The sequence below is a fragment of the Streptomyces sp. NPDC006134 genome, assembly GCF_040628835.1.
GTDB lineage: Bacteria > Actinomycetota > Actinomycetes > Streptomycetales > Streptomycetaceae > Streptomyces.
On record NZ_JBEXTV010000024.1, the window covers coordinates 1 to 56,804 of the forward strand.

The 56,804-nt window shown below is 71.7% G+C and carries 50 protein-coding genes and 5 pseudogenes (1 of these 55 running past the window's edge); 26 read left to right on the top strand and 29 right to left on the bottom strand.

Features of this window, described 5'->3' with window-relative positions:
• From ABZ340_RS17570 to ABZ340_RS17590, 5 genes are all read left to right on the top strand, one after another.
• The coding region (locus ABZ340_RS17570) for an ALF repeat-containing protein (protein WP_358782653.1) at positions 1–2,331 on the top strand (2,331 nt) is incomplete at its 5' end.
• A 13-nt stretch (positions 2,332–2,344) separates the two neighbouring features.
• Positions 2,345–2,620, top strand: coding sequence for a hypothetical protein (locus ABZ340_RS17575; RefSeq protein ID WP_358782654.1), 276 nt, complete (start codon positions 2,345–2,347; stop codon positions 2,618–2,620).
• A gap of 250 nt (positions 2,621–2,870) precedes the next feature.
• Positions 2,871–3,380: a hypothetical protein gene (locus ABZ340_RS17580; protein ID WP_358782655.1), complete on the top strand. Its 510-nt coding sequence runs from the start codon at positions 2,871–2,873 to the stop codon at positions 3,378–3,380.
• Positions 3,381–3,547: 167 nt separating this feature from the next.
• Positions 3,548–5,689 (top strand): FG-GAP-like repeat-containing protein, encoded by a 2,142-nt coding sequence (locus ABZ340_RS17585; RefSeq protein WP_358782656.1) that lies wholly within the window; start codon positions 3,548–3,550, stop codon positions 5,687–5,689.
• Positions 5,690–5,858: 169 nt separating this feature from the next.
• On the top strand, positions 5,859–6,476 hold the full coding sequence (locus ABZ340_RS17590) for a thioesterase domain-containing protein (protein WP_358782657.1): 618 nt from the start codon (positions 5,859–5,861) through the stop codon (positions 6,474–6,476).
• 1,261 nt (positions 6,477–7,737) lie between these two features.
• Here ABZ340_RS17590 and ABZ340_RS17595 read toward each other — a convergent pair.
• Positions 7,738–9,129 carry an MFS transporter gene (locus ABZ340_RS17595; RefSeq protein WP_358782658.1) on the bottom strand — a complete coding sequence of 464 codons (1,392 nt, stop codon included), beginning with the start codon at positions 9,127–9,129 and terminating at the stop codon, positions 7,738–7,740.
• Positions 9,130–9,518: 389 nt separating this feature from the next.
• Here ABZ340_RS17595 and ABZ340_RS17600 point away from each other — a divergent pair.
• From ABZ340_RS17600 to ABZ340_RS17610, 3 genes and pseudogenes are all read left to right on the top strand, one after another.
• A pseudogene (locus tag ABZ340_RS17600) lies at positions 9,519–9,775 on the top strand (CoA-transferase); the annotation flags it as partial.
• A gap of 271 nt (positions 9,776–10,046) precedes the next feature.
• Positions 10,047–10,144 (top strand): annotated as a pseudogene (locus ABZ340_RS17605) (PPOX class F420-dependent oxidoreductase); the annotation flags it as partial.
• Between the two features lie 133 nt (positions 10,145–10,277).
• Positions 10,278–10,817 carry a hypothetical protein gene (locus tag ABZ340_RS17610; protein ID WP_358782659.1) on the top strand — a complete coding sequence of 180 codons (540 nt, stop codon included), beginning with the start codon at positions 10,278–10,280 and terminating at the stop codon, positions 10,815–10,817.
• Between the two features lie 164 nt (positions 10,818–10,981).
• Here ABZ340_RS17610 and ABZ340_RS17615 read toward each other — a convergent pair whose 3' ends face one another.
• From ABZ340_RS17615 to ABZ340_RS17625, 3 genes are all read right to left on the bottom strand, one after another.
• Complete coding sequence (locus tag ABZ340_RS17615) at positions 10,982–11,893, bottom strand: class III extradiol ring-cleavage dioxygenase (protein ID WP_358782660.1); 912 nt, start codon at positions 11,891–11,893, stop codon at positions 10,982–10,984.
• Positions 11,894–11,928: 35 nt separating this feature from the next.
• Complete coding sequence (locus tag ABZ340_RS17620) at positions 11,929–12,369, bottom strand: DoxX family protein (protein ID WP_358782661.1); 441 nt, start codon at positions 12,367–12,369, stop codon at positions 11,929–11,931.
• A 140-nt stretch (positions 12,370–12,509) separates the two neighbouring features.
• A complete protein-coding gene (locus ABZ340_RS17625) occupies positions 12,510–13,085 on the bottom strand; it encodes an NADPH-dependent F420 reductase (protein WP_358782662.1) in 576 nt (191 codons plus the stop codon).
• A gap of 96 nt (positions 13,086–13,181) precedes the next feature.
• On the opposite strand from ABZ340_RS17625, the gene ABZ340_RS17630 reads away from it, so the two are divergent.
• The 3 genes from ABZ340_RS17630 (at position 13,182) to ABZ340_RS17640 (ending at position 15,330) form a co-directional block, all read left to right on the top strand.
• Positions 13,182–13,697, top strand: a complete 516-nt coding sequence (locus ABZ340_RS17630; protein ID WP_358782663.1) for a MarR family transcriptional regulator — start codon at positions 13,182–13,184, stop codon at positions 13,695–13,697.
• An 86-nt stretch (positions 13,698–13,783) separates the two neighbouring features.
• Positions 13,784–14,449, top strand: coding sequence for a helix-turn-helix domain-containing protein (locus ABZ340_RS17635; RefSeq protein WP_358782664.1), 666 nt, complete (start codon positions 13,784–13,786; stop codon positions 14,447–14,449).
• A 113-nt stretch (positions 14,450–14,562) separates the two neighbouring features.
• Complete coding sequence (locus tag ABZ340_RS17640; RefSeq protein ID WP_358782665.1) at positions 14,563–15,330, top strand: enoyl-CoA hydratase-related protein; 768 nt, start codon at positions 14,563–14,565, stop codon at positions 15,328–15,330.
• A 236-nt stretch (positions 15,331–15,566) separates the two neighbouring features.
• Here ABZ340_RS17640 and ABZ340_RS17645 read toward each other — a convergent pair whose 3' ends face one another.
• The 6 genes from ABZ340_RS17645 to ABZ340_RS17670 form a co-directional block, all read right to left on the bottom strand.
• The gene (locus tag ABZ340_RS17645; protein WP_358782666.1) at positions 15,567–16,718 is read right to left on the bottom strand and encodes an FAD-dependent monooxygenase; all 1,152 of its coding nucleotides are present in this window, start codon (positions 16,716–16,718) and stop codon (positions 15,567–15,569) included.
• Positions 16,715–17,668 (bottom strand): fumarylacetoacetate hydrolase family protein, encoded by a 954-nt coding sequence (locus ABZ340_RS17650; RefSeq protein WP_358782667.1) that lies wholly within the window; start codon positions 17,666–17,668, stop codon positions 16,715–16,717. Before ABZ340_RS17650 ends, ABZ340_RS17645 begins: the two co-directional genes overlap by 4 nt.
• A gap of 69 nt (positions 17,669–17,737) precedes the next feature.
• Positions 17,738–18,730, bottom strand: a complete 993-nt coding sequence (locus ABZ340_RS17655; protein WP_358782668.1) for a cyclase family protein — start codon at positions 18,728–18,730, stop codon at positions 17,738–17,740.
• Between the two features lie 8 nt (positions 18,731–18,738).
• Entirely contained in the window at positions 18,739–19,677 is a 939-nt protein-coding gene (locus ABZ340_RS17660) for a VOC family protein (RefSeq protein WP_358782669.1), read from the bottom strand.
• Positions 19,674–20,726: an amidohydrolase family protein gene (locus tag ABZ340_RS17665; protein ID WP_358782670.1), complete on the bottom strand. Its 1,053-nt coding sequence runs from the start codon at positions 20,724–20,726 to the stop codon at positions 19,674–19,676. Before ABZ340_RS17665 ends, ABZ340_RS17660 begins: the two co-directional genes overlap by 4 nt.
• Positions 20,723–21,703 (bottom strand): fumarylacetoacetate hydrolase family protein, encoded by a 981-nt coding sequence (locus tag ABZ340_RS17670; protein WP_358782671.1) that lies wholly within the window; start codon positions 21,701–21,703, stop codon positions 20,723–20,725. Before ABZ340_RS17670 ends, ABZ340_RS17665 begins: the two co-directional genes overlap by 4 nt.
• A gap of 156 nt (positions 21,704–21,859) precedes the next feature.
• Between ABZ340_RS17670 and ABZ340_RS17675 the strand changes: the two genes are divergently transcribed.
• Positions 21,860–22,771 (top strand): LysR family transcriptional regulator, encoded by a 912-nt coding sequence (locus tag ABZ340_RS17675; RefSeq protein WP_358782672.1) that lies wholly within the window; start codon positions 21,860–21,862, stop codon positions 22,769–22,771.
• Between the two features lie 312 nt (positions 22,772–23,083).
• A complete protein-coding gene (locus ABZ340_RS17680) occupies positions 23,084–24,343 on the top strand; it encodes an FAD-dependent monooxygenase (RefSeq protein ID WP_358782673.1) in 1,260 nt (419 codons plus the stop codon).
• Between the two features lie 71 nt (positions 24,344–24,414).
• Here ABZ340_RS17680 and ABZ340_RS17685 read toward each other — a convergent pair whose 3' ends face one another.
• Genes ABZ340_RS17685 through ABZ340_RS17700 form a run of 4 tightly spaced genes read right to left on the bottom strand, consistent with a single transcriptional unit; the run spans position 24,415 to position 27,137 of the window.
• Entirely contained in the window at positions 24,415–25,026 is a 612-nt protein-coding gene (locus ABZ340_RS17685) for a TetR/AcrR family transcriptional regulator (RefSeq protein ID WP_358782674.1), read from the bottom strand.
• Between the two features lie 31 nt (positions 25,027–25,057).
• The gene (locus tag ABZ340_RS17690) at positions 25,058–25,633 is read right to left on the bottom strand and encodes a carboxymuconolactone decarboxylase family protein (protein ID WP_358782675.1); all 576 of its coding nucleotides are present in this window, start codon (positions 25,631–25,633) and stop codon (positions 25,058–25,060) included.
• Positions 25,630–26,304, bottom strand: a complete 675-nt coding sequence (locus ABZ340_RS17695; protein ID WP_358782676.1) for a CoA transferase subunit B — start codon at positions 26,302–26,304, stop codon at positions 25,630–25,632. Before ABZ340_RS17695 ends, ABZ340_RS17690 begins: the two co-directional genes overlap by 4 nt.
• Entirely contained in the window at positions 26,301–27,137 is an 837-nt protein-coding gene (locus ABZ340_RS17700; protein ID WP_358782677.1) for a CoA transferase subunit A, read from the bottom strand. The genes ABZ340_RS17695 and ABZ340_RS17700 overlap by 4 nt, the downstream gene beginning before the upstream one ends.
• A gap of 180 nt (positions 27,138–27,317) precedes the next feature.
• Between ABZ340_RS17700 and ABZ340_RS17705 the strand changes: the two genes are divergently transcribed.
• From ABZ340_RS17705 to ABZ340_RS17730, 6 genes are all read left to right on the top strand, one after another.
• The gene (locus ABZ340_RS17705; RefSeq protein WP_358782678.1) at positions 27,318–28,460 is read left to right on the top strand and encodes a 3-hydroxyacyl-CoA dehydrogenase NAD-binding domain-containing protein; all 1,143 of its coding nucleotides are present in this window, start codon (positions 27,318–27,320) and stop codon (positions 28,458–28,460) included.
• Positions 28,457–29,917 (top strand): aldehyde dehydrogenase family protein, encoded by a 1,461-nt coding sequence (locus ABZ340_RS17710; protein WP_358782679.1) that lies wholly within the window; start codon positions 28,457–28,459, stop codon positions 29,915–29,917. Before ABZ340_RS17705 ends, ABZ340_RS17710 begins: the two co-directional genes overlap by 4 nt.
• On the top strand, positions 29,914–30,414 hold the full coding sequence (locus tag ABZ340_RS17715) for a nuclear transport factor 2 family protein (RefSeq protein ID WP_358782680.1): 501 nt from the start codon (positions 29,914–29,916) through the stop codon (positions 30,412–30,414). The genes ABZ340_RS17710 and ABZ340_RS17715 overlap by 4 nt, the downstream gene beginning before the upstream one ends.
• Positions 30,411–31,184: an enoyl-CoA hydratase-related protein gene (locus ABZ340_RS17720; RefSeq protein WP_358782681.1), complete on the top strand. Its 774-nt coding sequence runs from the start codon at positions 30,411–30,413 to the stop codon at positions 31,182–31,184. The genes ABZ340_RS17715 and ABZ340_RS17720 overlap by 4 nt, the downstream gene beginning before the upstream one ends.
• A 54-nt stretch (positions 31,185–31,238) precedes the next feature.
• Positions 31,239–31,547, top strand: coding sequence for an antibiotic biosynthesis monooxygenase family protein (locus ABZ340_RS17725; protein ID WP_358782682.1), 309 nt, complete (start codon positions 31,239–31,241; stop codon positions 31,545–31,547).
• Between the two features lie 91 nt (positions 31,548–31,638).
• A complete protein-coding gene (locus ABZ340_RS17730) occupies positions 31,639–32,541 on the top strand; it encodes an alpha/beta hydrolase (RefSeq protein ID WP_358782683.1) in 903 nt (300 codons plus the stop codon).
• Between the two features lie 80 nt (positions 32,542–32,621).
• Here ABZ340_RS17730 and ABZ340_RS17735 read toward each other — a convergent pair.
• The 4 genes and pseudogenes from ABZ340_RS17735 to ABZ340_RS17750 form a co-directional block, all read right to left on the bottom strand.
• Positions 32,622–33,672, bottom strand: a pseudogene (locus ABZ340_RS17735) (MFS transporter).
• A gap of 113 nt (positions 33,673–33,785) precedes the next feature.
• Positions 33,786–33,905: pseudogene (locus tag ABZ340_RS17740) on the bottom strand (MarR family transcriptional regulator); the annotation flags it as partial.
• A gap of 175 nt (positions 33,906–34,080) precedes the next feature.
• Positions 34,081–34,859, bottom strand: a pseudogene (locus ABZ340_RS17745) (PaaX family transcriptional regulator C-terminal domain-containing protein); the annotation flags it as partial.
• 258 nt (positions 34,860–35,117) lie between these two features.
• Positions 35,118–35,822, bottom strand: coding sequence for a TetR/AcrR family transcriptional regulator (locus tag ABZ340_RS17750; RefSeq protein ID WP_358782684.1), 705 nt, complete (start codon positions 35,820–35,822; stop codon positions 35,118–35,120).
• A 109-nt stretch (positions 35,823–35,931) separates the two neighbouring features.
• Here ABZ340_RS17750 and ABZ340_RS17755 point away from each other — a divergent pair, with 109 nt between their 5' ends.
• The 4 genes from ABZ340_RS17755 to ABZ340_RS17770 all read left to right on the top strand — a co-directional run bounded on the left by ABZ340_RS17755 (position 35,932) and on the right by ABZ340_RS17770 (position 40,962).
• The gene (locus tag ABZ340_RS17755) at positions 35,932–37,431 is read left to right on the top strand and encodes an MFS transporter (RefSeq protein ID WP_358782685.1); all 1,500 of its coding nucleotides are present in this window, start codon (positions 35,932–35,934) and stop codon (positions 37,429–37,431) included.
• A gap of 255 nt (positions 37,432–37,686) precedes the next feature.
• On the top strand, positions 37,687–38,421 hold the full coding sequence (locus ABZ340_RS17760; protein ID WP_358782686.1) for a response regulator transcription factor: 735 nt from the start codon (positions 37,687–37,689) through the stop codon (positions 38,419–38,421).
• Positions 38,422–38,492: 71 nt separating this feature from the next.
• Complete coding sequence (locus tag ABZ340_RS17765) at positions 38,493–39,914, top strand: ATP-binding protein (protein WP_358782687.1); 1,422 nt, start codon at positions 38,493–38,495, stop codon at positions 39,912–39,914.
• Between the two features lie 163 nt (positions 39,915–40,077).
• Positions 40,078–40,962: an intradiol ring-cleavage dioxygenase gene (locus ABZ340_RS17770; protein WP_358782688.1), complete on the top strand. Its 885-nt coding sequence runs from the start codon at positions 40,078–40,080 to the stop codon at positions 40,960–40,962.
• Between the two features lie 438 nt (positions 40,963–41,400).
• Here the strand turns inward: ABZ340_RS17770 and uidA are convergent, their stop codons facing one another.
• Positions 41,401–43,191 (bottom strand): beta-glucuronidase, encoded by a 1,791-nt coding sequence (uidA, locus tag ABZ340_RS17775; RefSeq protein ID WP_358782689.1) that lies wholly within the window; start codon positions 43,189–43,191, stop codon positions 41,401–41,403.
• Positions 43,192–43,464: 273 nt separating this feature from the next.
• On the opposite strand from uidA, the gene ABZ340_RS17780 reads away from it, so the two are divergent.
• On the top strand, positions 43,465–43,611 hold the full coding sequence (locus ABZ340_RS17780; protein WP_358782690.1) for a hypothetical protein: 147 nt from the start codon (positions 43,465–43,467) through the stop codon (positions 43,609–43,611).
• A gap of 27 nt (positions 43,612–43,638) precedes the next feature.
• Here the strand turns inward: ABZ340_RS17780 and ABZ340_RS17785 are convergent, their stop codons facing one another.
• Entirely contained in the window at positions 43,639–45,636 is a 1,998-nt protein-coding gene (locus tag ABZ340_RS17785; protein ID WP_358782691.1) for a Tat pathway signal sequence domain protein, read from the bottom strand.
• Between the two features lie 33 nt (positions 45,637–45,669).
• Positions 45,670–46,614, bottom strand: a complete 945-nt coding sequence (locus tag ABZ340_RS17790; RefSeq protein ID WP_358782692.1) for an enoyl-CoA hydratase/isomerase family protein — start codon at positions 46,612–46,614, stop codon at positions 45,670–45,672.
• Between the two features lie 51 nt (positions 46,615–46,665).
• On the opposite strand from ABZ340_RS17790, the gene ABZ340_RS17795 reads away from it, so the two are divergent.
• Both ABZ340_RS17795 and ABZ340_RS17800 read left to right on the top strand, forming a co-directional pair.
• Positions 46,666–47,688: a CoA transferase gene (locus ABZ340_RS17795; protein ID WP_358782693.1), complete on the top strand. Its 1,023-nt coding sequence runs from the start codon at positions 46,666–46,668 to the stop codon at positions 47,686–47,688.
• A complete protein-coding gene (locus tag ABZ340_RS17800) occupies positions 47,646–48,929 on the top strand; it encodes an amidohydrolase family protein (RefSeq protein WP_358782694.1) in 1,284 nt (427 codons plus the stop codon). Before ABZ340_RS17795 ends, ABZ340_RS17800 begins: the two co-directional genes overlap by 43 nt.
• An 8-nt stretch (positions 48,930–48,937) precedes the next feature.
• On the opposite strand, the gene ABZ340_RS17805 is transcribed toward ABZ340_RS17800, so the two are convergent.
• The 8 genes in view from ABZ340_RS17805 to ABZ340_RS17840 are tightly spaced (at most 14 nt apart) and all read right to left on the bottom strand, a layout consistent with a single transcriptional unit that may run on beyond the window.
• The gene (locus tag ABZ340_RS17805; RefSeq protein WP_358782695.1) at positions 48,938–49,708 is read right to left on the bottom strand and encodes an SDR family oxidoreductase; all 771 of its coding nucleotides are present in this window, start codon (positions 49,706–49,708) and stop codon (positions 48,938–48,940) included.
• A gap of 3 nt (positions 49,709–49,711) precedes the next feature.
• Entirely contained in the window at positions 49,712–50,860 is a 1,149-nt protein-coding gene (locus ABZ340_RS17810) for an acyl-CoA dehydrogenase family protein (protein ID WP_358782696.1), read from the bottom strand.
• A gap of 14 nt (positions 50,861–50,874) precedes the next feature.
• Complete coding sequence (locus tag ABZ340_RS17815) at positions 50,875–52,011, bottom strand: thiolase family protein (RefSeq protein WP_358782697.1); 1,137 nt, start codon at positions 52,009–52,011, stop codon at positions 50,875–50,877.
• Entirely contained in the window at positions 52,008–52,820 is an 813-nt protein-coding gene (locus ABZ340_RS17820) for an enoyl-CoA hydratase-related protein (protein ID WP_358782698.1), read from the bottom strand. Before ABZ340_RS17820 ends, ABZ340_RS17815 begins: the two co-directional genes overlap by 4 nt.
• Positions 52,817–54,004: a CaiB/BaiF CoA-transferase family protein gene (locus tag ABZ340_RS17825; RefSeq protein ID WP_358782699.1), complete on the bottom strand. Its 1,188-nt coding sequence runs from the start codon at positions 54,002–54,004 to the stop codon at positions 52,817–52,819. The genes ABZ340_RS17820 and ABZ340_RS17825 overlap by 4 nt, the downstream gene beginning before the upstream one ends.
• Entirely contained in the window at positions 54,001–55,587 is a 1,587-nt protein-coding gene (locus ABZ340_RS17830; RefSeq protein ID WP_358782700.1) for a FadD3 family acyl-CoA ligase, read from the bottom strand. Before ABZ340_RS17830 ends, ABZ340_RS17825 begins: the two co-directional genes overlap by 4 nt.
• A 13-nt stretch (positions 55,588–55,600) precedes the next feature.
• Positions 55,601–56,749 (bottom strand): acyl-CoA dehydrogenase family protein, encoded by a 1,149-nt coding sequence (locus ABZ340_RS17835; RefSeq protein WP_358782701.1) that lies wholly within the window; start codon positions 56,747–56,749, stop codon positions 55,601–55,603.
• A protein-coding gene (locus ABZ340_RS17840) for an acyl-CoA dehydrogenase family protein (RefSeq protein ID WP_358782702.1) crosses the window boundary here: on the bottom strand, positions 56,746–56,804 show its 3' end. 979 nt of this gene lie beyond the right edge of the window; only the last 59 of its 1,038 coding nucleotides appear in the window; the start codon falls outside the window, past its right edge; the stop codon is at positions 56,746–56,748. Before ABZ340_RS17840 ends, ABZ340_RS17835 begins: the two co-directional genes overlap by 4 nt.

Sequence of the window (56,804 nt, forward strand, 5' to 3'; positions counted from 1 at the left end):
TCCCCGCGGGTGCCGCCCCCCCCCACGGCGCCCCCCGGGGCGCACCAGCCCCGACACGACGCCCGGGGGCCCCCCCCGCCCGCAACCGCGCCCGGGGCGCCCGCCGACGAGGCCGCGGATCACGCGGGCGACGCCGCGACGGCCGCTGACCGGGCCACCGCGCACGCCAATGCCGCCACCGAGGCGGCCAACACCGCTTCCCAGGCTGTCACCAGGGCCCAGGAGGTCTTCCAGCTCGCCCGTGAGGTGGAGGCCGAGGACCTCAAGGGGCGTACCAACGCGGGTGTCGAACAGGCCCGTGACGCCAAGGAGGCGTATGACCTCCAGCAGGCGGCTCGCGCCTCGGCTGTGCGGGACGCCGAGGCCCGGGATGCCGAGGCCCAGCGCCTGGCGGCCGCCGCCACCCAGCCGGGAGCGGACCTCGCCGAGGTGGTGTCCGATGGCCGCAGACTGGCCCTGCTCGCCATGAAGTACGGCGACGCCTGGAGCCGGGCCGCCGCCGAGGTGGCCCTCGCCAGTTCCGACGAGTACGTGGTCGACTACATTCGGAACGGCTGGCAGGAGGCCCGGGCGCAGGACGAGCGCTTCCAGGTCGAGCGACTGGCCGAGGACAGCATCGTCAAGGAGGTGCGGGACGCGGCAGAGGTTGCCCTGAAGGGCGATGCCGCCACGGTGCACGCGTTCCTGACGCAGGGCCAGTACGACGTCGGTGCCGAGGATTTCCGGGTCGAGATCGCCCGGATCGCCGACACCGGGGGCCCTGTCCTGACGGACAAGGCGCGTGCGGCCCTGGCGGCCGGCACGCCCGCCGCGTACCGGGAGTTCCTGGCCACCACGCAGTACACCGCGCGCACCGAGGACGAGCGGGTCAGGGCTACTCAGCTGGTCTCCGAAGGCGGCCCCGAGGTTCAGGCCGCGGCGCGGATCGCACTCGAGGGCTCGCCCACGGCACTGCACGCCTTCATCGTGCGGGGCCAGTACATGGCCCAGCGCAAGGACATGCTCGCGGCCACCCACATCGAGCAGGTCCAGCAGCTGATCGCGGAGGCGGCCGCGGTCGCGGCCAAGGCCCAACAGGACGCCGCCGAGGCCCAGGAGTCCGCAGCGATCGCGCGCGACGCGGCGGCCGAGGCGGCCGAGTACGCCCGGCAGGCCGACGCGTCGGCGGCCAAGGCCCGGCAGCACGCCCAGGAGGCCGAGCAGCACGCGCGGGAGGCGGAGGCGTCCGCCGCGCGGGCCGCGGATTCCGCGAAGACCGCCCGCTCCGCGGCGAACAGCGCCAACGTCGCCGCCCGTGATGCCGCGCTGTCCGCCGCCGATGCGACCGTCTCCTCGGAGATGGCGCAGACGTCCGCGTCGATCGCCTGGTCGGCGGCGAACGAGGCCCGTGCCATGGCCCGGGCGGCCAAGCAGGATGCCCAGGCAGCCCTCGCCGCGGCCAAGGACGCCTATGCGGTGGCGGTGCACAAACTGAGGGCGGAGGAGGAGGCACGCCGCAAGGCCGCTGTCGCCGCCAAGGAGAAGGCGGAGAACGACGCGGGCGCGCGTGCGGCCGAGATGTACCGCTGCGGCTTCGTCGGTTGTGACGAGATGCGGGAGAACCATCCGCGCTGGTGCCAGCAGAACGAAGTGCTGTGCGGCGTCTTCGCCGACGCGAGCGTGTTGGGCTCGGCGTTGGAGCGGCTCTACAAGGTGACGACGATGTTCACCGACCTCGGTGTGCTGGAGAGCTGCTCGGACAACCTCGACTTGCAGTCGTGCTGGCCACTGCTGGCGGACGTCGCCGTCAAGTCCAAGATCAGGTGGGTGGAGACGGGGTACGACGCGCTCCGCAAGCTGTTCAAGGTCAACCGGGTCTGCCAGGGCGCCAAGGTCGTGGAGGGCGCGACTTTCAGCGCGCAGGGCATGTCCACGCAGTTGCTGACGGCAGCCGCCGCCGGCCGCAAGTGGGCCTGTGGTTCCTTCAACAAGGCGTACGATGGCGACGGAATGATCATGGCCGCTGCCCGGGACGGCGTGCTGGACATCGCCGTCGAGCGAAACGACAGCACCACCAAGGGCTACCAGATGTTCGACGACGTCATGGCCCACTTCGGCGCCGAGAACCTCAGAAGGATCGAGAGCAAGTGGGTTCCGGCCATGCCGACCAACCTGAACGAGTTCAACAAGCTGATCCGGGGAGGCAAGTCCCTGGAGGAAGCCGCGGCCGCGACCTTCACAGGCCGGAATGCCGCACGGTATGGATTCACCAAGATCCGTATCGTCGAGGCCGAAGGCGAGCCCGGCCACTACACGAACGTCCGGGTCGACTTCGACCGGCCGGACCAGTAGAACGGATTCCCCAGTGGACGAGAACAAGACGGTCGAGAACCTGCGCACCATGGCCGCGGAGGGCGCGGACCTCCTCGCCATGGTCGAGGCCCTCCGGGAGGACGAGGCCTTCCGGCTCACCCCATTGCACCTTCTGAGGATCCTCGACGAAGCGTTCGGCATCCCCTTCCGGGAATCCCGGGCCCTGCTGGAGATCTTCGACCCCGGCCTGCGGCCTCTCGTGCCGGAAGCCGAGGTTGTCCGGAGGTCCGAAGCCGTGCTGGCGCCCTATCTGCCGCGCGCGCGGTAACCGCAGCGCTGACGCACCGACGGCAGGGCCGGTGCGGCCGAGCACCGCCTGGGCCGCACCGGCCCTGCCCCGTGTGACCGTCGCGGCAAGCCGGCACGGGCCGAGCGCAGGGGGCCCGGCAGGCACCACTGTGAAGAGATCTTCACGGCGTTGACGGTCCACCGACATGTGGCTAGTTTCAGTTCACTAATTGATCACAAAGGGGCGGGGCTTACGGATGCGCAGGCGCCGCGCCTGTAGGAGACCAAGCATGAAGATCCGTGCGCGCAAGGCAATCGTCCCGGGCGTGGTCGGCGCCGTTCTCGCGCTGGCTGCCGTACCGTTCGCCTTCGCAGGGGACTCGTCCCCGCAGGACGAGACTCCGCCGCCGTACGCCGTGGAGAACTTCGACTACCCCGGCGCCCAGAACGTGCTGGAGACGAAGGGCATCCTGCTCAAAAGAGGCGACGGCCACATCATCCTGAGCGCCTGCGATTACGACAGGGACCAGATCCGCGTCCTGACCGTCAAGGACACGTCGGTCAACCGCGAGGGGACGTACTGCTTCGAGACCAACCACACCACCGGCTGGCTGACCCTGGAACTGCCGCGTGTGTTCGCGCTGGAGACGGGCACGCACCCCATCAGCGCGGACATCATCGGATCCAGCAGCGGCACGAAGAAGCAGGTGGACGTAGGGAAGGGCGGGTTCGAGTCGGTCGGTGAGGGCACCGTGGGCGGGGAGCGGTCGGTCCTGCTCGAGATCCGCGTCACCGGCTGAGGCCGCCGACACCACGCAACCGGGCCCTCCGGTGCGGACGGCCGCTGCCGCCGGGCCACCACGAGGAGCGGCTTCCCGAGGCGGGAGCTCTCCCCGGTACAGGTTCACCGCGTCGCTTTCGCCGCAGCGCGTCCTCCATCACAAACTTCTCTTAGGACTGTTCAGCAATGTCACGTTTCTCCCTCTCCGGCAGACCGGTCATAGCCACACTGGTGGCGACCGCGGTCGCGGCGCCCCTCGCGCTGAGCACAGCTCCGGCACAGGCGGTCGCCGGTACGGCCACGACCAGTGCCGCCTTCTCCTTCACCGCACGGCTGGACATCGGCGACGGGCAGCGGGCCTGTTCCGCCGTGCTGGTCGCTCCGCAGTGGCTGGCGACCGCGGCGAGCTGCTTCGCCGACGACCTCACCACCGGTCAGCCTCCCGCTGCCGGTGCGCCGAAGTGGAAGACCACCGCGACCATCGGCCGTGCCGACCTGACCACCACATCCGGTCAAGTCCGCGAGGTGGTCGACATCGTTCCCCGACCTGACCGTGATCTCGTGATGGCCCGCCTGGCCTCACCCACCACCGGCATCACCCCCGTGAGGCTCGCGAAAACCGCGCCCGCCGCCGGCGAGGAACTGACCGTGGCCGGCTTCGGCCGCACCAAGGACGAGTGGGCACCGACCAAGCTCCACACTGCCGCCTTCAGTGTCGACTCCGTTGGCAGCACCACGCTCGCCATCCACGGCAAGACCACTGCGGATGCCATCTGCGCCGGTGACACCGGCGGCCCGATCGTGCGGCAGAAGGACGGCAGGACCGAATTGGTCTCCCTGGCCAGCCGCTCCTGGCAGGGCGGCTGCTTCGGCACCGACCCGGCCGAGACCCGGAACGGCGCCGTCGCCACCCGCCTGGACAACATCACCATCGGCAACACCCTCACCCCGGGCACGGTCCTGGCCGCAGGGGACAGCCTGATCTCCAACGCCGCCCGTCTGACCCTTCAGGACGACGGCAACCTGGTCATCGTCTCCAACGCCGGCCGGACCGTCTGGTCCACGAAGACCGGCGGCCACCCGGGCGCCACCGCCCGCTTCGACGCGAACGGCAACCTCGCCGTCGTCGACGCCGACGGCACCAGCGTGCTGTGGGAGTCCAAGACCGTCGCCCCCGGTGGCAAGGCGGTTCTGCAGGACCGCGGCAACTTCGTCATCTACAACGCCGGCAACGAGTCACAGTGGGCCGCCGGCACCGTCGTCCGCCACGACTACAACGGCGACGGCCGCAGCGACATGGCCGCCTGGTACGACTACAGCGACGGCCACGACGGTCTGCACACGCTCAAAGCCGCCACGGACGGCACCATCCAGCAGCCGTTCGGGTCCTACTCCTCCGCCGTCGGCAGCTGGGCAGCGGAGAACATGCAGTTCTCCACCGGCGATTACAACGGCGACGGCCGCGGTGACATGGCCGCGTTGTACGGCTACAGCGACGGCTCGGTGAAGCTGTTCACCGCGCTCGGCAAGGCCGACGGCGGCTTCGAACCCCCCTCCCCGTCCTGGAGCGCCAACCCCGGTGGCTGGACGGCGAAGAACATGACGCTGCACAGCGGTGACTTCAACGGCGACGGCCGAGACGACCTCGCTGCCTGGTACGACTACGACAACGGCGACGACCGGCTCTTCACCTTCACCGCCACCACGTCCGGAGGCTTCAACGCCCCGTTCCCCTCGTGGGCCAACACCAACAACGACTGGAACCGGGACAACCTGAAGTTCGTCTCCGGAGACTGGGACGCCGACGGCCGCGACGACCTCGGCGGCCTGTACCGCTACGCCGACGGCAGCATCAAGATGTTCAGCTTCCTCACCAAGGCCGACGGCGGATTCCAGGCATCCACCGCCTCCTGGAGCAGCTCCACCTTCGGCGACTGGAGCCGCACCCACGTCAACGCCGGCGACTTCAACGGCGACGGCCGAGACGACGTCGCCGCCTGGTACGACTACAGCGACGGCCGCGACGCGATCCACATCCTGACCAGCCTCAGCACGCCCGAAGGCCACTTCGGCACGCCCGTCAAGGCCTACGAGACCGCCGCCGGCAACTTCACCTATTCCAGCATGCGTCTCGTGCCCGGCGACTACAACGGCGACGGCCTCGACGACCTCGCCGCCATGTACGGCTACAGCGACGGAAAGGTCAAGATGTTCACCTGGACCACCCGCACCGACGGCACGATCAACGGAGCCGCACCCGGCTGGGCCAGCGCCACCACCACCGGCTGGGACATCGACCGCAGCACCTTCCTGCGCAGCGCCAACTGAGCACCATCAGCCGACGGCGCGGGCTGCTCCTGGTCTCGAAAACGGCCCAGCAGCCCGCGCACGCACGCGGGCGACAGGAAGCGCAGGCGCTGCGAGACCAGCTCACCTCCGTGGGGCACTCGGCGGCGACCCCGAAGGGGCCGGGCGCCCTACCAGTGGTGCCAGACTTGTGCGGGGGCGATCTCCCAGGACGTGCCCGCGATCTCTCCGGGAAGAAGAGCGCCCAGGTCACCACGGCGCGGCCGACGGCCTTCTGCCCACCGCCGTCGCGCACGCCGAGGCCAGTCCCGTCGCCTTGCCGGGCCACTGCTTCCTCGGCGCGCCCCTGGCCTGCGAGATCTGTCTCCGGCTCGTCGCCGCCGGGTACGAGGAGCCGGTGCGGCACCTGTTCGTCAGCGGGGCCCGCGCCCCGTTCCTGGGCAACTCCGCGAAGACCGCCGGGATGTCCGACGACGAGTTCCTCTCCGGCGGCTTTCCGAAGGCACCGGCACCGGCAGCCTCCGCGGCCGACTCGTCGCGGCCGCCGAGCGACAGCCCGAACTGGCCGGCCTCCGCGTCCGGGAGGAGCCGGTCGCAGCCGGCGCCGACGACCCCGCCGCTTAGGGGGCTTCTGACGGATCTCCGTGGCGTCGCGACGCCCGGCACGCTCCCTCAGAGGGGGCACCCCCACTCGCCGCACGGGGCGGAGGGCCAGGTGGCTCCGCCGCATGACCCGCCGCCCCGCACGCCGAGAGCACGCACCGAACGCCGCTCCTTCTTCCACGGAGATAGGTCAGAAGCCCCCTAGAGTCCCGCACTCCGCATGCGCGAGATCGGCCGACCGGCGGCCGGCGTCACCCGGATGACCGTGCTGGCCTACGCGGACGGTGTCGCCGACCTGCTGACAGTCGCGCACCGGGCCCGCCTCGGCCGATCGGTCCCCGGGCTCCCGGAGCACGCCGCGCCGGTCGCGGCCGGCAGCTGCCACGCCTGTCTGCCCTCCGCGCTGTTCAGCGTCGGCAACGGATATCGGGAATCCCGGACCCGGTTGCCCGACCGGGCCCGGGACAACGGCATGCACGTTCTCATGGCGAACCACAACGGGCACACCGACGGCTGGAAGCGCGCGGTTCCAACGCGGTACGGGGCCCGGACGGCACGGTGCTCGCCGAAGCCGGACCGGAGGCGGCGGAACTCGTCTATGCCGGCCTCGATCCGGCGGCGTGCGGGGCGACGGCGGCGGACGGTGCGCCGCTGCGGCCGGCTCTGTTCCTGTCATGCCCTGTCATGAGGAGCACGGTGCGAGGGAGGCGGCCGTGAACCGGGCCGGCGTGGTCGGCTGTGGCGGTTTCACCCCCCCGCCCGTGGCGTGCGCCATACGGCCCCGGTTCACTCCGGCCGCCGAGGGCTGTGCCGGGTTCACACCCGGCGATGGAGGCAGTCCCCGGGGAGGGACGGTGCCCACCGCTTCGAGTGTCCGAAACGCTGGTGCCGTCTCCGCGGAGCGGATCGCCTTGACCGTTCCCGGGCCATGGGCGGGGTAGCGGTACAGGGCCGCAGTATCCCGGCACAGGGCGGGCGCCGCGAGATCGGCGGAGCCGGTGTCTGCCGGTCTGCCGGTCTGCCGGTGGAGTCTGCCCGGAAAACTGCGGCAGCGGACGGACCGGATGTCCGGTACGCGTTCGGTGAGGCGGAGCAGAGTACCGGCCGTGGCTTCGGTGCCGCGGCTGAGGAGACGGGCGCAGGTGAGATGAACTCCGTGCAGAAGGACGGAACGCCGGAAACCGGTGGCCGGACCTGCCTCTGCGAGCGGCGAGAGCGGTACGGCGGCTTCGGCCGGCAGGTGCCGGGCGGGGCGGGGCTCGGTGGCGGCGAGCTCGACGAGGACGTGGCCGGTCACGGCGAAGACCAGTTCGAGGGCGAAGCAGTACAGGGCCGGCGGGTCGTCGTCCCGGCGGTGCCGCAGGAGGCCGCGGCATCGGTCGGCGGCGGTGCGGACACGCCGGAGCGCACCCGCGCACAGCCCGGCCCCGTACGCTTCCGGGTGTACGGGGCCGGCCCCGTACGGATCACCTGGTGCGGGCGTCTGCCTTCGGGGCCGTGCCCGGCCCGGTGCCGGCATCGGTAGCGGCGTCGGCATCGGGCGAGATCCCGGCCAGGTCCCGGTGACGGGTCTCCTTGCCCGCGGCCACGGCGACGATGGTCAGCACGGCCGCGGCGATGACGTACAGGGAGATCGGGGTGGAGCTGCCGTAGCCGGACATCAGCGCGGTGGCGATCAGCGGCGCGGGGGCGCCCGCCGCGACCGAGGCGAACTGGGCGCCGATGGAGGCACCGGAGTAACGCATCCGCGTCGCGAACATCTCGGAGAAGAAGGCCGCCTGGGGCGCGTACATCGCTCCGTGCAGCACCAGGCCCACGGTCACGGCGAGAAGCAGGGCGCCGAAGCCGCCGGTGTCGATGAGCCAGAAGAACGGGAACATCCACAGGCCGACACCGGCCGCGCCCAGCAGGTACACCGGACGCCGGCCGACCCGGTCCGACAGCGCGCCCCAGGCCGGGATGACCGCGAAGTGCACGGCGGAGGCGATCAGCACCGCGTTGAGCGCGGTCTGCTTGGAGACACCGGCCGAGGTGGTGGCGTAGACGAGGACGAAGGCGGTGATGACGTAGTAGCCGATGTTCTCCGCCATCCGCGCGCCCATCGCGACCAGCACGTCACGCCAGTGGTATCGCAGCACGGCGACGAGGGGCAGCCGCTCGGCCCGCGCGGACTTGGCCTCCGCGCGCTCCAACGCCTGTTTGAACACCGGCGATTCGTCGACCGACAGACGGATCCACAGGCCGACGATCACCAGGACCCCGGAGAGCAGGAACGGGATCCGCCAGCCCCAGCTGCCGAACGCCGCGTCCGACAGGACGGCGGTCAGCAGGGACAGCACACCCGTCGCCAGCAACTGCCCCGCCGGCGCGCCGGTCTGCGGCCAGGAGGCCCAGAACCCGCGCCGCCGCGCGTCCCCGTGCTCCGACACCAGCAGGACGGCCCCGCCCCACTCACCGCCGAGCGCGAAGCCCTGGACCAGCCGCAGCACGGTCAGCAGCACGGGTGCGGCGGTCCCGATGGTGGCGTGCGTCGGCAGCAGCCCGATCGCGAAGGTCGCCCCGCCCATCAGCAACAGGCTCAGCACCAGCAGCTTCTTGCGCCCGAGCCGGTCGCCGTAGTGCCCGAACACCAGGGCGCCCAGCGGCCTCGCGGCGAACCCGACGGCGTACGTCAGGAACGACAGCAGCGTGCCGACCAGCGGGTCGGACTCGGGGAAGAACAGCTTGTTGAAGACGAGCGCGGCGGCGGAGCCGTAGAGGAAGAAGTCGTACCACTCGATGGTGGTGCCGATGAGGGACGCGGCGACGATGCGCTTGAGGTTGGACGGGGCTGGGGGAGCGGTCGCGGGCGACGACATCGGCACCACTTCCTGACGTTCGACGGGGACGGTTGCGTGTCGCCACACGGTAGGAACGCGCAGGTCAGAGGCGTATGTGGCGGGACGCCATAGTTCGGGGGACGGCTATGCGTGCGGCCACCATGCCAGCGCACGAAAGGGCGGTCCAGGGGGTCGGAGGGGGCCAAGGCGAGCACTGTCTGAGACGCGCAGTTCAGGGTGATTTGAGGGTGCGGTGCTGACTCCCGTGCTGGTTTGGTGCTGACTTAAAAGCCCACGTCATCACCCGTCTTCACCCCTCCCGTGCTGACTTGGTGCTGACTACGCTCCGTTGAACTCGGACAATTGAGGCTTATCGCCTCGCAGTCGCGGCTGGAGGTGACCGGGCTGAAAGGTGACCCCGGCTTCAGCAGGTCGACCCGGACCTGATCAACGCGGGCAAGGAGACCGTCACTGTCCTGCCGGCGCCTCCTTCTTCGACTCGGTCCTCTCCTTCGGGATGATCCGCGGCGGGCACATCGACGTCGCCGTCCTCGGCGCGATGCAGGTCTCCGCCCGGGGCGACCTCGCCAACTGGGCCGTGCCGGGGAAGATGATCACCTGCATCGGCGGCGCGACGGACCTCGTCCACGGCGCCCGCACGGTCATCGTCGTGATGACCCACAGCAGAGGCCTCGCCTGGAAGCATGCGCTAGTGCCGCACCAGGCAACGTTTGCCCCGTCGCGACGCCCGGCACGCTCCCCCAAGCTCTTCGAGCAGGGGGGACCCCCACTCGCCGCACCGGCCGAAAGCCCAAGTACGTCCAGTACGAGGACTTCCGGCCGGCACTCCCCCAGCCTTCGGCCGGGGGGACCCCCAGAGCACGCACTGAACGCCGCTCCTTGACGGGCAAGCGTCGCCTGCCGCGGCACTAGCCAGTGGGTGTTGGGCGCGCCCACTGTCCGACGAAGCCCTCTCCAGCTTGCTCGGCCGGCAACAGTCCGGCACGCTCGCCACCATCAAGCGCAGTGCCACCCCCACCTGACAACCATGGTGTGGAAACCTCCGCGCGTCGCTCTGCCGCAAATGCCTGCTTCCGGCTGCCACCCAGGGCATGCTGTTGTGCGACGACCGGGCTCCGTACGAGAGGGCGTCGGCGGCCGATGAGTGACCGCGTGACCGCCATTCCATGACAGGTGAGGGCTTTCAGGTGGTGGATGACCGGCGAGCCGAACCGCCGTCTGGGGTGGAAGTCGCCGCGCTGGCGGACCGGCTCAAGGAGCGCATCTACGCGACGATCACGATGGTCGCTGTGGTGGTTGGGCTGGCCATGAGCGAGGTCGGCGCCGTGGGCGCTGCCGCCACGGTACTGACGACGGCTCTGGGGCTGTGGCTCGCGACGTTCGTCGCCGATCAGCAGGCCCACCGTACCGTTCACCGAGGCTTCGCCACAGGCCACGCACTGCGGCGCATGCTGTACGTCAGCAGTCCACTGCTGTCCTGCGCCGCGGGCCCGGCCGTGATGATCACCCTGGCCGCGCTGGATGTCCTGTCCCTTCACGCCGCACTGCTGGTGTCAGCCGGTGTGGGTGTGGTGTCGCTCTTCCTTTACGGCTGCCTGGGCGGGATGCGCATGGGAGGCGGTGCGCTGCTGGCCGTGATGGCCGGGTTGGCCGACGCAGCGATCGGCGTGGTGGTGGTACTGGTGAAGGTGGCTGCCGGGCACTGAGGCGGTGGCCGGGACGGGCGTCGTCCCGATGCTCCGTGGTGTGCGGACCGGGGCGTCCGACCGGCCCCCGGGGGTGGCCCGGCGGGAGCGCCGAACGGGTGTGTCCGCTCGGCGCGCCATCCGGTCCGGGCCATGGTCGTCGGACGGGAACCGGTCCGCTGTCCTCAGGCCACCTGGAAGGAACGGCGGGACAGGCCGAAGCCGTAGCCGTCGAGGGTCGTCAGCACCGGACCGGTGGGGACGGTGGCCGCGCCGAGAGTGACGAACAGGGGAGTGAAGTGCTCCACGGTCGGGTGGGCGTAGGGCATCCCCGGGGCAGTGCTGCGGAAGCGGGCGAGTTCGTGGACGTCACCGCGGGCCAGTGCGTCGGCGGCCCAGGCGTCGAAGTCGGCGGACCAGCCGGGCACCTTGTTCTCCCGCACCATCTCCTGGGTGATGAACGGCAGGCCGTGGGTCATGTGGCCCGAGCCGATCACCAGCACACCCTCTTCCCGCAGGGTCCGCAGTCGCTCGCCGATGGCCAGCAGCCGGTCGGGGTCCTCGGTGGGCAGGCTCAGCTGCAGCACCGGAATGTCCGCGTCCGGATACATGATCTTCAGGGGCACCCACGCGCCGTGGTCCAGGCCGCGCCGGGCGTGCTGATGCACCCGTTCGGTGTCCGGCATGAGGCCGGTGACCTGACGGGCCAGGTCGGAGGCGTCCGGGGTGTCGTACCGGAAGGTGTAGTACAGCGCGTCGAAGCCGCCGAAGTCGTAGACGAGCTCGTCCGGTCGGGCGGCGCTCAACGACAGCGGCGCGGACTCCCAGTGCGCGGAGACGATCAGAATGGCCTTCGGCTTGGGCAGGGCCCGGGCCCAGTCGTGCAGTGGGGTCAGCCATTCGGGGCTCTCGAAGGGCATGGGACCACCGCCGTGCGAGAGGTAGAGGCTGGGCAGCGCGCCGTCCTGTGGTGACCAGGGACGATGCGGCTCGGCGGCTTCGAGCGCGGCGGCGTGCCGCAGGTGCGCGGCGAAGGGGTGCGACGCCGGTATACGGGCGTCGGCGGCGGCGGTCGTGGTGATGGCTTGGCCGGTCATGCGGGCTCCTCCGTCGGGACTGCGGACGATGTCTGTCAGGCACTCACTCGCTGGCGCTGGGCTGGCCGCCGGCCAGTGAGCAGGTGATCGAGGCTGAAGCGCCCGGCACCGATGACGGCCAGGGAGAGCGCGGCCGCGCCGAGTACGAGGACGAGTTCGTAGCCGCCCTTGTCGGCGAAGAGGCCGGAGCCGGCGTGCACGAACGCGTACGCGCCGATCATGTTGATGAGGAGCAGCAGCCCGGCGACGGGCATGGCGAGCCCGAGTATCAGCGCGGCACCACCCGCCAGCTCGACGACGGCGGCGAACCACGCCGAGGCGGTGGCGGCGGGTACACCGGCCTGGTCGAAGAAGGCTGCGGTGCCGTCGATGCCGTTGGTGAACAGCTTCTGCCAGCCGTGGGCGAAGAAGACGACGCCGACGGCGACGCGGGTCAGCAGAAGAGCGATGTCCCGAGCGGAAGAGGGGAAGACCATGGTGAATCCTGTCATCGGTGTGGCGGATGGGTGGGTGCTGTCGGTCGTGCGGTTTCGAGGCGCCGACGGGAGGGCGGCCGGCGCGGCTGCGGCGGAGTCTCCGTGCAGCCGCGCCGCGCCTGCCGTCGGACGGGTGGCAGTCAGGCGACGACGGAGAACCCGCCGGTCCAGCCGACCTTCTCGCCGGCCGCGAGAGTGAGCTGGAGGAAGCCGAACGCCTCCAGCTCCCGGGCCCGGCGCAGCGAACCGGCGTCGATGGCGCGCAGGCCGGCCGCGGTGACGATGTCGGCCAGCGACGTCTTGGCGTCGGAGTCGTCGCCGGCGATCAGTACGGTCGTGGGCTGTCCGCCGACGGTGCCCGAGGCCAGGGTCGCCGCGAACGTGGTGTTGAACGCCTTCAGTACCCGGGACCGGGGGAGTGCGGCGGCGACCTCGGCGGTGGCCGAGCCGTCGGCGGGGACGACCAGGGAGTCGAACGTCGTGAAATCCACGGGGTTGGTGATGTCGACGACGACCTTGCCGGCGAGCTGTTCGCCGCGCTGGGCGACGATGCCGGCCAGCGCGGCGTACGGGACCGCCAGGACGACGATCTCGCCGGTGACCGGCTTGTCGGTGTCGGCCGAGCCGAGCATCTCGACGGTGTTGCCGCCCTTCTTCGCGAGGTCGGCGATGGCCGAACCCATGGTGCCGGTGCCGATGATGCTCACGTGTGCCATGACGGTGCCCCTGTCCGATAATGGTTGTAGCGACAATTGACCGACGTCGGACTCAGCAAACTTGTCGCTACAACCATTCCGGATGGAGATGTGACCGTGGACACACTTTGGCTCGACCGCCGCGAGCTCCGTGCCTGGATACGTCTGCGCGCGGTGCTGGAGCTGCTACCGGGGGTGCTCGACGCACAGCTCCGCAATGACGCCGGCCTGACGGAGTTCGAGTACCAAACCCTGGCGGGGCTCTCCGAGGCGCCCGGCCACACGTTGCGCATGACGGCCCTGGCCCAGCAGACCAACGCCACCCTGCCCCGGCTCTCGCACGTGGTTGCGCGCCTGGAGAAGCGCGGCCTGGTGGAACGCTTCCCCTGTCCGGAGGACCGCCGGGCGACCAACGCCCGGCTCACCGAGGCCGGGTGGGCGGGAGTACGGCAGGCGGCGCCCGGCCATGTCGCCACCGTCCGCCGCCATGTCATCGACGCCCTCACCGACGAGCAGGTCGACCAGCTCACGGCCATCGGTGACGCCATCCTGGCCGCACTGGACTCATCGGGGAGGATGGCCGCCGTCTACACCCGTTACGACGGAGCTCACGATCCCGAGCCGGGTGCCTAGGCGGTCAGTGGCAGCTGTGCGGCCCTCCGGCCAAGGAGCGAGCCATCGGTTTTTCACCTCTGTGGCCGGGCGCGACAATGACCCGCATGGGCACCTCGACAGAACGCACGGATGACCTGGCGATCCGGCAGCCGCGCCAGGAACGCACCCGGCAGGCCTGGGCGCGCATCCTGGACGCCGGTGTGGCGTTGATCGAGGAAGGCGGCTACGAGGCGTTCACCATCGCCGCTGTGTGTGAACGCGCGCAGGTCGCCCCCCGCGCCGTCTACGACCGCACCACCAGCAAGGACGCACTGTTCCTGGCCGTGTACGAACACGGCGTCATCCGCGTGACCGCCGACCAGCACGTCTTCACCGAGCTCCAGAGCCGGGAGGAGCTGCCGCCGACCGAACTGATCACCGCGGCCGTCACCGCACTGACCGCTTTGTTCGCCCGGCACGCCGCTTTCCTCAAACCCATCCTGCTGCTGTCCGGCGCCCATCCCGAAGTTCTGCGCCGCGGCCGTGACCATGTCCATCTGCTCGCCGACGCCTTCACCGCTGTGCTGCTCACCGCCCGCGAGCACTTCACCCACCCCGACCCGGAGGCCGCGGCCCGCCAGTGCTTCGCCACCGCCTTCTCCGCCTGCGTCGTCCGCACCGCCCACGGCGCGGACTTCGCCACCACACCCGTCGACCACGACACCTTCACCTCCCACCTCGCCCTGAGCACCGCACGCACCTTGTTCGCTCCTCACCCCGCCGCCACCTGACCGGGCCGGCGAGGCGGCCGGACGCGGCATCCGCGGCGTGGATCGTCCGGCATGCCCAGAAGCGATCTCGTACTCCCTGTCACGACCGCCACCTGCGAAGTTACGCTCCGCTGGTGACAGTGACATGGGAGATCAAGGAAGGCGTGGCGACGGTTCGGCTGGACCGGCCGCCGGTCAACGCCCTCGACATCGCGACCCAGGACCGCTTCCGGGAGATCGCCGAGGAAGTCGGCGGGCGGGAGGACGTCAGGGCGGTAGTCCTGTGGGGCGGCGAGAAGGTGTTCGCGGCGGGCGCGGACGTGAAGGAAATGCAGTCCATGGACCACGCGGCCATGACACTGCGGGTGCGCACCCTGCACGAGTGCTACGACGCCGTGGCCCGCATCCCCCAGCCCGTCGTGGCCGCGATCACCGGTTACGCCCTCGGTGGCGGCTGCGAGCTGGCCCTGTGCGCCGACTACCGGATCGCCGCGGACACGGCTCGGCTGGGGCAGCCGGAGATCCTGCTCGGGCTCATCCCCGGCGCCGGCGGCACGCAGCGCCTCGCCCGCCTCGTGGGGCCGTCGAAGGCCAAGGACCTGATCTTCACCGGCCGCCAGGTGACGGCTGAGGAGGCTCTGCGGATCGGGCTCGTCGACCGGGTCGTACCGGTCGGCGAGGTGTACGAGGCCGCTTTCGCCTGGGCGTCCCGGCTCGCCGCCGGACCGGCCCTGGCCCTGCGGGCCGCCAAGGAAGCCGTCGACCAGGGCCTCAACACCGACCTGGCGACCGGACTGGCCATCGAACGCGCCCTGTTCTCCGGCCTGTTCGCCACCGAGGACCGCGAGACCGGCATGCGGAGTTTCGTCGAGGAGGGGCCCGGCCGGGCGCGGTTCCGCTGAGCGCCCGCGTGCGGCGGCACAGGGGGAGGAACGATGGACCGTTCCTCCCCCTTCGGCGTGCTCCTCGGTGACGAGTCGCGGTCATACCGGCCGACAGGGGAGGATGCCGGCCGCCCCGCACGCGTGCACGGGTACGGGCAGTCTGCACCCGCCGCACACGGAACCGCCCGCGAGGGCGAGCGGCAACCGATCGTCTCGGTGATCACTCGCCCGCGCGGGCGGCGTGTGCGGGGGAATCAGTAGGGTTCGGCCAGCCTCGCCTGGGCCGCGGGCATCGGGGTCTTCAGCAGTTCGCGGTCCTGCTCGGTCGGGGTGCCCGACTCGGTGCGCAGCAGTGCCGCCGAGTACTGCTGGACGAAGCCGACCCGCGGCATGCGCCGCTCCCACCAGGCCCGCAGTGCCTTGTCGAGGTCGTCGGAGGCGTCGAGACACTGGGCGAGCACCACGGCGTCCTCGGCGGCCATGGCCGCGCCCTGGGCCATGTGCGGGCTGCTGGCGTGGGCGGCGTCCCCGGCCACCGCGATACGGCCGCGGTACCACGGCTCGTCCACGGTCACCTGCTCGATGGGGCTGTACGCGGCCGGCGCGTCCTCGCTCAGCGTGTGGCCCAGTTCGCCGATCCAGCCCGTGAACTCACCCAGCAGGGACCGGATGCGCTCGACGATCTGCGCTGAGGTCTGCCGCGGACGGATGCTCTCCTCGGGGACGACGAGTGCCACGTAGCAGCTGGTCTCACTGAGCGGGATCAGGGTCGCCTTGATGCTCCCGGCGAGGGCGTAGACGATCCGGTCCAGCTCCGGCGGGCGCGGCAGACTGATCCGCCAGCACGCGAACCCGGTGTACTCGGCGTCGTACCGGCTGCCGAAGAGGTGGCGGCGGACCTGCGAGCGGATGCCGTCGAAACCGACCACGAGGTCGTACCGCCCGTCCGACGGCACGGTGGCGTCCGGCATCGCACCGGTGAACGTGACGTCCACGCCGTCCGGGGCCTCCGTGAGGGAGGCGAGGGTCGAGCCGTGGTACAGGTGCGCGCCGGCACCGCGGGCCGCGCCGAGCAGGATGCGGCACAGCTCGGCCCGCTGGATGGCGTTGTTCGGCGGCATGTCCCGGAACACGGAGGGCGGGATGTCCATCATCGTGTTGCTGTCGGCCCCCGCCATGCGCAGGTCGCTGAACTGGTAGCCGGACCGCAGGCAGTCGTCGAGTACGCCGATTTCCCGCATGACGCCCAGGGCGTTGCCCGGCTGGTTCAGACCCACGCCGAGCACGGAACCGGGCGGGCGGTGTTCGACCACGTCGACGTGGACGCCTCGCCGGGCCAGCGCGGTGGCGGCCACGAGGCCGCCGATGCCGCCGCCCTGGACCAGGACACGGGACACGGATGTCATGCGGAGCTCCCGGCGGAGTGCGGGCGACGGCTGCGGGCGGGCGGGACGGGACGCACCGCAGGACCGGCCACCAGCCGGTTCTCGATGTGGCCGATGCCCTCGGTCTCCATGCGGACGACATCGCCCGGCTTGAGCGGACCCGGGGCGGTGTCGGGGCTGGTCTTCCACAGTTCGGCGAGGCATCCGGTGCCGCAGGTGCCGGAGCCGAGGACATCACCGGCGCGCACGACGGTGCCGCGGGAGGCGTAGGCGAGCATCTCGGGGAAGGTCCAGGACATGTGGGCGGAGGTGTCGCCGCCGGTGCGCTCGCCGTTGAGGAAGACCTGCGAGGTGAGGGACAGCACGCCGTCCTTGTCCCACACGTCGGCGAACTCGTCGGCGGTGACCAGCCAGGGGCCGAGCGTGGTCGCGGTGTCCTTGGACTTGGAGGGGCCGAGCGGCAGGGTGAGTTCCCGGGTCTGGAAGTCGCGGGCTGACCAGTCGTTGAGGATCGTGAAGCCGAGGATGTGGTCGCGGGCCTCGGCCACCGAGAGGTCGGAGCCGGCCTTGCCGACGACGGCGCCGAGCTCCAGCTCGAAGTCGAACCGCTGGGCGCCGGGCGGGATCGGGACCGGGGCGTAGGGCGCGACCACCGCCACGGGGTTGGAGAAGTAGAAGCCGGGCTCCGTGTACCAGCCCTCGGGTACGTCACCGGTCATGAGTGCCGTGACGTGGTTCTCGTAGGTGAGGTAGTCGCGGATGGACGGCGGCTGCAGAAGCGGGCCGAACACCGCCTCGTTCAGGGGGAGTACGGCGCCGTCGCGGACCCGGCGGGCCACGTCGTCGAGGGCCTCCCGCCCGCCTTCGATCACCTGGAGCAGGGTCTCGGGCGTGGGCAGTACGCGGACGCTGTCGCCGTCCCGAACACCTACTCGGGGTCCGTCGTCGGTGAGAAGCGTGGTGAGTTTCACTGGTATGACGTCCTTGTCACAGGATGCGCGGACCGGAGTCGCCGCACGGCGGGACGACTCCGGTGGGGGTCATTTGACGGCGACGGGGTTCACCGGTGAACCGACGGCACCGGTGAAGGGCAGGGGCTGGGCGGCGAGCAGGAACTCGTACACGCCGTCGCCGGCGCAGTCCTCGGCCAGCGCTTCCAGGTCCCACATCTCGCCGACGAGCAGCCCGATGTGCGGCAGGGCGACCTGGTGCAGCGGCTGGAAGGAGCCGGGGAACTCGTTGGGACGCACCTCGAAGCCCCAGGTGTCGGTGGCGATGGCGGCGATCTCGGAGCCGTGCAGCCAGCCCGCCGTACCGAAGGACAGGCCCGGAGCCGGTCCGCCGGCGTATGTACCCCAGCCTTCGCCACGAGCCAACGATCGCCGTACGCGCGCGAGTTGGCCGGTACGGACCAGTACGATGTCACCCCGGCGGATCTGCGCGGTCGGCCCCTGCCGGTCGATCGTGGCGCGCAGGTCGTCGGTCGTGATGGCGTAGGCGTCGTCCAGCTCGCCGGCCTCCCCGCCGAGCGCCCGCCCGACGTCGAGCAGGACGCCGCGTCCCACCAGGGGAGCCGCCAGGTGCTCGATGCCGGTGGCGGAGTCGCCCTCACTGGTGACGGTCTCCGCGCCCTTGCGGCCGTTCCAGCCGATGCCGTGGTCGAAGACGTGGCCGAGCCCGTCCCACTGGGTGCCGCACTGCAGCGGCATGAACACCGCGTCGTCGGCGGCGCTGAGGCCGTGCGGGGTGCCCATCTGCTCGGCGGTGTCCTGCCCCGTCGACATCATGGTGTGCACCGGGTTGACCCGGCGCCGCCAGCCGTTCTGCGGGCCGTTCGCGTCCAGGGGCAGCGACAGGGAGAAGGACGTGCCCCGGCGGGCGAGCGCCGCCGCACCGCTGCGCACCTCGTCGTCGAGGAAGTTGACCGTGCCCAGGGCATCGTCCTCGCCCCAGCGATTCCAGTTGCTGTAGCGGGCGGCGGCCGTGGCGATGGCGGCCTCCGGGTCGGTCCCGTACTCGTCGAGAACGTTCACGGCCGGCCTCACACCGGGGGTGCGACGAAGCAGCCGCGGTCGACGTCGTTGAAGGACTCCTTGGCCAGCAGCTCGTTGAAGGGGTTGGCCGTGCCCCACTGGTCCTGGTTCTCCGGCTGCGACACGTCGTACTGGCTGGGGTGCCAGATGTCCTCGTCGAGCAGTTCCAGCTCGGTGGTGTACTCGACGGTGTTGCCGTGCGGGTCGAGGAAGTACGAGAAGGTGTTGTCGCCCGCCATGTGGCGTCCCGGGCCCCACACCTTGTGCACACCCGCCCGCAGCAGCCGGCCCGAGCCGCGCATGTACTCGTCCAGGCCCCGCATCTCGAACGAGATGTGGTGCAGGGAGGTGTGCGGCCCGCGGGCGATGGCGAGGCTGTGGTGCTGGGGGTTGCAGCGCATGAAGTACATCAGGGCGCCCATGTGCGGCAGGGTCAGCGCGTCCGACAGGTCGAAGTCGAGGTGCTTCTCGTACCAGGCCTTGGTGGCCTCGGGGTTCGCGGAGTTGACCACCACGTGGGAGATGCGCACGGGGATCGACTCGCGCTCCTCGATCCTGCGGTGCCTGCGCTCCGCGACCCCGGAGCTGACCTCGATGGTGCGGCCGTCGATGTCGAAGAAGCGGAAGCCGTAACCGCCACCGGCCGTCTGGAGCTCGCGCGGTTCGTGCACCAGCTGGACGCCGTCGTGCCCGAGGCGGGCCGCCAGCGCGTCGACGCCGGCCCGGTCCTTGGCGCCGTAGGCGATCAGATCGAGCCGCTTCTCCTTGTCCCGGCGCAGCCGCACGATGTACTGCTCCGGCGATCCCTCGGCGGCCAGGAAGCAGACGCCGTCGTCGTCGGCGACCGGGGTGAGTCCCCACAGGGTGGTGTAGAACTCCCGCTGCTTGTCGAAGTCGGGGACCGCGAGGTCGACGTGGCGGAGGTGGGTGATCAGGCGTTCCTTCATCGGATGCCTCCGGTGGGTTCGGACGGGAAGCCGGGCAGGGGACCCAGCAGCCGCTGCGCGTTGCCGCCGCGTACGGCGGCGACGGTGGCGGCGTCGAAGCCCGCGGCGAGCAGCCGCTCGACGGGGTTGTCGACGCCCATGTCGAAGGGGTAGTCGCTGCCGAGCGTGACCTGGGTGGGGCCCATGACGTCGACGAGGTGGCGCAGTTGGTGCGGTTCGTAGACGAGCGAGTCGACCCACATGCGGCGCAGTTGGGCGCTGGGGGGTTCGGCGGTGGTGCGCGCGTCGGGCCTGACGTGCCAGGCGTGATCGGCGCGGACCAGGTAGGAGGGGAGGTATCCGCCACCGTGGGCTGCCCAGATCCGCAGGCCGGGGCGGCGTTCGAGCAGCCCGGAGAAGGCGATGCGGGACAGGGCGAGCGCCGTCTCGACGGGGTTGCCGACGGTGTTGAACAAGTAGTAGGCGCCCAGCCGCGGGCCGAGCGAGCAGCCCCAGGGATGGATGAGGACCGCGGCCCCCAGCTCCTCGGCGGCCTGCCAGAACTCGGCCAGGCTCGGGTCGTCCAGTTCGACGCCCGGCGCCGCCGCGGTGGAGATCTGCACGCCGCGCACCCCGAAGGACGTGACTGCTTCGCGCAACTGGTCGACGGCGAGGTCAGGGTACTGGAGCGAGACGGTGCCGATGGGGACCAGCCGGTCCGGGCGCTTGGCGCAGAACTCGGCCACCGTCTCGTTGGACAGGGCGGCGATCCGCTCGGCGAGGTCCCGTTCGGCCCAGGAATGGGGCAGGGGGACGGCGCTCACCGCCTGGATGTCCACTCCGCCCCGGTCCATCGCCTCCAGACGCAGGTCCAGGTCGGTCAGGCGGGGGCCCAGCGATCCGATCTGCTCCATGTTGACGGCCATGGACGCGGGCCCCTGGGCGGCGGCGTCGATCCGGCGCTGCCGGGCCAGCCCCGGCTCGCCCTCGATCAGCGCGTCGACGGCGGGCACCCCGAGGTGGGCGTGCAGGTCGACACTGGGCACGTCCTGCGGGTGGGCGGACGTCACGACGCCGCCACACAGCGGTTGCGCTGGGCGCCGAGGCCGGTGATGGTCGCGTCCATCACGTCGCCGTCCCGCAGCAGCCGGCCGTGGACCAGGCCGTTGCCGGCCGGGCTGCCGGTGAGTACCAGGTCGCCGGGGAGCAGGGTGGCCATCTTCGAGCAGTGGGCGATGATGCGCGCCACGTCGAAGATCATGTCCTTGGCGGACTCGTTCTGCATGACCTCGCCGTTCAGCTTGAGCGTCAGCTGGAAGTCGCCAGGGTCGGGCGCCGCCGAGCGGGGCACGATCACCGGGCCGGTCGGCAGGAAGGTCGGAGCGTTCTTGCTGGCCATCCAGTCGGCGCCCAGCTCGGGCATGTCACGGCGCATGACCAGTTCCCGCAGGGTCAGGTCGTTGACGATCACCCAGCCGGCCACCGCGTCCAGCGCCTGCGAGGGATCCAGGTCGCGGACCGGGCGGCCGATGACGGCCGCCAGCTCCAGTTCCCAGTCCGGCTGCTTGCCGTACTTCGGCAGGACCACGTCGTCGTATGCCCCGCAGATGGCGCTGGGCAGGCCGGTGAACACGTACGGCGGGTGCTCCAGCCGCTCGTCCATCTGGGCCGTGGCGTCCGCGCGCACCTGCTCCGGGGTGCGCCCGTCGGACGGGTCGTGGTGCTTGACCGCCAGGTCGATGACGTGCGTGCGGTAGTTGGCGCCGGCCTGGAAGATCTGCCGGGGGACGATCGGAGCCGCCACCCGGAGCCCGTCCAGCGGGACCCACCGCTCCCCGTCCGGGGCCGTCGCGAGGGACTCCAGTACGGGGCGGACGGTGTCCCAGTCCTCCATCAGGGCCAGGACGGACGCCGGCCGGCCCGCCTTCTCCTCGGCGGACAGATCGAGGACCCGGTCGCGGCACAGCAGCCCCGGGAACGGGGACTGCCCCGCACGGGAGAAGCTGCCGAGCGCCCAGGGTCCGGCGTGGTCGATCGAGGACACCATGCACGTGCTCCTTCGCAGGCTGTTCGACCGACGCCAGGTAACGTCGGCGTGAACAGCAGCATGCGGTCCGGCCCCCGCGGCAGGCCAACAAATGATCCGTATGGTGAGCCATCCACGGGGCCGATGACCGCTGAACAACCGCCTGCGGAGGGCACGTTGGAGCTTCCGACGCTCGATCTGAACCTGATCGTCGTGCTGCACGCACTGCTCCAGGAACGCAATGTGACCCGGGCCGGGGAGCGGGTCGGGCTCAGCCAGCCGGCCACCAGCGCGGCGCTGGCACGGTTGCGGCGGCACTTCGACGACCAGCTCCTGGAGCGGGTCGGCAGCCACTACGAGCTGACGCCGCTCGCCCAGGGACTGCGGGCGGAGCTGGGGGAGACGGTGGAGCGGCTCTCGCGCCTGCTCACCGCCCAGCCCCACTTCGATCCCGCGACCACGAGCCGCCGCTTCACCGTGCAGTGCTCCGACTCGGTTCTCACCGTCCTGGGCGCGCCTCTGGTCGCCGCCCTACACGCGGCCGCGCCCGGCGCGGGCGTCGACTTCCGGCCCGTGGGCCGCAGCATGCTGAGCGATCCGCTGGCGGGCCTCGCCGACATCGACGTGCTCGTCATGGCCCGGGGCCTGCTGTCGGATCTGCCCAACCAGGACCTGTACACGGACCATTGGGTGTGCGTGGCCTGGAGGGACAACGCGACCGTCCCGGACTCCCTGACCGCCCAGGACGTGCGGGAGCGTCCCTGGGTCGTGCCGTACGGTCCCTCGCCCCAGGCGTCTCCGGCCGACGCCCATCTCGCCGCTCTGGGCCTGGAGCGGCGCGGCACCGTGACCGTGCAGAGCTTCACCGCGCTGTGCCGGCTGGTGGTGGGCAGCGACCTGCTGGCCCTGGTCCACGAGCGCGACCTGCACGCCGCGCCGGACGTGCCGCTGCGCCGCGTCGGGCTGCCGACGAAGATGCCGGCCCTCAGCCAGGCCGCCTGGTGGCACCCGCGGCGGCAGCTGGACCCCGGACACCGCTGGCTGCTCGGCCTGCTCTCCGACACGGCGGCGGAGCTGCCTCCCTTGTGATCACGGGCGGTGCCGCCCGTGACGACAACCCGTGTCCGCCGTGTAGCCGCGCCGACCGACTCCCGGAAAACACCGCCGCCTTCATTGACACTGCCTGGTCCGGTGGCTGATGCTCTGCATACCGTAGTGGCGACTACGTTTTGGTGGTCCGATCCAGGATGCGTCCGTCACTGCGCAGAACCGTCCGGGCAGCGCTCACCAGACTTCGTTCCGCCTGAGCCCGCCCTCTTCCGGCTCCTCGGTCACGCGGGCCACCGCACATTCCCGAGCCGCAGCCGGCGCCCCTGTCACGCGCTACGGAGGACCCGCACCATGAGCACCCGCACCGTCAAACCGGGCCGCGTCGCCGTCATAGGCGCCGGTCCGGCGGGCATGGCCACCGCCCTGTCCGTTCACCAGGCAGGCCACGAGGTCGCCCTGTTCGAGCGCTATCCGCAGGCCCGGCCGGCCGGCAACATCCTCAACCTCTGGCCGGCGCCCATCAAGGCACTCGGGCTGCTGGGCGTGGACACCGATGACCTGGGCGCACCGTGCAAGACGGTGTTCCGCAACGTCCAGGGGCGGCAGCGCGTCGTCGTGAACCTGCCCGAGGACATCATCCGCGACTACGGCGGCGGCTTCATCGGCCTGCTCCGCCCCGAACTGTACGAGCGGATGCTGGCCGCTCTGCCCGAGGGCGTCCTGCGCACCGACCACAGCGTGCAGCGCGTCGAGCAGGACGAGTCCGGAGTACGGCTGCACTTCGCCGACGGCTCGGTCCACGAGGCGGACGTCGTCGTGGGAGCGGACGGCATCAACTCGCTCGTACGCCGCACTCTCTGGGGCGAGAGCCCGATCCGGCAGCACAACCTCCACATCTTCGGCGGCTTCATCCTCGACGACGACATAGCCGCTGAGCCCGGCCTGTGCCTGATCGCCCATGACCGGTCGGTCCAGGCGAGCGTGACGGAGATCCGGCACCAGGGGCGCTCCGGCTTCCAGTGGTGGCTGCTCGAAGCCCATGACGCGCGCGAGCCGTACACCGGGGACCTCCACGCCCGCGCCACGGAACTGGCCGGCCGCTTCAAGTCCCCCGTCCCGGACCTGGTGGCCGCCACCGACCCGGCGCACGTGCAGCACTGGCCGATCCGCGACCGCAAGCCGATCAAGCAGTGGTCCAAGGGCCGCGCCACCCTCGTGGGCGACGCCGCGCACCCCACCTCCCCCTACGCCGCGTACGGGGCCGGGATGGCGACCGAGGACGGCTATTTCCTCGGCCGCCGGCTGGCCGGTGTGGACCTGACCGACTACGCGCAGGTGCGCCGGGCGCTGCAGGCGTTCGAGACGCCGCGCAAGCCGCACACCGCACGCCAGTCGCAGACCGCGTACGTCCTCGGCCAGGTCTTCCACCACGCGCCGAAGCCGCTGCGGCCGGTCCGGGACGCGATCCTCGACCACACGCCGCTGCTCCAGAAGGTGGTCGGCGAGGCGACACCGGGGGAGATCATCAAGCAGATCGCCGAGATCGACCAGGCGGAGGCGGCGTTCGACGCGATCTCCGGCACCCGCAAGAAGGCCGATCCGGCGGCCTGACACCCGCCGCCGGCCGCGGGCCCCCAGACGCCCGGCCGCGCCCTGCGAAGGGACGCGCGGCCGGGCGGTGGTCATGCTCCGGTGCCGATGCCGCCGAGCAGCGTGTCGTGGAAGTACCGGGCCACCTCGGCCGCCGAGCGTCCGCCGCCGGGCCGGAACCACTGGTAGGCCCAGTTGCACATGCCCAGGATCGCCATCGTGGTCATGCGGGGGTCGGGGATGCGGAACTGCCCGGCGGCGACGCCTTGTTCGAGAACGTCCAGCAGCATGCCCTCGTACCGGTCGCGCTTTTCGGCGACCTCCGCGCGGACCGGCTCGGGCAGCTCGCGGTAGTGCTCGAAGAACACGCGCAGGTGGCCGGGGTGGGTCTCCATCAGGGACACCAGGTCCGTCATGACGGCCAGCAGCAGACCGCGCGGGTCGAGCGAACCCTCGTCGAGGCGGCGCTGCTGCGCGTCGATGATCAGGTCGATCATCTCCTGGTGCATCTGCACCAGGAGCGCGTCCTTGCTGGGGAAGTAGTAGTACAGCGACGCCTTGCGGATGCCGACGTGCTGGGCGATGGTCTCCATCGACGTCTCCGCGTAACCGCGGGTGTCGAACAGCCCGGCCGCGACCTTCATGATCTGCGCCTTGCGCTGCTCGCCCGGCATGCGCGTGCCGTCGCTCCGTGCGTCCGCCACCACTGAACTCCCGTTTCCGTCGTCTGCCCGCTCAATCTATGTCACGCGCCGCTCCGTCCTCCGGGCGCGGCATGCGGGGCGTGCCGGTCGGCGGGCGCAGCCCCAGGGCGTTCGTCAGACAGGCCACCTTGTGGTACTGCGTGACGACGAGCAGCAACTCGACGATCTCCTGCGCGGTGTATGCCTGGGAGAGCGCCGCCCACAGGGCGTCGGAGACGGTGGACGCGTCGTGGATCTCGTCGGCGAGCCGGATCACCAGGGCGTCGCGTGACGGCCACGGGAAGGCGCCCCGCAGCGTTGCCGTCGCCTCGATCTCGGCCTCGCCCAGACCGGCCTCGGCGGCGAACATCCGCACGTGGACGGCCCATTCCGTCTCCGCTCCGGCCCGGGCGCACACCCGCAGTACGGCGATCTCCCGCGTGCGCGCGTCGAGCGCGGGGGCGCCGAGGCAGGCGGCGGTGGCCCGCCGCAGGTCGTCCAGGGCGGCGCGGCTGTGGGCCAGCGCTTCGAACAGGGGGAGCGGGCGTCCGTCGGGGAGACGGTAGGGACCGAGCAGCCGGCGGATCTCCGGATCGTCCGGCACGGGGTCGGTGAGGCGTCCGGTCATGCGAGGGCCGCCCGCCCCAGGTCCATCTCCGTCACGTCGTCCGGGACCCGCACCGGGCAGGCGGTCTTCTCCTGGACGTCCGCCGGGGTGACGCCCGGGGCGGTCTCGCGGAGCACCAGCCCGTCGTCGGTCACGTCGAACACGGCCAGGTCGGTGATCACCCGGTGCACGACGCCCGCGCCCGTGAGCGGCAGGGTGCAACGGTCGAGGATCTTGGGCTCGCCCTTGCGGGTGAGGTGTTCCATGGTCACGATCACCCGGCGGGCGCCGTGCACCAGGTCCATCGCCCCGCCCATGCCCTTGACCATCGCCCCGGGCACGGCCCAGCTCGCCAGGTCCCCGGCCGCCGAGACCTGCATGGCACCCAGCACGGCCACGTCGACGTGGCCGCCGCGGATCATGGAGAAGGAGGCGGCGGAGTCGAAGAACGACGCGCCCGGCAGCACCGTGACGGTCTCCTTGCCGGCGTTGATCAGATCGGGGTCGGCCTCTCCCGGCAGCGGGTAGTCGCCGGTGCCGAGGATGCCGTTCTCGCTGTGCAGCCGGACACGGACCTTCGGCGGGAGCACGCCGGGGACGAGCGTGGGCAGGCCGATGCCCAGGTTGACGTACTGGCCGGTCCGCAGCTCCAGGGCGGCGCGCCGGGCGATCTGCTCTCGGGTCAGGCTCATCGGGTCGTCTCCTCCTGTGCGGCCGGGCGGCGTTCGGTCAGCTTCTCGATGCGCTTCTCGGCTCCCGGGCCGTCGGGTCCGACCGGCACGACGCGCTGCACGAAGATGCCGGGCAGGTGCACCTCGTCGGGGTCCAGTTCGCCGGGCGCGTACAGCTCCTCCACCTCCGCGACGGTGACGCGTCCCGCCATGGCGCACAGGGGGTTGAAGTTGCGGGCCGCGCGACGGAAGACGAGGTTGCCGTCCGTGTCGCCCTTCCAGGCGCGGACGAGCCCGAAGTCCGCCTGGGTGGCGCGCTCCAGGATGTAGGTGCGGCCGTCGAAGACCTCCGTGCGCCGGGGCGGCGAGGCCAGCGCGACGGAGCCGTCGGACGCGTACCGCCAGGGCAGCCCGCCCTCGGCGATCTGGGTGCCCACTCCGGCCGGCGTGAAGAAGGCGGGGATGCCCGAGCCGGCCGCCCGCAGCCGCTCCGCGAGGGTGCCCTGCGGGATCAGCTCCACCTCCAGCTCGCCCGACAGATAGCGGCGGGCGAACTCCTTGTTGTCCCCGACGTAGGACGCGGTGACCCGGTCGATCTGCCCCGACTCCAGTAGGAGGCCCAGCCCCCAGCCGTCGACACCGCAGTTGTTGGACACCACGTGCAGTCCGCGCGGGCCCGCCGTGCGGAGCGCGTCGATCAGCAGGCTGGGAATGCCGCACGAGCCGAAGCCGCCGACGGCGAGGGTGGCCCCGTCGGGGATGTCGGCGACCGCCTCCACGGGGTCGGAGACCACCTTGCTCAAGGTGGCGTCGTCCGTCGTGGGCGCGCTGTTCTGGAGGGGATCCACTGGCATGAGGGTCCGTCCTTCCGGTCCTGAACGGTTGTCGGCGGGTGTGGTGCGTCGAGCACGGTGAGCGGCCCGCGGCGCAGTCGGCCCGGCGCTGCGCCGGTGCCCGGCCGTGGCCCGGAGCCGGGCTGTTGACACTGCGGCGTACCGCACTCTACGTTACCTACCGTCCGGAAGGTAGATGACATGAGCCAGGAATCGGCGCCCACCGAGGCGCCCTCCGCCGCCGCCCTGAACCTGGTGAGCGGACTTCTCGCAGACGCGACCGCCATGGCCCGCTCGGGCCTCGCCTCTCCCGCCGACATCGACACCGCCATGCGGCTCGGGGCCGGCCACCCCGTCGGGCCCCTCGCCTTCCTGAACGGCCTGGACCCGCGGACCCGCGCACGCCACGGCCTCGCCGAACCGCCGCCCGCGGACACCGGGAGCGACCGGAGCGACCGGGTGCACGACGAGGGGGCCTGGGACCACCCCGTGGGCATCGCCGGCACCGGCACCATGGCCTCGGGGATCACCGAGGCCCTGCTGCGTGCCGGCGTCCCCACCGTCGTCCTGGCCCGTTCCCACGCCTCCGCCGAGCGGCTGCGCGCGGGGGTCGCCGTGAGCATGGACGGAGCCGTCGCCAAGGGCCGGCTCGCCGCGTCCGACCGGGACCGCGCCCTCTCCCTCCTCGAAGCGACCACCCGCCCCGACGACCTGGCCGGCTGCGGTCACGTCATCGAGGCCGTCGCCGAACACCGTGACACCAAGAGGGAGTTGCTGGCGCGGCTCGACGCCACGCTGCCCGAATCGACCGTCCTGGCCACCAACACCTCGTCCCTCACCGTCGGGGAGATCCGCGCGGACCTCCCCGAGCGGCGCACCGTCATCGCGCTGCACTTCTTCAACCCGGCCAAGGCGATGAAACTGGTCGAGGTCGTCGGCGCCGTACAGGACGCGGCCGTCCTCGACACGGCCTGCGCCTGGGTGCGCCGCATCGGAAAGGTGCCGGTGCGCTGCGGGGACGAGCGCGGCTTCGTCGTCAACCGTCTGCTGATCCCCTACCTGAACGACGCTGTACGGGCTCTCGACTCCGGCGCCTTCATGGTCGCCGAGGCCGACGCGCTGATGCGTCAGGCCCTCGGACACCCCATGGGCCCCTTCGAGCTGATCGACCTCATCGGCACCGATGTCACCGCCGCGGCCCAGACCATGCTGTACGAGGCGTCGGGCGACCCCCGGCTCAAGCCGGCCGACGGCCTGCTGAGGCTGGTCGCCGATGGACGCCTCGGCCGCAAGAGCGGCAGCGGATTCCACGACCACACCCCCTCCTCCCGGAGCACGGCATGAGCACCCGCCCCACCCCCGACCCCTCCCTCACCGAGCGCAGCGCCCTGTACATCGACGGAGACTGGCGATTCCCGGCCGGTGCGGCCACCGACGTGGTCGTCAACGCCGCCGACGGCACCGAACTCGGCATCGTGCCCCGCGGCACGGCCGCCGACGTGGACACCGCGGTCTCGGCGGCCCGCACGGCCACCGACGCCTGGGCCTCCTCCACGCCGGCCGAACGCGCCGAGGCGCTGCGCGCGCTGAGCGCGGGTCTCACCGAGCGGCAGGACGCGATCGCCCAGGTGATCGGCCTGGAGGTCGGCACCCCGCTGAAGATCTCCCAGCGGGTCCAGGTCGGACTGCCCTCCGCCGTACTCGACGCCTTCGCGGACACGGTCTCCTCCTACGCGTGGGAGCACCAGGTCGGCCATTCGCTCGTCGTCCGTGAGGCGGCGGGCGTGGTCGGCGCGATCACGCCGTGGAACTACCCCCTGCACCAGCTGGTCGCCAAGGTCGGCGGCGCCCTGGCCGCGGGCTGCGCGATCGTCGCGAAGCCGGCCGGGGTGGCCCCCTTGTCCGCCTTCGCGTTCGCCGACGTCTTCGCCGAGGTCTCGACGCGTCTCGGCCTGCCCGCCGGGCTGTTCAACCTGGTGTCCGGACCGGGCTCCGAGGTCGGCGAGGCGATCGCCGGGCACCCGGGCGTGGACGTCGTCTCCTTCACCGGGTCCACCGAGGCCGGCGCGAAGGTCATGCGCACCGCCGCCGCGAACATCACGCGCGTCTCGCTCGAACTCGGCGGCAAGTCCGCCAACGTCATCCTCCCGGACGCGGACCTGGGCCGCGCCGTGAAGACGGGCGTGAACAACGCCTTCCTCAACTCCGGCCAGACCTGCTCGGCCTGGACCCGCATGCTGGTACCCCGCGAGAAGCAGGACGAGGTCGTCGAACTCGCCCGCGCCGCCGCCGAGCGGCTCACCCTCGGCCACCCCCTGGACCCGGCCACCCGGCTCGGCCCGCTCGCCTCCGCCCAGCAGCAGCAGACCGTGCGCGACTACATCAGGCTGGGCCAGAGCGAGGGCGCCAAGCTCGTCATCGGCGGTCCGGAGAGCCCGGAGGGCCTCGGCGAGGGCTTCTACGTGCGCCCCACGATCTTCGCCGACGTCGACCCCTCCTCCAGGATCGCCCAGGAGGAGATCTTCGGCCCGGTGCTCGTCGTGATCCCCTTCGACAGCGAGGACGAGGCCGTGGCCATCGCCAACGACAGCCCCTACGGACTGGCCGGCGGCGTGTGGAGCGCTGACGAGGACCGGGCCCTGGCCGTGGCCCGCCGTATCCGCACCGGACAGGTCGACATCAACGGCGCGGCCTTCAACCCGGCCGCCCCCTTCGGCGGTTACAAGAAGTCGGGCCTGGGCCGGGAGTTCGGCACCCACGGCATCGACGAGTTCACCGAGACCAAGGCGATCCAGCGATGACCGCGCCCGCACCGCAGGCCACCGGCCACCTGCACACCATCAGCCGCTACTACGACGGGTGCAGCTCCGGCGACGTCGGCCTGATGCGCACCACCCTGGCCGACGACGTCGTCCACTTCTTCCTCGCCCCCAACCCCGGCTCGAAGCCCGTGCGCGGCGGTGAGCACCTGGCCCGCTACTGGCGCAAGGTGCACGGGATGATCGACGCCGTCTGGATCGTGGACCACATCCTCGACGGGGACGCCGAAGCCGTCATCGAGTGGACGATGTTCTGGACCCCGTCCGGCACCGGGCGGCGCGTGGCCACGCGTGGCGCGGAGTGGTTCACGTTCGGCGAGGACGGCCGGATCACCGAGATCCGCTCGTACTACCGCCAGGAGACCGACCGGGACACCGAACTGGACGGCTTCCCGTACGCCGATCGCGGCTACTCCCGCCACGGTGCCGAGCACAGTGCGCGGCACCCCGGAACGACCGCCGAGGAGGCCCGGCGATGAGCACGGTGAACACGGTCCGCAAGGGACCGGTCGAGTGGATCGTCCTCGACCGCCCGGACCGGCTGAACGCCCTGGACGAGCCCACCCGCCGCGCCCTGCTGGCCGCCCTGCTCGGAGCGGAGGAGGACCCGGAGGTCCGGTGTGTCGTCCTCACGGGCTCGGGCCGCGCCTTCTGCGTCGGCCAGGACCTCGCCGCACGCCACGAACTGGACGATGCCGGGGCGACCGTACGGGACACGTACAACTCCCTTGTGACGGTGATCTCCACCATGGACACGCCCGTCGTCGCGGCGGTCAACGGCCTCGCAGTCGGCGCGGGCATGGGTCTGGCCCTGGTCTGCGACCTGGTGATCGCCGCCGAGGAGGCGAGCTTCGCCTGCTCCTTCGGCAAGGTCGGACTCGTTCCCGACACCGGTGTGTCCAGCGTGCTGGTCGGCGCCCTCGGACACGCCCGTGCCTTCGATCTCGCGGTCACGGGCCGGTCGCTGCGCGCGACCGAGGCGCACGGACTCGGCCTGGTCAACGCCGTCGTCCCGGCCGGTGACCTGGAGAGGGAAGCGCAGGCCCGGGCCGACGCGCTCGCGGCCGGGCCCGCCACCGCGCTGGCCCTCACCAAGCGGATCTTCCGGCTGGCCGCGCACGCCCCGCTCGCCGAGGTGATCGCCGCCGAGGCCGACGCGCAGGGGGTCGCGGCCCGAAGCCCCGAGCACGCCGAAGGGGTGGCGGCCTTCACCGAGAAACGGACTCCCCGCTTCACCACCGCACGCTGAACGACGCCCGAACCGCACGCGCGGTCCCTTCCTCGCGCACCAGGAGCAGCCCACATGGTCATCGAGCACGCGGAACTCACCATCGTCCCGGGTCGCGAGGCCGCCTTCGAGAAGGCGTTCACCCGCGGGCACCAGGCGATCGCCAAGGCACCCGGGTACCAGTGGGCCCGGCTCGTCAGGCAGGTGGAGAAACCGAGCACCTACCTGCTCCTGGTCGGTTGGGAGACCATCGAGGCCCACACCGTCGAGTTCCGCGAATCCGGCCTCTTCGCACAGTGGCGCGAAGCGGTGGCGGAACACTTTGCCGCGCCTCCCAGCGTCACGCACTATGAAAACTCATGGGAAACCGGTCTGCCCACGTGACCTGTGGTGACGACCGGGTCGTGGTCCGGGCAGCCCTCGGAAGTCCGTAGGACCGCGGGCTTCCGTACCCTCCCCTCTCTGGAGCGACGCCATGTCCGTCTGGCACAACCTGATCGCCCGCGCCATGCAGCTTGTCGCCGGCCGGTTCGCAGGCCCCATCCCCGAACTCCGGTTCACCGACCTGCCCGGACACACGCGCACGCTCACCGTCCCCACCGACTCGGGCTCCGTGCCCTGCACCGTCTATGAGCCCCGGCCGGAGCCCGGAAGCCAGCCGCCGCCGGTCTTCCTGAACCTCCACGGCGGCGGTTTCGTCATGCGTCACCCCGAGCAGGACGATCACATCTGCCGTTACCTGGCGGCGAACGCCGGCTGCGTGGTCGTGAACCCCGACTACGACACCGCCCCCCAGCACCCCTTCCCCACCGCCCCGCGGCAGGCGTACGGGGTGTGGCAGTGGCTCGTCGCCAATGCTGTCGCGCAGGGCTGGGACGGGACACGGATGGCCGTCGGCGGGCACAGCGCCGGCGGATCTCTCGCCGCGGGCGTCGCCCGCCAGGCCCGTGACAACGGCACGGTCGCCCCGCTCCTCCAGATCCTCGACTATCCCTCGACCGACCTGGCCAAGGACCCCGCCACGAAGCGGGCCCGCACCGACAAACCCATGATCAGCGCACGCCAAGCCGCGCTCTTCAACAACGTCTACGTGCCCCGCACTGCCGATCGCCTGGACCCGCTCGCCTCCCCGGCCCTCGCCGACGACCTCGAAGGACTCGCACCCGCCCTCGTCATCACCGCCGAATACGACTCGCTGCGCGACGAGGCCGACGACTACGCACGGGCGCTGGCCGCCGCGGGAGTCCCCGTGACCCACCGGGTCATGGAGGGCGTCGATCACATCTTCACCCACCACGGCCCGGCGGACGCGGCCAAGGAGGCCCTCGAGCTCATGGCCCGGTCATTGCGGACCGTCTTCTCCGACCAGCACCGCTGAGCACAGGGCTACGTCGGTACGGGCAGATGGGCGGGCGACCACTTTCGTCCGTGGTGCCGGTTCCGCCGGCGGCCGTCTCGTCACGAGCGAGCACCGTTCGGGACCGAGGAGGGCGTCTGGGACGCCGAGGGGTCGAGCGCGTCATGGTGGGTTTCCCGCATGCGCCACACGGTGACGGCCGTGATGGTGGCACCGGCGCGCAGGAGCAGCGAGAGGGGAGTGCTGCCACCGCCGTACGAGGCGAGGAGGCTGCTCGCGATCAGCGGGGAGAAGCCGGCGCCGACCAGGGTGGCCGCCTGGTAGCCGAGGGAGGCGCCGGTGTAGCGGACCTTCGTGCCGAACAGTTCGGTGATCAGCGCGCCGAGCGGGCCGTACATCGTGGACTGCGCGACTCCGTGCCCCAGGGCGACGCGCCGATGCCGACGCAAGCGGCGAGCAGCATGGGCTTCGGTCGCCGCAGTATCTCAACGACGGGCGGTCGGTTCGCCGGTTCCCGCTTCATCTGGGCGAACAGCGGGCTTCGGCGACCTTGAGGCGAACGAACAGGCCGACGGCCGGCAGGACGACGCTGAGCAGGAAGGGCACCCGCCAGCCCCAGGAACGGAAGTCGTCGTCGGGCAGGGTGGAGACGAGGGTGACCACGCTGGCCGAGAGCATCGAACCGAGTGGTGCGCCGAGCTGGGTGAAGCTGGACCACAGTCCGCGTCGGGAGCCCTGGGTGCGTTCGGCGTGTTCGACGACCATCAGGGTCGCGCCGCCCCACTCGCCGCCGATGGCGAGGCCCTGCACCACGCGAAGGGTGACCAGCAGCACCGGTGCTCAGACGCTGATGGCGTCGTAGGTCGGCAGTAGGCCGATGAGGAAGCTGCCGGCGCCCATCAGGAGCATGGTCAGCAGCATCATGGCCTTGCGGCCGATCCGGTCGCCGAAGTGGCCGAAGAGGATGCCGCCCAGTGGCCGGGCCACGTATCCGGCGGCGAAGGTGCCGAAGGCGGCGATGGTGCCGACCGCGGGGTCGGCACCGGGGAAGAACAGGTCGCCGAAGACGAGGGCGGCGACGTTGCCGTAGACGAGGAAGTCGTAGAACTCGACGGTGGTGCCGAGGAGGCCGGACAGTGCAACGCGTCGCAGTTGCTCTGGCTGCGGGGCGGTTCGGTGAGTGGACGTAGGGGATGGCTGCGCGGGGAGATCCCTGTTGCTGGGGATGCTTCCGGTGGGGCCCACCGGTGAGCCGTGAAGTGTCCCAGTGGGCCGAGGAGTTCGTCGGTCACGTGCTCGATCGACGCGTCGGTGTTCCGTGGGAAGTCGCGTCCTTGGTCCGTGATGGCGGCGATCCTGCTGCGCCGGTCATCCGGAGAGGGTCGGTGAGTTCGCTGATCCGGCCGACCGCGTGGCCGGCCGAGGTTCAGGAGGTGCCGGGCGGCAGGGCAGCCCGCAGCCGACGGCACACCGAGATCGTGGGCGGCGCCAAGCCCGAGGCCGTGCTGCGGAGCCTGGCGTGGTTCTGTGCCGGAGTGTCTGCTGCGCCTGCGCGCCGTTGCGCACCGGCACGAGGTCGAGCAGTCGCCGGGAGGCGTCCTCGGCCAGCGGCGTGAGCTGGGCGTGCACCGCCCGGAACGTCTTCTCGGCCTGCTCGGCCGGCCAGTCTTCCGGCAGGTGCTTGACCGGCAGCCTCGGATCGCGGCGGACGAGCTGCAGCCACTCCGTCTGCATCCGCAGCCGCAGGACCAACGCGTCGTCCGCGTCCGGTGTGCGCTTCTCGTGCGGCTTCCACCGCTTCACGAACACCTCGTAGAGGGTGGCGAGTTCGGACAGCTACCAGGTCTCCTCGATCATCGCGCCGATGTCCGTCCCGACGTCGGCCCGGCCGTGGAACACCTTGACCTGCGCACCCAGATCCAGCTCGGCCAGCCAGGGCGCCACGTCGACCTCGCCGGGCGCGATCCACACCCCGCCGAACAGCGGACCGAAGCCGGACCACGTCAACCGCGAGCGCAGGCCGTGGCGTTGGCGCTGCCATGACTCCGGCAGTGAGAAGGCGAGCAGCGTCCGGGTGCCGTCCCACTGCCGGTTGACCGCACCGGTGTGTCAGATGCGCCGCTCACCGTCGCGCAACACGGCCACGGACCGCTCGGTCAGCCCGAAGTACACCCGCCGCCCTCGCGATGGCGGCGCAGCAGCCCCCTGTTGACCATGCGGGTGAGCGTCGAACGTGTCGCGTGCTCCGAGATCCCGGCCCGTGCGAAGACGTCGACGACACTGCCGGAGTACACGCACACATCCCGCCCGAGCACCTCGTCGCCCAGGAACGTCAGCATCAGGGACTTGGGCCGCAGCGGTTCTTCACCGGTCACGCGGTCCACGGTACCTCTGGAGACCAGCCGGCCGGACGCGGGACGGCCGGCGCGGACGGCGGCCATGGATACCACCCTCGGCACCTGCATCGCTGCCTACGAGCAGTGGCTCACCGACCCGCACGCTGATCCGGCCCCGTTGTCGGACACTGTCCGAAGGCCGTCAGCGCATCCTCGCCGCCGTTGGCCGGTCGGCAGGGACAGAGTGCGGGTATCCCCGCTCTACTCGCCCTCTGTCGACCGTGGCGGGAGGGTCTTGGGCACGGTCTGGTCGAACTCCTCCTGGGTGAGCGCGCGGTGCGGCAGGGGGCTCGGGCCGTGCCTTTGGGTGCGCAGGCCGTCGAGGACGAGGGTGAGGTAGCGCTGCCACAGGTCGGGCGTCACGGCCCGGGTGTGGTGGGCCGCGGCTCCGATCATGAGCTGAAGGAGGGGGAGGTCGGTCGACTCGATGTCGTTGCGGAGCGAGCCCTCCTGTTGCGCGCGGGCGATGAGGGCGCTGAACGCGGGGGTGAGATGGTCCCGTGCGGCGGCGACTCGGTTCTGGCTGTGCGCGCCTTCGAGCAGGATTTCCCTCAGCCCTCGGTCCTCGGCGAAATCCGCGCCGCTGACGGTGAGGAACTGGACCAACCCCTCCCAGGCGTTCTCGTGGGCGAGCGCCTGTTCGGCGAGGGCGACGACGCGCTGGATCTCACTGTCGAAGACGGCTTCGATGAGCGCCTCGCGGTCGGCGAAGCGGCGGTAGACGGTGCCGACGCCGACGCCCGCGTGGTGGGCGATGTCGTCGAGAGTGACCTCCAGCCCTCGGCGGGCGAAGACCTCCTGGGCTGCGGCGATGATGCGCTGCCGGTTGCGTTCCGCGTCGGCCCGCAGGGGGCGGGTCCGAGGCGGGCTTCCGGCGGGCTGAACGGGGGCGGTCCTGCGGCTCATGACCCCACTGTACCCGCTAAGTGGAGATGGTGTCTCCGATTAGTGCTACGGTGGGACGCGTAACTGGAGATACCTTCTCCACTTGCCCTCTCTCGTCTTCGGAGACCTTGTGAGCACCCTTACGACCGATGCCGGCCCCCCGAAGGCCGATCACCGAGCCGCGAATCCGCATCACGGCCGGCGCTGGCTGATCCTCGCCGTCATCGCGGTCGCCCAGCTGATGGTGGTGCTGGACGCCACGATCGTGAACATCGCGCTGCCGTCCGCCCAGCAGGACCTGGGCTTCTCGAACGAGAACCGGCAGTGGATCGTCACCGCCTACTCCCTGGCCTTCGGCAGCCTGCTGCTGCTCGGCGGGCGGATAGCCGACCTCATCGGCCGCAAGATGACCCTGCTGATCGGCCTGGCCGGTTTCGCCGGCGCCTCCGCGCTGGCCGGCGCGGCGACGGGCTTCGGTGTCCTGGTGACCGGGCGCGCGCTGCAGGGCGTCTTCGGCGCCCTGCTGGCGCCGACCGCGCTGGCACTGCTGACCACGACGTTCACCACCGCCAAGGAGCGGGCCAAGGCGTTCGGCATCTTCGGCGCGGTCGCCGGTGCGGGCGGCGGTGTCGGCCTGCTGCTGGGCGGCGTGCTGACCGACGGCCTCAGCTGGCGCTGGTGCCTGTACGTGAACCTCGTCTTCGCCGCCGTCGCCTTCGTCGGCGCGGCGGTGCTGCTGCCGCGCCACCGCCGGGAGCAGGGCGTGAAGATCGACGTGCCCGGCACGATCACGGTGACCGCGGGCCTGTTCGCCCTGGTCTACGGGTGCGCCAACGCGGAGACGGACGGCTGGGGCGCCACGGGCACCTGGGGCTTCCTGGTGGCGGGTGCCGTGCTGATCGCGGTGTTCGCCTGGCTGCAGAGGCGGGTCGCGCACCCGCTGCTGCCGCTGCGCGTCCTCCTGGACCGTGACCGGGGTGGCGCCTCCCTCGGCATCTTCATCTCCGCGGCCGGCATGTTCGGTGTGAACCTGTTCCTCACGTACTACCTCCAGCAGACGCTGCACTACTCGCCGCTGCAGACCGGTCTGGCGTACCTGCCGATGGTCGGCGTGCTCATGGTGGTCTCCACCGTGGCGACCAGCGTCCTGAACGCGCGCTTCGGCCCCAAGCCGATCGTGCCCGTCGGTATGGTTCTGGCGGCGGCCGGTCTTCTCTGGCTCACCGGGCTGGACGCCGGCTCCTCCTACGCCGCGCACGTCCTGCCCCCGCTGCTGCTCTTCGCCGTCGGCCTCGGTCTGGTCCTGCCCCTGTGCATGAGCGCCGCCACCTCGGGCATCGACCCGGCGGACGCCGGAGTCGGCTCGGCGAGCGTCAACACCATGCAGCAGGTCGGCGGGTCCATCGGCACCGCCCTGCTCAGCTCCCTCGCGGCCAGTGCCGCCAGTGACTACGTCGCCGGGAAGAAGCCCACCGCCGAGGTGATCGGCCAGTCCGCCCTGGAGAGCTACTCGACCGCCTACTCGTGGTCCGCCCTCTTCTTCGTCGTCGGAGCGGTCATCTGTGGGCTGCTCTTCCGCCGCGGCGCCCCGAAGGTGGACCCGGACGCCGCCCCCGTCGTCCACATGTGACGCGGCGGCCACCCCGTCCGCCCCCCCGCCGGCGTGACGTCACTTCGCCGACTGGACCTGAGATCGAACGCAGACGTCGTCCAGGTCTCCACGACGGTGGCGGCCGGTGAACGGGGGCAGGCGGTGAAGGCCCTGTGGTGGAGGTGTCGCCGTGCACACGCTGTTGTACGGACGCTGATCCGGGCTTCGTAAGGTATGTCGCTTGCGGGCCAGGTCGCGCAGAGGCTGTCGACGGTCGCAGGAGAGGATGGGGTCATGTCTCAGCGAGGTGCTGTGCGGGGCAGTGCCGTCCGCGTGCTGATAGTCGATGACGAGCCGGAATTGTCGGAGGTGCTGGCTGTCGCTGTCACCCGGGCGGGATGGCAGCCCTTCACCGCGGCGGACGGGCACGGTGCCGTCCGGCTCGCGCGGGAGTGCGACCCGCATGCCGTTGTCCTCGACTGGATGCTGCCCGACCTCGACGGGGTGAGTGTCCTGCGGCGCTTGCGGTACGAGAACGCGGAGCTGCCCGTTCTCATGCTCACCGCCCGGGACGCGCTCGAGTACCGCTTGGAGGGCCTGTCGGCGGGAGCGGACGACTATGTGACCAAGCCCTTCTCCCTGGAGGAGGTGATGCTGCGGCTTCGCGGACTGCTGCGCCGCGCGGGGGCGGGCGCCGAGGAGCCCGCCGCGGACCGGTCCGTGCGGAGGCTGGGGGATCTGGTGCTGTCCGAGCGGACCCGTGAGGTGTGGCGGGGCGGGACTCCGATCACCCTCACGGCCAAGGAGTTCGACCTGCTGTGGTTCCTGATGGGCTCTCCCCGGCAGGTGTTCAGCAAGGCGCAGCTCCTCGTGCACGTCTGGAACAGCTCGTTCGACGGCGAGGGCAATCTGGTCGAGGTGTACATCTACAGCCTGCGCTCGAAGATCGACAAAGGTCGGGCTCCGATGATCCACACGGTGCGTGGAGTCGGCTATGTGATTCGGGAGGCGGACGACCGGCCATGCTGACGCGGCGAGGCAGGTGGGCGAGGGCACGCCGTGGACGCGGCAGATCTCTGCGGACACGTCTGGTCGTCTGCATGGCCGCGCTGCTGGCCGCGGCCGGCGCGGCCATGTCGTTCGCGACGGTGCTGATCCAGAGCGACTATCTGCGCGAAGACCTCGATCAGCGTGTCACCGAAGCCGCCGAACGGCACCAGGCCGCACTGCATCTGCCGACCGGCGGGCTCACGCACCTGGGATTTCTCAGCCTGCCCGGGCAGCCGATCGGGACGCTCGGGGCCAGGGTCGACTCCTCCGGCCGTGTCCCCGCGGCCGGTGTCGTGACCGACGAGGGCCGGCTGCGGGTGCTCTCCGCCGCACAGCGGGCGGCGCTGGGCGGGATCACCGCGGACGGCTCTCTGCAAACCCGTGTGATTCCCGGCCTCGGTGAGTACCGGCTGACCGCGCTGGACGGTGACGGGGTTCTGGTGATCGCCGGGCTCCCCATGGCCGATGTGCAGTGTCTGACCAGCCGTCTGATCGTGGCTGAGGTGGTGATCGCCGGGGCCGGGCTCACGGTGGCGGGGTGCGTTGGCGCGGTCGTGGTGAGGCGTCAGCTGCGCCCCCTCGGCCGGGTCGCCGCGACCGCCGTCGAGGTCGCGCGGGTGCCTCTGGACCGGGGGGAGGTTTCGGGGCTCAGCCGCGTTCCCGAGCGCGACACCGATCCGGCGACGGAGGCCGGTCAGGTCGGCGTCGCGCTCAATCTCCTGATCGAACATGTGGAGAGGTCGCTCGCCGAACGGCAGCGCACCGAGGAGCGCATGCGCCGCTTCCTGGCCGACGCGAGCCATGAGCTCCGTACCCCGTTGGCGTCGATCGCGGGGTACGCGCAGCTCATGACGGGCGGCACCGGGGAACTCGATCCGGAGCTGGCCTGGCGGCGGGTCTCCGCGCAGTCGGCGCGCATGACGGGACTGGTGGAGGACCTGCTCCTCCTCGCTCACCTCGATGAAGGCCGTCCCTTGAGCATGGCCGAGGTGAACGTCGCGACCCTGATCGCCGAGGCCGTCTGGGACGCCCGTGTCGCGGGAGGTGATCACCTGTGGCAAGTGGTCCTGCGCCTGGACGCGTCCGTGAGTGTCACCGGCGACCACGCCCGCCTGCAGCAGGTACTGGCCAATCTGCTGGCCAACGCGCGGGTGCACACGCCGGCCGGGACGAGGGTCACGGTGACCGCGGAGGCGACCGACGCCGAGTGCGTCGTCCGCGTCCACGACGACGGGCCCGGCATCCCCGCGGCGGTCCTGCCGTCGGTGTTCGAACGCTTCACCCGGGCCGACGCCTCCCGGGCCCGCACCGCCGGCCGGGAGGGCGGTACCGGTCTGGGGCTCGCCATCGCCGCCGCGATCGTCAGGGCGCACGGTGGCCGGGTCGAGGCGCGCAGTGAACCGGGCGACACCGAGTTCACCGTGCTGCTGCCGCTGGCCCGGCACGCGCCGCAGGAGAGTCGCGGAAGGTGATCCGGTCCGCACGTTCCGAGCCACAGGTGCGGCACGAGGGCTCGTCGGACCGCTCGGGACGCGCGAGCGTGATCCATTTCAGTTACGCCTCAGGTAGGTCCGTCATAGTGCGCGCCATGGTCGGTCGACGTGGACCAGCCCACGAGGTAGGGAGCAGCGAAGAATGACTCAGGACGGTGCGCGGCACAAGAGGAATGCGTCACGTCGACAGGTGCTCGTCGCCGGAGGGGCGGCGGTCGCCGTGGCCGGCACAGGCGCCGTGCTGGCCTCGAACGCCCTTGCCGACGAGACATCGACCAGTGCGGAGGGGGCGAGGCCCGCAACCGGGGAGACCTGCTACCGGCTGAGCACGGAGGCCATCGAGGGCCCCTACTACATCGACGCGGACATGATCCGCGCTGACGTCACCGAGGGCAAGGAGGGCGTCCCGCTGACCCTCACCATGAAGGTGATCGACGCCGAGACGTGCAAGCCGGTGCGGAACGCGGCGGTCGACATCTGGCACTGCGACGCGCTCGGCGTCTACTCCGGGTACGAGAGCATGGGTTCCGCCCTGCCCCCCGGCATGTCCCCCGAGAACCCGCCCCCGGCCGGCAGTATGCACCTGGAGCCCACCGACAACAAACGCTACCTGCGTGGCACCCTGCGCACCGACCACGCGGGCAAGGTCCGCTTCACCAGCATCTTCCCCGGCTGGTACGAAGGCCGGGCCGCGCACATCCACACCAAGGTGCACGTGGACGGAACATGGACCGAGGGCGGCTACGAGGGCGGCCGCACCTGCCACACCGGCCAGCTCTACTTCGAGGAGGAGGCCGTCCTGGCCGTCGCCGAGACGGAGCCGTACTCGACCAGCACCGTCAAGCGCGTCACCCTCTCCGAGGACACGGTCTACGACGACAGCGGCGCCACGGGCGGCCTGCTCACCCTTCGCTACGACAAGAAGCGGATCACGAAGGGCGTCGCCGCTTCGATCACGGTGGGTGTGAACCCGGAAGCCAGCAACAACGGCGATGTCCCCGGCACTTCGGCCTCGCCGTCGGCGTAGGACGTGCTGCGGCGGGATCGGGCGGGCCGCGTGACCCGCTGACGGACGCCGGGATGCGCAGGGAGCGGGCACAGGAGCCCGGCCGGTCGGGAGCCGTCCGGTTCTCCTGGGCCCGCTCACGCACACGCCTCCAGACCGAGCGGCGATCCGCCGCGCCGAGGTGACGCTTCCGACGTCACGGCGGCCGGCGCCCGCGGCGAGGCCCGCGCCGGGTTTCCGCATGTGTGCCGTGCGCTCGACGTACGCGCCGCTTCCCGGAGGGCGGGCGCCACCGAGACGCAGGCCCCTGATCGTCTCCCGGCGGCCGTCCCCGACACCACTCACCTCAGGTCGGCGCCGGCGTGTTCCACGGCGCCTTCGCCCGCGCCGGACCGGCCGCGCGACACGTCCGCGGGCACGGACCGGCTCCTCTTCGAGCCCTGCCCGCCCCGGACGACATCACGAAGTCCGGGGCTTGCTGCCCTGCAGCAGCTTCCAGCGGGAGCGCAGTGCGTGTGCGGCGGTCTTGGGACGGCGGTCCCGGGTGAAGACGCCCTTCCTGTTGCCGTCGACGCGGTGGATGCCGTTGGAGGTCTGGAAGTCGGCGAAGTTCCACACGTGCTCGCCCACCACGGCGTCGACACTGTCGAAGGCCCGGTGGTTGGCCTCCAGGTACGCGACCTGGTACTCCTCCGTCCACGGCGTGTCCCATACCGAGTGGAGGCCCGGAAGCGCGTCGGCGCCGTACTCGCTCATGAGGATCGGCTTGTCGTACTTCTCCGCCCAGCCGCGCAGCTCCACGCCCATGTACGTCTCCGCGGTGGCGAGGTCTCCCGTGGCGACGTACCAGCCGTAGTAGCGATTGAGGCAGAGGATGTCGAAGAGATCGGCGATGCGGTCGTTCTTGTACGTCGCGAACATCACGGCCGCGTAGCTGACCGGCCGGGTCGGGTCGAGCTCACGGGTGAGTTCGACGAGCGGCTCGAAGTACTCGCGTGCGCCGTCCTCGTGGGAGGAGGGCTCGTTGGCGATGCACCACATCACGACGCTGGGGTGGTTCTTGTCCCGGGCGATCAGTTCGCGGATGGCCTGCGCGTGTGCGGCGCGGGTGTCGTCGTTGAAACTCTCGGGCGAGAACGTGGGCTTGTGCGGCCGTCCGGCCAGCCCTCCTTCGACGGCCAGGTTGAGACCGACGGCCGCCGTCTCGTCGATGACGACGATGCCGTGCCGGTCCGCGAAGTCGAGGACCTCCTCGGCGTAGGGGTAGTGGGAGGTGCGGAAGGAGTTGGCGCCGATCCACTCCATGAGCTGGAAGTCGTGCACGAGGTAGGCGTCGTCGTGGCCCTTGCCGCGCACGGGGGTGTCCTCGTGCTTGCCGAAGCCGGTGAAGTAGAAGGGTTCCCCGTTGATGAGGAACTGCCGGCCGCGGATCTCGACGGTGCGTACACCGAAGGGCTGCGTGTAGGTGTCGGTCACCTGACCGCCGTCGACGATGTCGACGACGAGGTCGTAGAGGTGAGCGGCCCCCGGGCGCCACGGGGTGACGTCGTCGATGCGCAGGGTGCCGTTGGCCCCCTCGGCTGCTGCGACCCGGGAGCCGTCGGCGTCCAGGACCCGCACGCGCACCGTGGCGGACGCGCTGGTCCGCACCGAGTAGTCGACGGTTCCGGTGGCCCCGTCGAGGCCGGTGACCACCGTGACGTCGTCGATGTGGACGGACGGGACGCTGCAGAGCCGCACCGATCGGGCGATACCGGCGTAGTTGTAGAAGTCGTGCAGGTATTTCTGGGTGCGCCGGCCGTCCTGGGCGACGGTGATGGTGCCCGGCGGGATCGTGACGTTCGTCAGCTCGTTGTTGACGCCGACGGTGAGCCGGAACTCCTCACCCGCCTTCACGTGGTCGGTGATGTCCGCCCCGAACGGCGTGTATCCGCCGATGTGTTCCGCGACGAGGTGCTCGTCGACGTACACCTTGCCTTCATGGGTCACGGCGTCGAAGTGCAGGATCACCCGCTCGCCCGCCCAGCCGCGTGGCACACGTGCCGTGCGCTGGTACCACACCCAGCCGACGTGGTCGCGGATCGCGCTGTCGGTGAACAGGTCGTTGTAACTGGCCGGAACGGCTGCTTCGAGTGGCGTGTCGAGCGGACCCGACCAGGGCTGTGGCCCGGCATTCGACGAGGTCGCGAACCGCCACAGGCCGTCGAGGCGCACTAATTCGCGGGTGGCGGTGCAACGAGGTTTCACCATGGACGATCTCCTCCTGAGAACGGTCTGGTGGCCTGCCGGCGCAGCCGAGGCGCGGAGCGCGGCAGTCGGGCGGTGGGGGAGCAGCCGGGGACTCAGTGGCAGTGGCCGAGCGCTTCGGGGAAGGCGGACTCCAAGGCGTCGGCCGTGCCGGAGAACCGGTCGATCACGGTCCGCAGAGTGGTGCCGGCCGTACTTCTGGCGGCGTGGGAGACAGGGATCTGCGGGAGGTGCTCGGCGAAGACGTGCCTCACCCTGTCCCAGACATGCTCGTCTGTGACCAGGACGCGGATCGGTGCCGCCGCCCTCTTCCAGGCCGTGCTCAACGGCTCGCGGATGCAATGGCTGCTCGATCCGCAGATCGACCTCGCCGATGCGCGGAACGCCTTTCTCGAGCTGATCCACGCTTCGGGGAACCCCTGAACGCGGGAGGCCGAGGGCGCGCCCCGGTCAGTCACGCACGACGATTCGGGCCCGGGCCACGTTGTCGACGCGGGCGAACGGTGTCACCGGATCACCGTCGCGCTGGGCCGAGACCCGGACCGCGGCGAAGCGGGTGCCAGGGGTGAGGTAGGTGTGCCGGCGCTCGAGCGTGAGCCGGGAGGCGGGCTCGACGACGTCGTCGATCTCGTACGTACCGTCTCCGTCCGCGTCCCATTGCACCCGCACGATCGGGCCGGCGCCGGGCGGGGCGTCGACGGTCACCGCCAAGGTCACGCTCGTGCCGGTGGGAACGTCCGCACACGTGGCACCGTCGGCGGTGATCCGCACCACCGGCTGGACGCCGCCGCGGTCGGCTGCGGAGTCGGGGACGAGGACCTGTCCGTCCCGGATCTCGTAGCGGGTGCCGGTGGCGGGCGGGATGTCCTTCTCCACCCAGTCCGCGAGGCTGCGCAGCGCCTCGTGCAGGACGCCGAGGTAGCTCACGGAACGGGTCGGGTGTTCCTGCCGTTCGGTGTCGGCGTGCAGCGCGTTGTCGACGTACCAGAGCCGGAAGCGGTCGTCGAGAGCGTCACCGAGATGCTCGGCGGCCTTGTCGCGGTACCAGGCGGCCTGCCAGGGAAAGGCCTCCCGGTCGAGCAGGCAGGACACGACGATCATCTTTCCGGCGAACTCGCCGGTGGGTACGTGGCCCGCCGCCGCGGCGGCGAACAGCGGGGCGAGCAGGAACGGGCGTTGGGGTGGCAGCGGTGCGCCGGTGGCGTCGCGGTACTGGTCCCACGCCGCGTACTCCGGCCCCGGCACCTGGTGGCGGTGGTAGGTCTGGGCCGCGAGGAAGTTGCTGTTGTCCACGCGGACGGTGTCACCCGGTCGCAGACCCGGCGGGACGTGCGGCTCGGCGCCGGGCATGTCGACGACGGCCAGATCGCGCCAGATGCCCTTCAGCCGGAGCCCCGAACCTGCGGCTTCACCGGTGGTGGCGGTCAGTTCCGCGCCTAGTGTCCCGGTGGGCGGCACGCGCGTCAGGCGGAGAGCGACCACGGCGTCCCCACCGCCCCCGGGCCCCTTGAACGCCTCGTCCACGCCACCCCTCACACTCTCGGCGGGGTCGGCGAAGGGGCCGAGGTCGGCAGCGTCACGCCGGCGGAGGACGGCGCTCACCGTGCTGTCGAAACGGACCCGGGCGCGCTGGACCGAGGCGCGCGGATCGGCGCCGAGGTACCCGGGCATGGACCAGAACTCCTCGAAGTACCCGGGGTCCGCCTGGACGAGGTGCGGGTACAGCGTCCCGAAGGCGTGCGTCCCCATGGTGCGGTGCCCGAACCACGAGCGGATCGGGAAGCCCATCCGCGTCACCTCGGTCAGCGCGGCGCTCTCCTCGGGCGCCAGCCCCTGGTGGGGGTCGCCGCTGCCGCCCGGCTCCACCGCGTCCACGATCCGGTCGAACACGTCCCGCAGGACCCGCTGGGCGTGCATCCGCACGGTGAAGACGTTGGGAATGGCCATGGGGCTGCCGGGGACGTAGGGGACGAAGCCGTCCCACACGCCCTCGGTGTGCTCCGCACAGCCCATCGTCCGGAAGGCGCCGCCGCTGCCGCCGTAGAGGTAACCGTAGGGCCGGTGGTCGCCGTACACCTGACGCGCTACCACCCGGGAGTGTGCCGCGGCCGCCGCGTGCGCCCGGTAGCCGGCGATCGTGGGGTCGGTGTGGGAGCCCGGTGTTCCGGAGGGGCCACCGCCGTTCGTCTCCAGGAAGTAGCCACCGGCGCCGAACGCGAAACCGATCTTGTCCTCCTGCCCGTCGGCGGACGGCGCCAGGTGCTCGCTGTCGGGGACGGGAGTGATGTGCTGGTAGAAGCGCCCTTCATAGCTCTCGGGCGGTGGGAAGTACAGGGAGAAGCGGGTGGCGGTGCCCTCGAAACCCCCGTGGACGTAGCGGTGCGGCAGCGGGGTGTCACGGGATTCGTCGATGTCCACGTACGGGCGATCGAAGGGGTGTGCCGTCATGGTCTCGCTTTCTGTGTCGTCGTGGGCGCGATGTCAGTGGCCGCCGTGCGGTCCGTTGCCGGTGATCTCGTCGACCAGGCCCCAGCGCAGTGCCTCGGGTGCGGTGAGCCGGATTCCGGACAGCGCCAGGTAGGCGGTCCGGTGCCGCCCGATGCGTACCGGCAGGCTCGCCGTACCGCCCGCGCCGGGGATCAGGCCCATCTCGATCTCCGGTAGCCGGACGAACGTGTCCGGAGCGGCCGTCACGCGTCCCGCGAACGCCGCGAGTTCGATGCCCGCTCCCACACAGGCGCCGTGCAGCCGGGCGGTCACCTTGGAAGCGCACCTCAGCAGCAGCGCGGCGGGGCTGCGCGCCACCCGCACCCGGTGGGCCTCGGCCGGGTCCCGTGAGGTGCCGAACTCGCCGAGGTCGCCCCCGCTGCAGAACGCGGCGCCCGCACCGCACAGGTCGACCCGGAGGATCGTCGGGTCGGCCACGGCGACCTCCAGGGCCTCGCACAGGGCGTCCCGCGTCGCCGCGTCGAAGGCGTTGCGCACCCAGGGGCGGTTCAGGACGACGGTCAGACGGTCGCCGACGCGGCGCAGCCGTACCGGGGTGGCGGCGGGACGCGGTCTGCGGGGCGGGATCGCGTCCCGCCAGGAGCGGAACTCCGCGCCGCCCTGGAGGGCGGAGTAGGCGAGGGACTCGACCAGGAGCTTCTCGCCCGGTGAGAGTCCCGCTCCCATCCGGAGCACCTGGACCAGGGTCAGGGAGGCCGCGGGGCGCCGACCGACCATGTCGCCGACACGCTCGGCGGCGACCAGCGGTTCGGCGCAGGTCACCCAGGGGCGCGGCGCGCCGGGGTCTGCGGTCAGCACGACGTCGAAGCCGGCCGGGACCGTCGTCGGACGGGTGGCCACGCCCACGAGGACCTGGTCGGTCGAGGGCGGCGGCGGTGCCGAACGGTCGAGATCGACCAGACGGAAGGGCGACTCCATGACGCGGTGAGTGTAATCTGCTGGCAGCCTGGAGAGAAGGGTGTTTTCGCAGTGAAGAATGCCGCTCTCACCGTCAGTGGCGGGATGGCCGCCGTCGGTCCGTGCCTCGCCCCGCTCCGGGCGGTCGTCGCGGACTTCACGGACCGCACCGGTGTCCCCGTCGACCTGCCCACGGTCCTCTTCCTGCGGGCCCGCCTCGCCGGGCTGCCGCCGCCGGACCGGACCTCCGCCGGCGGCTCCTGCCGGCTCCTGGAAACCACCGACGGCTGGGCCGCCGTCAACCTGGCCCGTCCCGACGACCGGGCGTCGCTGCCCGCCCTTCTCGCTCTCCTCGACGCGCGGGACACGACCCTGGCCGGTGCCGCGCGCCGGACCACCGCGCGCCGCCTCGCCGACGCCGCCCAGCGCGTCGGCATCCCCGCCGCCGCGCTCGGCTCGGAGCGGTCCGGCCGGGAACCGGTGCGCGCTCGCCGCCTCGGCGGGCGAAGGACCCGTCCGCCGGCCGTCCCGCGCGTTCTGGACCTGTCCGCCCTGTGGGCCGGACCCCTGTGCGCGCGGCTGCTGGGTTTGGCCGGAGCACACGTGACCAAGGTGGAGAGCACCACCAGACCGGACGGCGCACGGCGAGGGAATCCGGAGTTCTACCGCTGGCTGCACGACGGACACGAGAGCCTGGTGCTGGACTTCTCCCCGGGCGCCCTGGCCGACGTCGTGGACCGTGCGGACATCGTCATCGAGGCCTCGCGGCCCCGGGCGCTGCGGCGACTGGGGGTGCACGCCGAGGAGTTCCTCGCCGCGCGCCCCGGACGGGTCTGGGTCGGTATCACGGGCTACGGCCGCGACGACGACCGGATCGCTTTCGGTGACGACGCGGCGGTGGCCGGCGGTCTGGTCGGCCGCGACCCGCACGGCGACCCGGTGTTCCTCGGCGACGCCCTCGCCGATCCCGTCACCGGCCTGTACGCCGCCCACGCGGTCGTCCGTTCCCTGGCCGCCGGTGGCGGTGAACTGCTGTGCGTGTCCATGGCGGCGTGCGCCGCAGCCCTCGCCGCCTCCCGGACGCCGCCGTGCTGATCAGGAACGTGGAGGTCGAGGGGCGCGCCGGTACGGACCTGCGGATCGGCCCCGACGGGCGGATCCGCGAGATCGGGCCCCGCCTTCCCGGGGAGGCGCACGTCGACGGGCGCGGAGGGGCGTTGCTGCCCGGGCTGCACGACCACCACGTCCACCTGACGGCGCTGGCCGCGGACGCCGCCTCGGTGCGGGTGGGTCCCGCAGACGTACGGGGGCGTGAGGGGCTCGGGGCGGCGCTGCGGAGCGGTCCGCCCGGGCAGTGGGTGCGGGCCACCGGCTACCACGAGAGCGTCGCCGGTGACCTGGACCGCTGGGTGCTGGACACGCTCGTCACCGACCGGCCCGTGCGTGTGCAGCACCGCAGCGGGGCGATGTGGTTCCTGAACACCGCCGCGCTGCGGGCGGCGGGGCTGGGCGGTGACGGCCGGCTGTGGCGGCAGGACGAACGGCTGCGGCGCCTGGTGCCGCCGGTCCGGCTGGAGCTGGAACGCCTCGGCCGGCGGGCCGCGCGGCGCGGCGTCACCGGCTTCACCAACGCCGATCCCCGTCCGGCTCCCGGACTGCGGCGCACCCTGTCGGTACTGCCGCAGCGGCTCACCGTCATGGGCCTCGACTCCCCGGTCAAGATCCTGCTCGACGACGCCACCCTGCCCGCCCCGCACGACCTGGCCGTCCGGATCGGGACGGTACGGCCCCGGCGGGTCGCCGTGCACTGCGTCACCCGCGTGCAGTTGCTCGTCACCCTGCTCGCTCTGGAAGAAGCCGGTCCGGTCGAGGGAGACCGCGTCGAGCACGGGGCGGTGATCCCGGTGGAGACCGTCTCCTGGATCCGGCGGCTGGGTCTGACGGTCGTCACCCAGCCGCACTTCCCGGTGGAGCGGGGCCGTGAGTACGCCGCCGAGGTCCACCCCGACGACCGGGCCCACCTCTACCGGTGCCGGAGCCTGGCCGAGGCGGGCGTCGCGCTGGCCGCGGGGACCGACGCGCCCTTCGGCACCGACGACCCGTGGGCCGTCATGCGGGCCGCCGCGACCAGGGAGGACGGTGAGAGTGTGACCCCCGAGGCGGCCCTGCGGTTCTTCCTCGGCCGTCCCGAACGACCCTCCGTCCCACGCCGGTTGACGGTGGGCGCGCCGGCCGACCTGTGCCTGCTCCACGTACCGCTGCGCGAGGCGCTCGACGCCCTGTCCGCCGAGACCGTACGGGCCGCGTACGTGGCGGGCCGGCCGATCACCTCCTGAACCGGTGCTCAGACGCTGTACCCGCCGTCCACCCCCAGCGCCTGCCCGGTGATGAACCCCGCCCGGTCGGAGGCGAGGAACGCGACCGCCTCCGCGATGTCCCGCGCCTGCCCGAAGCGGCGCAGCGGAATGTTGCGCCGGGTCACGGCGAGGGCGTCCTCGTCCAGCTCACCGGTGCTGATCAGCCGCCCCGCGATGCCGTCGGTGAGCATGCCGGGGGCGACGCAGTTGACGCGCACGCCGTACCGGCCCTCCTCGGCGGCCAGTGCCCGGGCCACCGCCTCGACCGCGCCCTTGGCACCCGAGGACAGTCCGTCGCGGACCGGGTATCGGCGGGTGGCGACCGTCGTCACGGCGACGACGCTGCCCCGGCTCTCCCGCAGCAGCGGCAGGGAGGGGTGGACGAGGTTGAAGAACGCCACCGCGTCGGCCTCCAGTTGCGCCCGGAACCGGGCGGGCGTGACCTTGCTGAGATGCGTCATCGGGACGTGCGGTCCCGCCGCGTAGACGAGGGTGTGCAGGCCGCCGAAGCCGGCCGCGGCCTCCCGCACGGCCCGCGCGGTGCCGTCCTCGTCGGTGAGGTCCAGCCCGATCGCGGCCGCCCGGCGCCCGGCGGCCTCCACCTCGCCGGTGAGCACGTGTGCGGTCTCCTCGTCGGCCCGGTAGGTGAGGACGACGTCACTGCCGCGGGCCGCGAGCGTCCGTACGACCGCCGCGCCGATGCCGCCGGTGCCGCCCGCGACGAACGCGGCACCCGGACGGGACGAGAAATCCTCCATGCCTCACAATCCCAGGGACTTGGCGATGATGACCTTCATGACCTCACTGGTCCCGGCGTAGATCCGGGTGATGCGCGCGTCCGCGTACAGCCGGGCGATCGGATACTCCAGCATGTAGCCGTATCCGCCGAAGAGCTGGAGACACCGGTCGACGGCACGCGCCTGCATCTCGGTGCAGAACAGCTTGACCTTGGCGGCGTCGGCGCCGGAGAGCCGGCCGTCGACCAGTTCGAGCACCGCCCGGTCGAGGACGGCCTGCGCGGCCTCCACCTCGGCGGCGACGGCGGCGAGTTCGAACTTCGTGTTCTGGAACGAGGCGACGGTGGTGCCGAAGACCGTGCGTTCCCGCACGTACGCGACGGTCGTGTCGAGCGCCGCCCGCGCCTGTGCCACGGAGCCCACCGCGACGGTCATCCGCTCCTGCGGCAGGTTGTGCCCGAGGTACGCGAACGCCCGGCCCTCCTCACCGAGCCGGTTGGCGACCGGCACCCGGACGTCGTCGAAGGCCAGCTCCACGGTGTCCTGGGCCTTGATGCCCATCTTGTCCAGCACGCGCCCGCGCGTGAAGCCGGGCATCCCGTCCTCCACCACCAGCAGCGTCAGCCCCGCCCGCCGGTCGCCGGGGTCGTGGGACGTGCGCGCCACCACGATCACCAGATCGGCCAGCAGCCCGCCGGTGATGAAGGTCTTCGCGCCGTTCAGGACGTAGGCGTCCCCGTCGCGGACGGCGGTCGTGCGGATGCCCGCCAGGTCGGAGCCGGTGCCGGGCTCGGTCATCGCGATCGCGGTCAGCAGCGCGCCGGAGGCAAGGCCGGGGAACCAGCGGGCGCGCTGCTCGCGGTCGGCATAGGCCAGGAAGTACGGCAGGACGACGTCGAGCTGGGTGCGGACCGTGCCCAGGGTGACCAGGGCGCGGGCCGCCTCCTCCTGGAGGATCACGTTGTAGCGGTAGTCGGGCTGTCCGCCACCGCCGTACTCCTCGGGTATCGCCATGCCCAGCAGGCCGAGCGAGCCGAGGCGTCCGAAGAACGAGCGGGGCAGCCGCCCGGCCTTCTCCCAGTCGGCGTAGTGCGGCACCACCTCCTTGGCCACGACGTCCCGGACCAGCTCCCGGAAGTCCTCGTGGTCGGTGGTGAAGACGTCTCTGCGCACGGTGACTCCCGTCGTCAGTCGGCGAGTTCCACCACGGTGGCGTTCGCGGTGCCGCCGCCCTCGCACATGGTCTGCAGGCCGAAACGGATCCCGTGCGCGCGCATGTGGTGGATCATCCGGGTCATCAGCACCGCGCCCGACGCCCCCAGCGGATGCCCGAGCGCGATGGCACCACCGAGGGGATTGAGCCGCTCCGCGTCCGCGCCGGTCTCCGCCAGCCAGGCCAGCGGAATCGGCGCGAACGCCTCGTTCACCTCGAACACACCGATCTCGTCGAGGGCGAGGCACGCCTTGCGCAGCACCTTCTCGGTGGCCGGGATCGGCCCGGTGAGCATCAGCACCGGGTCGGATCCGACGACCGCGCCGGCCCGGTAGCGGACCAGCGGAGCGAGCCCCAGCTCCCGCGCCCTCTGCGCCGTCGTGACCAGCAGGGCCGCTGCTCCGTCGGAGATCTGCGAGGCGTTCCCCGCGTGGATCACGCCGTCCTCCTGGAAGGCGGGCTCGAGCCTCGCGAGCGTGTGCACGCTCGTGCCCCGCCGGACCCCCTCGTCGGTGTCGACCCCGGCCACGGGCACGATCTCCGCGTCGAACGCCCCGGCGTCCTGCGCGGCCGCCGCCCGCTCGTGCGAGAGCGCGGCGTACGCGTCGAGCCGCTCCCGCGTGAAGCCCCACTTCCGCGCGATCCGCTCCGCCGAGATCCCCTGGTTGAAGGAGAACCCCTCGTAGCGGTCGAGGACGCGCGGTCCGTACGGCATCCCGCCCGCCTTCGCGGCCCCCAGCGGCACCCGGCTCATCACCTCCACGCCGCCCGCCACGACCACGTCCTGCTGGCCCGACAGGACCGCCTGCACGGCGAAGTCCAGCGCCTGCTGGCCGGACCCGCACGCCCGGTTCACCGTCGTCCCCGGGACGCTCTCCGGCCAGCCCGCCGCCAGCACCGAGTAGCGGCCGATGTTGCTCGACTGGTCGCCGACCTGGGACACACAGCCCCACACCACGTCGTCGACCACGTCCGGGTCGATCCCGGTCCGTTCGGCCAGCGCCTCGAGCACGGTCGCGGACAGGTCCGCGGGGTGGACGCCGGACAGCCCGCCGCCCCGCTTGCCGACCGCGGTACGGACCGCACCGATGATCACCGCTTCCCGAGTCACGTCTCGTCCTCCGATCGTTGGGCCGTCGCAGCGGGCACCGCCCAGCCGCCGGTGAAGTGGGCATCGCGTCGGCCGGCGAAGGCCGCGTACGCCTCCCGCACGTCGGCGGTCGCGAAGTTCACCGCCTGCGCCCGGGCCTCCCCGGCGAGCGCCTCGCGCAGGGTGCGGTCGGCGTTCTCGTTCAGCAGGTGCCTGGTCTGGGCGAGTGCCACGGGAGCGCCGGCCGCCAGACGTGCGGTGATGTCGCCGACGAAGGCGTCCACCTCCTCGGCGTCCACCACCCAGGTCACGAGGTTCAGGGCCCGGGCCTCCTCGGCGTCGATCGTCTCCGCCAGGAGCGCGAGGCGCTTGGCCTGCTGGAGGCCGGCCAGCCGGGGCAGCAGCCAGGAGCCGCCGCAGTCGGGGGACAGCCCCCTGCGCGCGAAGATCTGCGAGAACCTCGCCTCCGGGGTCGCCACGACCAGATCGCACCCCAGGGCGAGGTTCCAGCCCGCGCCCACCGCCACCCCGGTCACCTTGGCGACCGTCGGCACCGGCAGCTCGTGCAGCAGCAGCGTCACCTCGGTCAGTGTGCGCATCCGGTACACCGGGTGGGCGCTGCTGAGGCCCTTGGAGATGTCGGCGCCCGAGCAGAAGGCACCGCCCGCGCCGGTGAGGACGAGTGCGCGCACGCTCCGGTCCCGTCCGGCCTCCTCCAGCGCCGTGCGCAGCGCCTCCCACAGTTCGGCGTCGATGGCGTTCCTGCGGTGCGGGCGGTTCAGCGTCAGGGTCCGTACGCCGTCGGCGTCGTCGGTGAGGAGGACGGTCACCGCAGGGCCCCCTGGGCACGCAGCGCCGCGATCTCCTCGCCCGAGAAGCCGAGTTCGCCGAGCACGGTGTCCGTGTGCTCGCCCAGCGCGGGCACCGCACCCATCGGCGGCTCGTACCCGGCGATGACCGGAGGCGGCAGCAGTGCCGGGACCGGTCCGCCCGGGGTGCCGATCTCCCGCCAGCGGTCACGGGCGGACAACTGCGGATGCGCCAGCACGTCCCGCTGGGTGTTGAAGCGCGCGTTGCCGATCCCGGCGGCGTCCGCGCGGCTCTGGACGTCGGCCAGATCGTGCCGGGCGCACCAGCCGGCGATCTCGGTGTCCAGGACGGCCCGGTGCTCCACGCGTCCGGCGTTCGTGCGGAACCGCTCGTCGTCCGCCAGGTCCGGCCGGCCGAGCAACTCCCGGGCCAGCCGCTGCCACTCGCGGTCGTTGGTGGTGCCCAGAACGACCGTCTGCCCGTCCGCGGTGCGGTAGGCGCCGTAGGGGGACACGGCGGGTGAGCCCATGCCGAGGGGCTGCTGCTCCACGCCCGAGTGCCGGGTGTACGTGAGCGGGTAGCCCATCAGCTCCGTCATCGTGTCGAACAGGCTCACCGCCACCGGGGCGACGGGCCGCCCCCGCCCCTTGCCGTGCAGGAGGGCCAGGACGGCCAGCGCCGCGTACAGGCCGCTGCACACGTCGGCCACCGGCGGCCCCGGCTTGGCCGGTGCCCCCGGGTGCCCGGTCACGGCGCACGCCCCCGACTCGGCCTGGACCAGCAGGTCGTAGGCGCGCTTGTGGGAGAGCGGCCCGCCGGCGCCGTACCCGTCGATCTCCACGGCGATCAGCTCCGGGTGGCGCACCTCCAGGTCCGTGGGGGACAGGCCCAGCTTGGCGGTCGTGCCGGGACTGAGGTTGGAGACCAGCACGTCGGCGCGTTCCAGCAGCCGGTGCAGCACGGCGAGGCCCGGGCCGGTCTTCAGATCCAGCGCCACCGACTCCTTGCCCCGGTTGGCCCACACGAAATGGGCCGCCAGGCCGCCCACCACGTCGTCGTAGTGCCGGGCGAAGTCCCCGCCCCGGGGATTCTCCACCTTGATCACGCGGGCGCCGAAGTCACCGAGGGTGCGGGTGCACATCGGTGCCGACACGGCCTGCTCCAGCGCCACCACGGTGACGCCGGCCAGCGGTCCGTCGCTCATCGGCCTTCTCCCTCCCGGTACCGGGCGCGCAGGTCGTCCTTGAGGACCTTCAGACTTGCGTTGCGGGGCAGCGCGTCCACGAACCGCACGTGCCGGGGCACCTTGAAGTTCGCCATGTGCGCACGCGCCCACGCCACGACGTCCGCCTCGGTGGGGCGGGCGCCCGGCGCGGGGACGACGAAGGCGCAGCCCACCTCGCCCATGCGCGCGTCGGGTACGCCGACGACCGCGACCTCCGCGACGTGCTCGCAGCCGAGCAGGAGCTTCTCGATCTCGGCCGGGTAGGCGTTGAAGCCGCCGACGATGTACATCTCCTTCTTGCGGTCGACGATCACCAGGTTGCCCGCCGGGTCGAGGTGGCCGACGTCACCGGTGTGCAGCCAGCCGTCGCCGTCGATCGCCGCCGCGGTGGCGTCCGGGTCGTCCCAGTAGCCCTGGGTGACGTTGTAGCCGCGTACCAGGATCTCCCCGTCCTCACCCGGCGGCACCTCGTTCCCCGCCGCGTCGGTGAGGCGGACCTCGACGCCGGGGATGGGGCGGCCGGTGGTGCGGGCCACCGTCTCCTCGGTGTCGCCGACGCGGGTGGTGGTCACCAGCGCGGTGGACTCGGTGAGCCCGTAGGCACTCAGCACGATGTCGAAGGACAGATCCCTCTTCATGGCGTGGATCAGGGATTCCGCAATGGTGGAGCCGCCCGTCATGGACACCCGCAGCGACGACAGGTCGCGGTCCGGGCGGTCCGGGTGGTGGAGCAGGTCGTGGAAGATGGTCGGCGGGCCGAGCAGGATGCTGACCCGTTCCCGCTCGATCAGCTCCAGCGCCCGCCCCGCGTCGAAGACGGCCATCGGGAGCACCGTCACGCCGTGCAGGAAGGAGGCGAGCCAGCCCGCCTTGTAGCCGAAGCAGTGGAAGAACGGAGGAATGACCAGGAAGCTGTCCGAGGCGCGGAAGCCGTACGCGCCGGACATCCAGCCGTAGGCGCGCAGGGACTGGCCGTGGGTGAGGACCACGCCCTTGGGGTGGCCGGTGGTGCCGGAGGTGAACATCACGTCGCTCATGTGGTCCGGGGTGAGCCGGTCGATGGCCTCGTGGGCCGTCGCCGGGTCGGTGCCCAGGTCGAGGAACCGGTCCCAGGTCACATCGGCCCGGCCCTGTTCCCCGGGGAGCGAGACGGTGGTGCGCAGTGCGGGCAACCCGGGATCGGCCCGCTCGAGGTCGGCCGTGTAGTCCGTGCCCAGGAAGGACGAGGCGGCGAAGAGGGCGCGGGCTCCGGACGTGCGCAGGATGTAGGACAGCTCCGGGGCCTTGAAACGGGTGTTGAGCGGGACGACGATCCCGCCGGCTCCCTGGATGGCGAGGGCGGCCACGATCCACTCCACCGAGTTCGGGGCGCACAGGCCCACCCGGTCGCCCGGTCCGATGCCGAGGGTCCGCGCCGAGGCGACGGCCCGGAGCATGAGGTCCTCCAGTTCCCGGAAGCTCAGGCGCCGGTCCCCGTCGACGAGGGCGGGGGCGTCGCCGAACCGCCGGGCGGCCGCTCTGACCACGTTCGGGATGCTCTGGAACTCCTGGTCGTGTCGCATGGCGGGACTCCGTTCAGCCACGGCCGTCGGCCGGCAGGCGCAGCAGGCGCTTGGCGATGATGTTCCGCTGGATCTGAGAGGTTCCGCCGTAGACGGACGCCGCCCGGGAATAGAGGTAGTCGCCGAAGATCTCCCCGCCCTCCCCGTGCACTTCCTCGGGGAACACCTTCAGCGCCGTCTCGTACAGGCGCTGCTCGGCGCGGGTCATGAGCAGTTTGTCGATGGAGGACTCCGGGCCCGCCGCCCGGCCGGCCAGGCGTTCGGCGGTCCGGCGACGGGAGTGGGCGACCAGGACCTCGTAGTCGACGACGCACCGACCGATGTCCGTCAGCAGCCCGTCGGGGAGGCCGTCGCGGTGTGCGCGGGCGTGGCGGCGCAGCCGCTCCACCAGCTGCCCGTATCTGGGCAGATGGCCGGTGTCGAGAGCGTTGCGCTCGTACGCCACGGTGGTCATCGCCAGTGCCCAGCCGTCGCCCTCGGCGCCGACCCGCTCCGACTCGGCCAGGCGGACGCCGTCCAGGAACAGCTCGCAGAACTCGTCGTCACCGTTGGCCGCGCGCAGCGGGCGCACCGTCACGCCGGGGCGGTCCAGCGGCAGTACGAACGCGGAGATCGAGGCGTGCGCGGGCGCGTCGGCGCCGGTACGGGCCAGCAGCAGGCAGAGGTCGGAGTACTGGGCGTAACTGGTCCACAGTTTCTGACCGCTGACGGTGTAGTGACCTTCCGGACCGCGGTCGGCGCGGGTGCTCATGCCGGCCAGGTCCGAGCCGGCGCCCGGCTCGCTGAAGCCCTGGCACCAGACGTCGTCGCCCGCGAGCATGCGCGGCAGCAGGCGGCGGCGCTGCGCCTCGGAACCGAACTCCAGCAGGGCGTGGGCGAGATACCCGATGCGCGGCACTCCGGGCGCGCCCCGTGCCCCGAGCTCGTCGCTGACCGCCACCTGGTGCAGGGGGGTGAGTCCGCGTCCGCCGTACTCCCGCGGCACGTCGAGGCCGACCCAGCCGCCGGAGTGCAGCATGCGGTGCCAGCGGTGCAGGTGGACGGGGAGGGGCTCGTCGGCGTCCCGGGGCGGGAGCGGGTGCTCGGCCAGCCAGTCCCGGAGGTCGCGGCGCAGCTGCTCGAGGTCGGCGGGGTCGCCGAAGTCCAGCGGGAGGTCGGTCATCGTGTCGTCTCCGGTTCGGCAGCGACAGCGGGGATGTCTTCGGCCGTGCGGGCGG

Coding starts and splice junctions, on each gene's coding strand:
- ABZ340_RS17580 (WP_358782655.1), top strand. CDS start 2,871: ATGAAGATCCGTGCGCGCAAGGCAATCGTCCCGGGCGTGGTCGGCGCC.
- ABZ340_RS17585 (WP_358782656.1), top strand. CDS start 3,548: ATGTCACGTTTCTCCCTCTCCGGCAGACCGGTCATAGCCACACTGGTG.
- ABZ340_RS17595 (WP_358782658.1), bottom strand. CDS start 9,129: ATGTCGTCGCCCGCGACCGCTCCCCCAGCCCCGTCCAACCTCAAGCGC.
- ABZ340_RS17610 (WP_358782659.1), top strand. CDS start 10,278: ATGACAGGTGAGGGCTTTCAGGTGGTGGATGACCGGCGAGCCGAACCG.
- ABZ340_RS17615 (WP_358782660.1), bottom strand. CDS start 11,893: ATGACCGGCCAAGCCATCACCACGACCGCCGCCGCCGACGCCCGTATA.
- ABZ340_RS17620 (WP_358782661.1), bottom strand. CDS start 12,369: ATGGTCTTCCCCTCTTCCGCTCGGGACATCGCTCTTCTGCTGACCCGC.
- ABZ340_RS17625 (WP_358782662.1), bottom strand. CDS start 13,085: ATGGCACACGTGAGCATCATCGGCACCGGCACCATGGGTTCGGCCATC.
- ABZ340_RS17635 (WP_358782664.1), top strand. CDS start 13,784: ATGGGCACCTCGACAGAACGCACGGATGACCTGGCGATCCGGCAGCCG.
- ABZ340_RS17645 (WP_358782666.1), bottom strand. CDS start 16,718: ATGACATCCGTGTCCCGTGTCCTGGTCCAGGGCGGCGGCATCGGCGGC.
- ABZ340_RS17660 (WP_358782669.1), bottom strand. CDS start 19,677: ATGAAGGAACGCCTGATCACCCACCTCCGCCACGTCGACCTCGCGGTC.
- ABZ340_RS17670 (WP_358782671.1), bottom strand. CDS start 21,703: ATGGTGTCCTCGATCGACCACGCCGGACCCTGGGCGCTCGGCAGCTTC.
- ABZ340_RS17680 (WP_358782673.1), top strand. CDS start 23,084: ATGAGCACCCGCACCGTCAAACCGGGCCGCGTCGCCGTCATAGGCGCC.
- ABZ340_RS17690 (WP_358782675.1), bottom strand. CDS start 25,633: ATGACCGGACGCCTCACCGACCCCGTGCCGGACGATCCGGAGATCCGC.
- ABZ340_RS17695 (WP_358782676.1), bottom strand. CDS start 26,304: ATGAGCCTGACCCGAGAGCAGATCGCCCGGCGCGCCGCCCTGGAGCTG.
- ABZ340_RS17700 (WP_358782677.1), bottom strand. CDS start 27,137: ATGCCAGTGGATCCCCTCCAGAACAGCGCGCCCACGACGGACGACGCC.
- ABZ340_RS17705 (WP_358782678.1), top strand. CDS start 27,318: ATGAGCCAGGAATCGGCGCCCACCGAGGCGCCCTCCGCCGCCGCCCTG.
- ABZ340_RS17710 (WP_358782679.1), top strand. CDS start 28,457: ATGAGCACCCGCCCCACCCCCGACCCCTCCCTCACCGAGCGCAGCGCC.
- ABZ340_RS17715 (WP_358782680.1), top strand. CDS start 29,914: ATGACCGCGCCCGCACCGCAGGCCACCGGCCACCTGCACACCATCAGC.
- ABZ340_RS17720 (WP_358782681.1), top strand. CDS start 30,411: ATGAGCACGGTGAACACGGTCCGCAAGGGACCGGTCGAGTGGATCGTC.
- ABZ340_RS17725 (WP_358782682.1), top strand. CDS start 31,239: ATGGTCATCGAGCACGCGGAACTCACCATCGTCCCGGGTCGCGAGGCC.
- ABZ340_RS17730 (WP_358782683.1), top strand. CDS start 31,639: ATGTCCGTCTGGCACAACCTGATCGCCCGCGCCATGCAGCTTGTCGCC.
- ABZ340_RS17750 (WP_358782684.1), bottom strand. CDS start 35,822: ATGAGCCGCAGGACCGCCCCCGTTCAGCCCGCCGGAAGCCCGCCTCGG.
- ABZ340_RS17760 (WP_358782686.1), top strand. CDS start 37,687: ATGTCTCAGCGAGGTGCTGTGCGGGGCAGTGCCGTCCGCGTGCTGATA.
- ABZ340_RS17765 (WP_358782687.1), top strand. CDS start 38,493: ATGGCCGCGCTGCTGGCCGCGGCCGGCGCGGCCATGTCGTTCGCGACG.
- ABZ340_RS17770 (WP_358782688.1), top strand. CDS start 40,078: ATGACTCAGGACGGTGCGCGGCACAAGAGGAATGCGTCACGTCGACAG.
- uidA (WP_358782689.1), bottom strand. CDS start 43,191: ATGGTGAAACCTCGTTGCACCGCCACCCGCGAATTAGTGCGCCTCGAC.
- ABZ340_RS17785 (WP_358782691.1), bottom strand. CDS start 45,636: ATGACGGCACACCCCTTCGATCGCCCGTACGTGGACATCGACGAATCC.
- ABZ340_RS17790 (WP_358782692.1), bottom strand. CDS start 46,614: ATGGAGTCGCCCTTCCGTCTGGTCGATCTCGACCGTTCGGCACCGCCG.
- ABZ340_RS17805 (WP_358782695.1), bottom strand. CDS start 49,708: ATGGAGGATTTCTCGTCCCGTCCGGGTGCCGCGTTCGTCGCGGGCGGC.
- ABZ340_RS17825 (WP_358782699.1), bottom strand. CDS start 54,004: ATGAGCGACGGACCGCTGGCCGGCGTCACCGTGGTGGCGCTGGAGCAG.
- ABZ340_RS17830 (WP_358782700.1), bottom strand. CDS start 55,587: ATGCGACACGACCAGGAGTTCCAGAGCATCCCGAACGTGGTCAGAGCG.
- ABZ340_RS17835 (WP_358782701.1), bottom strand. CDS start 56,749: ATGACCGACCTCCCGCTGGACTTCGGCGACCCCGCCGACCTCGAGCAG.